Raw genomic sequence first — 57,284 nt, 5'->3', positions numbered from 1 at the left:
GCCGGGCTCACTTCGGTGCTCGGACTCGCCTTCTGGGGCCTGGCTTCCCGCTTTTACTCCCCCGAACAAGTCGGGCTTGGGGCAGCACTCATCTCTACCATGCTGGCGCTTGGAAACATCTCGCAGCTCAACATGGGCAACTTTCTGAACCGCTATCTACCTGCGACCGCGAAGGAGGGCGTCCGGCGTCTGGTGCTTTGGGCCTATGCATTAGCCGCCATTGCGGCGGCTTTTCTTTCCACGCTCGCCATCATTTTCATCTCCCGTATCACACCCGAATTGGGTTTCCTGCGAGAGCAGCCCATCTCAGCCGCAGCCTTCGTGGTCGCAACGGTCGCCTGGACCCTCTTTGCCCTACAGGATAGCGTGTTAGCGGGTTTGCGGCGCGCGACGGTCGTGCCTATTGAAAACGCCATATTCGCCGTTGCCAAGCTTTTGTTGCTTACACTATTTGCAGGCTCCTCCATTCTCGGTGCTGGCCTCTATGCGGCGTGGATCTTGCCGCTGCCACTCTTGTTGGCCGGCATTAATTGGCTGATTTTTATCCGTTTTCTTCCGAAACACCGCATCAACGGCGAGTCCCAGAGAGCTGACCGCAGAGCGCTCACTCGATATTTTGGGTGGGACTATCTGGGTACGCTCGCCTCAATGACGGCAATGGGCATCGCGCCTCTCGTCGTCCTGCATTATGGCGGCTCGGCCAATCTGGCTGTCTATTATATCAGCTGGGAAATCGTCTACGGGGTCTATTTGATCAGCCGTTCGATGGGCGTCTCCCTCTTGGCAGAAATCGCGTTCGATAAGTCGAAATTGCATCGGCTCGCCGTAGATGCCTTGCTCTACACGATCGCGCCATTGGCAGCTGTTGTGTTGGTGTTGATCATAGGCGCGCCACTTCTGTTGACGGTGCTCGGTATCGATGTCTCGTTTACAAATTCGACGCTGCTGCGCCTACTCGCTATATCCTGCCTGCCTTGGAGCCTCGTCACGCTCGTTCTCGCCGTCCACCGTGCGACGGGTCGGACACAAGTCGTTGCACTGGCACAAGTCGTAACGTTAGTCGTAGTGCTTGGTCTTGGCACTCCGCTTGTCGCAGCCTATGGCGCTCTAGGGATGGCGGCCGCGTGGCTGATCGCCCACAGCTTAACGGCGGTCGGCCTGTTAGGCGACCTGTCGCGCCGTCTCGGACCGTCCGGTCGGATCGATCTTACATTGCGTTTGTTATCGTCGCTGGCGCGGATCTGGAGCAATGTCGCACCGCGGCGGCATTCAGCGCCGCCACTCGAGGCGTCAATTGCGAGCTTCTGTGCCGCCACCGGGCTTGCCATGCCAGCTGTGCAGTCCGTGCGGGAATTTTACCGTGAAAGCGACGTACGAACAGGCATGTTCCGGACGGATGACGCTGCGAACGAACTCCTCGTCTTCAAGGCATCGACCTCGCCAGAAGGGCACCGAGCAGTTACCCGCCACATCGAACGCAGCCGTGAGCTCGCCACCAATCCCGCGTTCCGACACCTTGATTTTGCGGTTTCAACGATTATCGCGAGTTCTGTTGACCCATCAGGAGCGAAGCTCGCGGAGCGCGCGTTGCCGGGTGCCGACGGTCGTTCGGTTTTTGCCAAGTCTGAACAGTACCTTTCCGCACTCACCCAAGCGATAGACGCCATCCACATAATGCACTCGCGCACAGGAACAAAAGGGGTAATCAACCAGGATTGGCTGGAAAGCTGGCTCTATTATGGATCCGATATTGTATGCGCATCGCAATCGCATTTGCTCGGCCCGGCGTCGCGCGCAGAGGCACTTGCTGTCTTTCAGGCGCAGCAACGCGAGTTCTGGAGCGGTCGTTCGTTGTCTCTCAGTCTCGGCCATGGGGATTTCGCCCCCGGAAACTTACTTTTCACGTCCGGCCCAGATGAAGCTGATGTCCGCCTGAGTGCAATTATTGACTGGGAGACGGCCACCCAGGATACCCCGCCCGGCCTTGATGTCATCTTCCTGTTGCTGACCGCGCGCGCATTGCGCAGCGGCGAAGACCTGGGTTTCGTTGTACGCCGCTTTTTGGAAGTGCCGCAATTGTCACCCGAGGAGGTGAAGGCCATGGCACCAATGCGTGCCACACTTGAGGAGAGCTACGGTGCACTTACGGACCCCGCCGTGTTGCGCGCGCTTTGCGGGTTGGCGTGGTGGCACCACATTGCGACCAATTTGACCAAATCGTCTTGTTTTGCTGATAAGGCGCTATGGCTGGCGGTCAACATCGACCTCGTCCTGGCCTGGTACGGCGGTAAGGTGAACGCGGCACCTCACATACTTGCGATCGGCTGCCTCCGCAGACAAAAGCGCAAGACAAGCGCGACGTCGTCCTACCCCATTCCTGCCGGCTCCACGAAGAGGGGGTAACAGGTAATGACCGTTCTTGCCCGCGTCGAAGACATGCCATTGAACACAGGCGCTGACACAGTCTCCAAGCGATATGGCGTAGCCCTGGCCGCTATACTCTTTGCGACGCTCCTCCTTTGGGCGATATCGTTGCCTGCGATCGAGCCCGATCGGATGACCGACGTCGGCTTGGTTTCGGTTTTGCCCAGGAGCTTCTTTCTGTCACTGGCGTTGCTAGCAGCAGGTTTTGCCTGGCTGGTATGTGCTGGGCGTACCGCTGGCCCCTTACCCGTCTTCTATCTGATCGCGCTCGTCATCGTCCTTCACGCGACCCCGCCGATCGTTTACGGAACATTGCGCTATTCCTGGGCCTGGAAGCACCTCGGCGTCGTCGACTACATCCAACGTTATGGAGCCGTTGACCGAAATGCATCTTTCCTCGCGGCCTATCACAATTGGCCCGGGCTGTTCGCGGCGACGGCTTGGTTGGCCGACCGCTTCGGCTTGAGATCGGTCGATCTCGCACCAATCGTAAGCTTCACCCCGCCGGTCCTCACGCTCGGGCTTGTCGGGGCGTTTCTGGGAATTGCCAAACGCCTGTCCGCAGATCGCCGCCTACAACTGACGGCCTGTTGGCTATTCGTAGTCGCCAACTGGGTCGGCCAGGACTATTTTTCGCCGCAAGGCGTTACATATCTTTGTTACCTCATTCTCATAGGCCTATTTCTTGGCCCCTTGCGCAAACGCGAAACGACTTGGGCGGCGCGACGACCTGGTTTTCTGTATGTGCTCGGCCCTGTCTCACGCCCCATCGGGCTACCTTCCTGGACGGGCAGCCGCTTTGTGCGTACCTTCTCCGCGTTGCTGGCGATGGTGCTCATTTGCGTGGTCGTGGTCACGCATCAGCTGACGCCTCTCATGATCATCCTCGCGGCGGTATCGCTGACCCTCCTCGGATGGCTTTCGCCCGCCTATCTGGTGTTTGCTATCGTCGCTGAAATTGGATGGCTTCTCTGGCCAGCGGCCCCCTTTGTCTACGAGCAAATTTTGAGCGAACTGGCCAGCATGGGTACGCTGTCAGAAGCCACCAGCAAGCTCGCGAATGTGGCCGACGTGAGTGCCGAACGTGCATGGGTGGTTTTGTTCGGGCGCGCGCTTTCGGCAGGCGTCATAGTCCTTGCGCTCCTCGGCGGTTTGCGTCGGCTCTTAAATGGCCACTGGGACCTCACCGCCGCCGCACTCTTGCTCTCACCAATGCCGCTGATAGCGGTTGCGTATGGCGGAGAGTCGATATTTCGCGTTTACCTCTTTGCGTCGCCCTTCCTTGCCTTCTTCGCTGCCGCCGCGTTCTTTCCATCGACGCGGGCGGGAAAGCCGGCCTATGTCTTCCTGCCGCTTGCTATCGTGCTTCTTTTTTCGACCATCGGTTTCCTATTCGCAAACAATGGCAAGGACCGCGAATACCGCTTTGCGCAAGATGAGGTCGCCGTGGCCGAATGGCTCTATCGCACAGCTCCGGAGGGCACACTCCTCATCGAAGGTTCGCGTAGTTACCCGTCGCAGTTCATGAACTACGAGAATTTCTACTATTTGGCGATTTCGTTGGAAGCGAAGTCAACGCGAGAAGAGATTGCCGCCGACCCATCAGGTGTCTTTTTGCGGTGGATGGATAGTCCCCAATGGCGTGACGCCTACGTGATTCTCACGCGCAGCCAGAAAGCTTCTCTCGAAGCCAACGGGCAGTTGCGGCCGGGCGACTTCGACCACATCGAACGGGACCTGCTGACCTCGCCTCGCTTTAAGCTGGTGCGGGCATCGACCAATGCGAAAGTATTTCGCTTACTGCCCGCGACTGCGGACGGCAGCGCCCGCGACAATCGGTACCATTGAGCGGAGCTCAACCAACATCAGAAAGGTGTGTCGCATCGGAGCGCACATTGGTGTGGTCATGCGTGGGGGCCGCAACAAGGCCTTTCAGGCTATTGCCGCCCTTGCGTAAGCAACTGTGCCAGTCCAGTGCGAAGATCCGTGCGGCATCGATGGTCGAGCTCTGCCTGGAGCGCTTGGGTGCACCCTTGAGAACGCCTGACTTCGCCGAGCAGTCCGTCCACGTAACTGATTGCACATTGAGACTTGGTTTCTTCGATCATGATCCGCGCGAGCTCATTGATCGATGTCTCGACACCGCTGCAAACATTTAAGATCCGAGCACGGTCCGGAATCCGCTCCGCTGATCGGATAAGCGCCTCGACGACATCGGCGACGTAAACGAAATCACGGGTCTGCTTGCCATCGCCGTAGATCACGATGTCCTCGTTGTTTCCCAGCCGCTGCGCAAATTTGGTGATCACGCCGGAATAGGGTGACTGCGGATCCTGGCCCGGTCCAAAGACGTTGAAGAAGCGAAGGCCCGTCGTCGAGAGACCATAGACTTCGTAGGCCGCTCGGGCGTGCAATTCGCACGAAAGCTTGTCGGCGCCGTAGGGCGAAAGCGGAACGCACTTGCCTTCCTCCGAGAGCGGCAGGTTCTGGCTCGCGCCGTAAACGGCGGCTGAGGAGGCGTAGACTACTGTTCGCTTGGTGCCAGACTTCGCAATTTCCTCAACCAGATTTAGGAACCCGGTGATGTTGATTGCGTGAGAATGCGTCAGCTCTCGATTGCATTTTTCGACGGAAGCGACGGCGGCCAGGTGAATGCAGGCATCGACACCGGAAAGCGCACCGCGAACGACCTCTTTATCCAGAATAGAACCGTTAATAAACGTGGCTGCCTTCGGCACATTGTCACGCTTTCCTGAACTGAGGTCATCCAGCACCACAACCTCTCGGCCAGTTTCCAGCAATCGCCGCGCCAGATGCGCACCGATGAACCCTGCCCCCCCGGTAACCAAGATCGTTTTCAACCCGTTTCCCCCATGACATTTGGTCTCGGCGAAAGTTGTCGCGGCAATTAGCCAACCAGAACGCGCAAATGAGTTGAGAACGAAACCAATATTTGCTGGCTCTGGGCCACCACCGACGCTCTCAGCGTCTCTATTCAATCCTCCATTTTCGCTGCCCAGCAGTCAAGTCACCGATGCCCCCACACCTTGCTACTCGCGTCCTGGTCGCGGGCGTCGAGAGCGGGTTCTCCGTCAATATGTACGCATCGCGACGCCATGCGAAGCGCTAAATCCTGGCTGCCAAAACTTGGGGCCGTTCCTGGTCGTAAACTAGTTGTGGGTCTACTCCGTGCCGGGGGGGCGCGCGAATGTAGTCTGCGCCCTCTTTCCTTAAATTAAAACATACGTAATATATATCACGCGGAAGTTTGTACGGCCGATGTGAATTATGGGTTTTAGCTTCTTTGCGGACCGACGCTTAAGTGTCGGATTCCACGCGATTTATTTGCATAAAATGATTTTCTTGTTCTTGCGTGTCCACTCTTCTTGCGTATTGGGCCAATGCAACACACTTACGACAACCGGATCGCACCCACGATTTGCTATCGCGTCACAAGCCCCGCACCGCGTGACGCGTGGAGGCAATTGATGAACCATGACCCCGAGGCGATGCCTTATCAATCGCCAGAGTGGAACAATGCAATCTGCGCTGAGGGCAGGCTCAGGGACATCAGCCGCTACTACCAGTTCGAAGACGGGTGCCAGATCCTAGTTCCGCTCGTGACCGTGACGGCCATTGGTCCCGTGGACCTTGTTGCGGGGTCGTATCCCGATGGTTGCGGTATGGGCGGGGCTGTCTGCTGCGAGAACACGACCAACCGCCACCTCAGGGAAGTCCTGAAGGATCTCATGGCTTTGCGTTTCCTCAGCATTCGGATCAGGCCCAACCCATTACAGGGAAAACGATGGGCCGAAGCGGCGGCCGGCCTAGGTCTGATTACGAAACCGCGACGCGCGCACGTTATCGATCTCAAGGATGGTTTCGATCACGTCTACAGCAAGCTCTTCACCAAGGCGACAAGGGTCAGTATCCGCAAGGCCGAGAGGGAGGCCGTTGTCGTTAAGAGCAGCAGCAGCGGCGAGTTGATCCCGTTGCTCCACAGCTTGCTTGAGACGTCCGTCAAGAGATGGGCCGAACAGCACAACGAACCGCACTGGCTGGCGAAGTTTCGCTTTGGGAGACGGGATCCCATCAAAAAGCTCTATCGGATTCAGGAGGCGCTCGGAACATCCTGCAAGGTGTGGGCAGCATGGGTGAACGGACAACCCGTTGCAGCGTCCCTGGTCTTGATGGGGAAGAATGTGAACGACGCACGCGGCGCAATCGACCGGGTTGCATTGGGTACGTCGCGCGCCAACGATCTCCTTCAAAAGCTCTCCATCGAAGATGCGTGCCGGGCGGGCTGCCGTTTCTATCACCTTGGCGAGAGCGGCAATTCGGCCTCACTTTCACATTTCAAGGAGCGCTTTGGCGCGACACACTACGACTACTCCGAGATATTCATCGAGCGATTCCCGATTTCCCGAGCCGAATACCTGCTTAAATCAGGCGTCAAGCGAGCGATCGGCTTCAAGGACTGAATCCGCGTTCGTCCCGTTCACCGCGCCCCGCCCATTTAACGAGAATGTGCCGGGGGCCGTTAAACGGGGCACAAGTTTGCGTCACTTATACGCATTGAATCGCCGCGAGCGCACCAACAAATCGGCATTTGATCTCGGCAAGCCGGAAATGGATGCCAAATGGAAGGCCCGGATGGCTCCCGAGGAGCTGCCCACCCGCGCAACTGTCGGCGTTGCCGATCTTGGCGGCGACACGCTGATCGCAGTCGTCGTCGGCGTTCAAGTGACGCCTCGGTCGTAACGGCACTCTGCGGGGCCGCCGCGTCCCGCAGAGTGCTCTACTTTCATTTGCACACACGCCACTTCGCAGGCCCCGATTTGTCAGCTTGCTCCCGGGCCTCGCGCGAGTGTCGAGGCCATCGTCCTTGGTGTATCAGCAACCAATTGCGCGTGCCCATCCGGCCGCGCGCCGCGCCGCTTCCGTCAACACGGGCTTTGGTGCCTTGTACCATTCCTCTTCAGGAAGGTTGCGCCTATCACGAACGAAGTCGATCGCGGCCTCCAGGGTTGGGAACTGCTCAGGTAGTGTAAGATGCAGAAACAGCGACACGACGGCTACGGACCGCGAACGGCCGCCGCGGCAATTGACGAGAACCCCACCGCGCTCGCGCCTTGGGTAGGACGGCTTTTCCGGCAGGATCTGCTCCAGCGCAGCGCGTAGGATATAGTACGCTGCCAACATCTGGGTATCCGGATTCCCGTCCCCGTCGATCAGCCCGACCTTGTAGTAACGGATCTCACCTGGACCATGGACACTGTTGCGATGATCCGAGACGAGTTGCGGTTGGCGGACGAAATTGAAATCCAGGTTGACCGCGCAGTTGACGACGGCGGTAATGCCATTGCTGCGCAGGAGATCGAGATCGCTCGCCCCCTCCTTGCCCGCGATGAAGATGTCGACCCCATAGGCCGGATGCTTGGCGTATATGAGGCTGAGCTTTGGCAACACGCTGCTGGTCTTTTCGGTTGTTGGGGTGTCGGTCGCGCTAATTTGCATGATTTCCTCATAGGCAGTCATGGTGCGAGGACTTTAGCAACACGGCCATCCGAAATGGCCATGGCGACACGGTTCAAGGTCGGATAATCCGCGCCGGCGCCGTATGCCACGTAACCCGGGCACAGATAATCGGGGGAACCGGCCGGCACCTTGCCGAGGGTCAGAGGCACATAGCGGCCGCCGGCGTTCTTCAGGATCAGCGTGGCGGCTGCCACGTCCCATGCATTGACACCGAAGCCGGCGGCGGCATCGGCGAAGCCCGCGGCCACATGCGCGATGCTGAGCGCGGCGCTACCGGGCCTTCGCGACGTCGAGAAGGTCTCGACCAGATCGCCGAAGCGGCGAAGCGCGACATCCTGCCCATCGAGGCGAAAGTCCCTGGAAACGGGATATCCTGTGATCAAGGTCGCACGGTTTTCATCGCTGACCGACTTTGAGACGATGACGTGCCCATTCAAATAGGAGCGCTCGAGATCACTCGCGAAGAGCATGTCGGCGACCGGGTCGTAGACGACCCCTGCCACGACGGCCCCGGCTTCGACCGCGGCGATCGACACGCACCAGAAAGCAAGCCCTCTGGCGAAATTGGCCGTTCCGTCGATCGGGTCGACATACCACTGGATGTCACCCTTGCCGATCTGGCCTCCTTCCTCGCCAAGCATGGTGGAGTTCGGTTCGTTCGCGAAGATGACGTCGCGGATCAACGCCTCGGCATTCCTGTCATGTATCGTCACGATATCGTGCAGGTCGCGCTTGTAATCGACCGCCATTTCGGCCCGAAAGGCGGCAATCAGCGACGGTCCGACGGCGCGGGCAGCGCCCTCGGCAATCTTCATCAGATGACGCGAGCGGCCAAATCGGCCCGCATCGTCCGATCGGCTCTGGCTTGCCTGCGGATAGGCGTTGTCCATGCTCTTTTTCCGTTCATTCAGAAACGGCCGGCGCGACCCGCATTCGTGAGGCCGCGCCGAGCCCAAGTTTCTATTTGCCGTAGTTCACTCGCCAGAAGTCCTGCCATTCCTCGCGCCGGTCGAAATCCTCAAGACCCGTTGCGGCATCGTAGGGGAATAGGCGGTCCGCCACTTCCATGATCCCCGACGGCTCGTCCGCCGGCATCTTGATATCGGAGTTGGTCGGCAGCTTGCCGTCCTTCATCTGCGGCGCAATCCCCTCTTCCGTCAGCACGTAATGGATGAAGAGCCTTGCGGCGTTCGGGCTTGCGGTCTTTGCCGCGACCAGGCCGAGCTTGGTGTAGGTCCAACCGACCCATGGCTGGAGTTCCGTACACAGCCCGAGCTTATAGCCCTTGCCTTCATTGTCGCGGAACTTGGCCGAACTCAGGAGCCCGAAGAAGGGCTCCTTCTGGCCGGCGGCGCCAACCGCTTCAGCCACCGGGTCGTCGCCATCCGTGACGAGCGGTCCGTTCTGCGCGAGCGCCTTGATCCATGCCGCCGCGGCGCTCTTTTCACCCGTCTCCAAGTCCCTGCCAGAATGGACCTTGTAGGCCTCCGCGACCTTGGCGTCGGCGTGTCTCTCCAACTGGTTGAACCAGTCGGTATAGGTACTCTTGGTCAGGGGATCGACGAGCGCGATCTTGCCTTTCCATTTCGCCTCCGTCAGTTCCCAGATGTTGCTGATGGGGCATTTGTCATAGACCTCGGTGTTATAGGCCCAGACATTGGCATTGGTCGAAATCGCCAGAGGGCTCTGGAAGGCCGCCGGTATTTTTTCCTTCATATCACCGGGCAGATAGCTTTCGACAAAGCCCTGCGGCAGAAGCTGCGCCAGCGCGGCGGGTGCATCGGTGATCAGCGCGACGTCGCCCTGGACATTGCCGGCCTGCGCCTCCCGGATGATCATCTCCAGTTGGCTGTTTGCCGACACTTTCACGCCCGTTGCCTTGACCCCGTATTTTGCGGTGAAGGCCTCGGCCATTTCGACGATCTTGCCTGTACTGTCATAGACGTTGATCGGTTTTTCCTTCTTCGCAGCCTCGACCAACGCTTCGAGATCGAAGGCTTCTTCGGCGCGCGCCTCAACTGCGACGGCGGTCGCAAGGGCGGCAAACGCCACCCCCATTGCAAGAAACTTGCTGTTGCCTTTTTTCATGGCTTCCCCTCCCAAGGAGACCGTTTCAAATTCACGAAGCTATTTCTGGTAGTTGATCCGCCAGAGGTCTTGCCAGGTTTCGCGCTTTTGGAGATCGTCATCGGCCGTCGCAGCATCAAAGACCATCAGTTCACCGAGGTGTTTGGAGACGCCGGAAGGCTCGTCCGCAGGCAGGGCAATCGTCCTGTTGCCGGAGACCTTTCCGTCAATGGTCTGCGGCGCGATCCCCTCGGCGGTCATGAGATACCGAACAAAAAGCTTCGCCGCGTTCGGGCTCTTCGTCTGGGCGGCGATCAAGCCAAAGCCGGGATAAAGGAAGCCCGTGAACGGCTCGACTCCGGCACAAATACCGAGCTTCAGTCCCTTGGTGACATTCTCCCGGTACTTTGCAGTCGAGGTAATCGCAAAGAACGGCTCGGCCTGGCCGGGCGCACCTGCGGCCTCGGCCACGGTTGATGAATCGGCGAGCAGCGGCCCATTTGCGGCGAATGCCTTGACCCAAGCGACCGTTGCGCTCTCGCCTTGCTTATCGAGCGTCTTGCCGTAGTGCGCCTCATAGGCGCGCGCAACGTCGTTGTCGCGATGAGCAGCGATCTGATTGAACCAATCCGCATAGAGCGGCTTGTCGAACAGATCGAGCATCGCGACCTTCCCCTTCCATTCCGGCTCGGTCAGTTGCCAGATGTTGGTAATGGGGCATTTCTCGTACTTCTCCGTGTTGTAGGTCCATACGTGCGGATCGGAGACGACCACCAACGGGTTGCGCGACGTCTCGGCAATGTCACCCGCAAGATCGGGCGGCGTCCAGCTCGTGGCGATGCCCTCGGGAAGAATCTGCCCAACTGCGGAAGCAACATCCATGGCGAGGCTGACATCGCCGACGGCGTTGCCCGCCTGATGCTCGCGGATCATGAGTTCGACCTGCGTCGCCTCATTCACCTTCTTGCCATTTGCTTCAATTCCGTATTTTTCGGTGAAGTCTTTGACAGTATCGACGATTTTGCCGGTCACGGCATAGACTGTGATCGGCGGTTCTTTCTTTGCCGCCGCGATCGTCGCTTCAAGATCGAAGATTTCCTCGCCCTTGGCTGCGGAAGCGAAGGATATAACGGCCGCCATACCCAAGGCGGTAACGGACACAACCGCTCCGAGCCGACGGGGCTCCATGATTTGAGTGCTCATAAAATTATCCTCGGATCTCGCTTCACTTCTGGTAGTTGATGCGCCAGAGGTCCTGCCAGGTTTCGCGCGCGTCCCAGTCGTCGAGGCTGGTCGACATCTCATAAGGCATGACCTGGTCGAGGACGGCGCCGATGCCGGACGGTTCGTCAGCAGGCAGCGAGACATCCTTGTTCGTCGACATCTTCCCGTCTTCGGCCTGCGGGGCGATGCCTTCGGCGGTCATCACATAGTGGATGAAGAGCTTCGAGGCGTTCGGGCTGTTGGTGCCCTTTGTGATCAGCCCGACACCCGGATACATCCAGCCGAGCCACGGCTTCAGGTCCTTGCAAAGCCCGAGCTTCATGCCCTTCTCGGCATTGTCACGGAACTTCGCGGAACTCATCAGTCCCATGAACGGCTGCGATTGACCGGGCGCCCCGACGGCATCGGCAGCCGCCGCATCGGCATCGGTCAGGAGCGGAGCATTGGCGGCAAGCGCCTTCACCCAGGCGGCGGTTGCACTGCCGTCGTCGGTTTGAAGGTCCGTGCCATGGAGCTCCTTATAGGCGGCGGCAACCTTGTCGTCGCCGTGCTTGGCCATCTGGTTGAACCAATCGACATAGGACGCCTTGCCGAGCGGGTCCTGCATCGCGACCTTGCCCTTCCATTCCGGTCCCGTCAGCTGCCAGATGTTCGTGACCGGGCACTTGTCGAAGAGTTCGGTGTTGTAGGCCCAGACATTGGCGCTGGTGACCACGGTGAGCGGGTCGTGGTATTGCGCGGAAATCTTCGATGCGAGGTCCGGCGGCAGCCAGCTCTCGGCAAAGCCCTGCGGAATGAGCTGCGCCATCGCGGCCGGCGCGTCGCTGATGATCGAGACATCGCCCTGGATATTGTTGGCTCGGGCTTCGCGAATGATCATCTCGAGCTGTGCTGTCGCCTTGACCTTGGAACCCTCGGCGCCGACCCCATACTTCTCGGCAAAGGCCTTGGCCATTTCGACGATTTTGCCGGTGCTGTCGTAGACCGTGATCGGCGGCTCCTTGCGCGCAGCCTCGATCAGCGCGTTGAGATCGAACGGCTCCTCCGCCAGCGCCGGGCCACCCAGTGTGGCGATGGCCGATGCCAGCAACGCGCGTCTGATTGCCCGTCTTGTCCTGTCAGTCTTCCGAAATTGCATCGTCTGTTCCTCCCTCAGAGCGTGTTTCGGTTTATCGCTGTGGCGCCTTAGTTCAGCGTGCTCGCGCGCAGAAGCGCGTCCGCTTCGGCGATGCGCTGGCCGTCTTTGTCAAAGAGGTGCAGCGCATCGGGTGGCGCAAAAAAATCGACCCTGGATCCGGTCTCGACGCGCGGGAGCGCATTGGTTGTCAGGAACAGCGTGTCGTTTTCGTTCCTGAGTTCAAGGATCCAGCTGCCGCCGGTCGGCAGGACGCCCGTCACCGTCATCTCACCTGTGAAGCTTCCGGCCGGAACATCCCCGCCCTTTGTCGCGTAGCCGATCGCTTCCGGCCGGATGCCGGCCGAACCGACGCCGCGCAACGACGGATAGCGCTCGCCGAGATAGGCTGCGGCGGCCCGCGACATCGCCGATGCGGACGATCCGAAGGTCAGGATATTGATCGGCGGGCTGCCGACGAATTCTGCAACGAAGCGATTGGCGGGGCGGTCGTAGATATCGTTCGGCGTGCCCATCTGCTGCAACGTGCCTTCGTTCATGACGGCAATCGTCGTCGCCAGCGTCATCGCTTCCCATTGGTCGTGGGTCACGAAGACGATCGTCGTCTTGAATTCCTTGTGGATGCGCTTGAGCTCCGCCCGCATTTCGAGACGCAGCCGCGCATCGAGGTTGGAGAGCGGCTCGTCGAGCAGAAGCACGCCCGGATTGACCGCGAGCATCCGGGCAAGCGCCACACGCTGCTGCTGGCCGCCGGAAAGCTGCGAGGGGTAGCGGTCGCGATATTTGGCGATGTCGAGCGCTTGCATGACCTTCTCTACCCGCTGCTCCCGCTCTTCCTTCGGCAGCTTGCGCAGGCGCAGACCGAAGTCGGTATTGCGTTCGATGGTTAGATGCGGCCACAGCGCGTAGCTCTGGAAAACAAGCCCCATCTCGCGCTTTTCCGGCGGTATGAACACGCCTGCCCTGACCGAGTCCACCACACGCTCGCCAATGCGGATTTCTCCATCGGAGAGGTTTTCGAGGCCGGCGATCATACGCAGCGTCGTGGTCTTGCCGCAGCCGGACGGCCCGAGCAGGCACATGAACTCACCGTCGCGGATTTCGAGGTCAAGGTTCGAAACGGCATTGGCGGAATTCACGCCATAGTTCTTCTGAGCACCGCTGAGATTGATGGTGGGCATCAGCTTCCGAGTCCTTCTGCGAGGTTGGTCTTGGTCAGCTTCTGGGCTGCCAGGGTTCCGAGATAGGCGATGGCGGCGATGATCAGCACGACCGCGTTTGCCGCCTGGGTGTAGTGGTAGTCGACGAGCCTGAGCGAGTAGGTCGTCAGCACATCGGTGCTCGGCACGGCGAGGATGACGAAGAGGCTCAGCCCCTTGATGCCGGAGATGAACGGCAGCAGCACGCCGGTGACGAGCGACCCCTTCTGGATCGGGATGACGATCGAGATCATCCGTCGGAACCAGCCGGCGCCGGCGATCTGGGCGGCCTCTTCGGGATCTTTGCCGAGTTGGGTCATGGCGGAAATACCGGCGCGCGAGGCATAGGGCATCTGGTCGGCAATCAGCGCCAGGATCAGGATCGTGACCGTGCCGTAGAGAGCGGGCATTGGCCCACGCGGCACGGCGAAGAGCGAGAGGTAGGCGGCGGCGAAGGCGATGCCGGGCACCAGATAGGGCAGGAAGGTCACCTGGCGCAGATAGACCGACAGCGCTTTGACCGGTGTGCGGATGACGACATAGCCGACGAGCAGGCCGAGGATGCCGGAGGTCAGCGAGGCAAGACCGACGATCATGAGCGTGTTCTTGGCGGCAGCCCAGAGGTCCGGGCTCAAGAGTATGCCTGTCTGCAGCGCCACGGTGTTGAGATCACGGCCGATCCAGTAGTCGAGCGTGAAGTTGTCGAGTGTAAACTGTGCCGGCAGCTTCATGATGGTGGACAGGAACAGGGTGAGCAGCGGCAACCCGACGCTCAGCAGGAAGATAAGCGCGGCGAAACCCGTCGCCGGCAGACGATACTTACCAAGCCGGCTCTGGCGGTTCATCGAGCCCTTCGAGCCGACGGTGACAAACCGTCTGGCTTCGCGGACAAGCCGGGCGTCGATCATCAGGGTAATGATGCCGATCAGCATGATCGAGGCCGCGACGACACCGGCAACGCCCGTCTGACGGGAGGCGATGCTGCGGAAGAGAGACGTCGAGAGCACTTCGAACTTGACCGGCAGGCCGAGGACATAGGGTACGCCGAACTCGCCGAGGCATTTGGCGAAGATCAGCACCATGGAGGACAGCAGCGCCGGGCGCATCAGCGGCAGGATGATCTGGATCGCCACCTGGTAACGCTTGGCTCCCAGGATGCGCGCGGAGTCTTCGAGCTGCGAGTCGAAACGGCGAAGAGCCGAACCAAACAGCAGGATGACGAACGGCGTATAGTGCAGCGCCAGGATAACGATGATCGGGAAGCGACCATAGGCGACCCAATCGGGCGGCGTCAGCCCCATCGCCTCGAACCACCCTGGTTGGCCGCCAACCGTCCTGTTCTTGAAGAGCGTCGTCCAGGCGAGCGCGAAGGTCCAGGCTGGCAGCATGTACGGCACTATGAGCGCGGTCGCGAACCAGCGGCGCCCAAACATATCTGTTCGGCTGATCAACCATGCGAGCACAGTCCCGATCAGCAGCGACAGGCTGATGGCCCCGAGGGCGACCGACAGGGTGTTCAGGAGGGGCCGCCAGAAGAGATCAACCGAAACAGGTGAAAGGAACGCACGATCAAGATAGTAGAGCGTCAGATCACCAAAATCCTTGCCGAGCCGCCGCTCGTGACCGAACTGAACCCGAACTGAATCCAAGACGATCGAAATGATCGGCACGACGATCAGATAGGTGAACAGAAGAGCCGTCAGGATTCCGATCAATGTGGTCGGCTCTCGGGAAGCGACCTTCGCGCGATAGCGCCAGCGCTGCCATGGCGTCGGCGCGATCGCGCCATCTGGCACTGTCGACGCCTTGGCTGTTTCACTCAATAAGGCCATGCTCTTCCCCTCGGAACTCGACATGCGCAATCTGTCGCGGCGATCGACGCCGGGCAGCGCTCCAGTAATATTGATGGGGAAAGCAGAGTTCGCGCTTCGCTCTACGCAGCGCGCGCAGCGCCGCACACGGACACAAGATACCGCACCCGCCCGGCTCCAATCCTCCCCACTCGCGGACAGGTACGAACGCCCTGCCAAAACGACAGCTCCAACTCCTCAAAGGCGCCGCCATTGTCGCGAACACAGACGGAACAAATATTCCAAAAACTCTCCGGCTGTGGAATGCATGATCCAACGGCGACTTAATCTTGTCAATAAAAAAATGCACACGTGCGCAATGATTTATCCATCTGTTTTAATTGATATTTTTTTGATGGTTGGCTATTCATTTTAGAACACGTGATCAATCGCCTATCGATGGGTCTTTCCGGGGCTACGATCAATGGTGAGCGCGGAGGTAAAAGTACCGTGGATAAGGGCTGTCGAGCGGGAGCCGTGGACTGTCGGTCCTAAGCGATTGCTTGCACTTTTTCGTTGGAATGGGGCAGCTTTTATGGCCCTGATGGAAATGTCTGATTCAATGGGGGAAGGCATGGCAAGAGGGTTCGTGACGGCCGAGGAAGTCGCAAAGCGCGCGGGCGTCTCGCGCTCGGCGGTCTCTCGGACCTTTACACCCGGAGCCAGCGTTTCCCAGTCCGTGAGGCGCAAGGTTTTGAAGGCTGCCCGGGAGCTCGGCTACCGTGTCAACCGGCTGGCGCAAGGCTTGAACAACGACCGATCGAACCTGATAGGTGTCGTCGGCGCCAACCTCAGCTCCCCCTTCATTTCGAAACAGCTCGATCTGCTGAGCATCGGCCTCTTGCGAAAGGGTTTGCAGTGCCTGCTGCTCAATGCCGCGGATGCCCGCAAGGATATCGCGCCGCTGATAGAACTGCTCTTCGAGTTCCGCGCGCAGGCCATCGTGGTTCTTTCCGGAGAACCGCCGGAATCGATCGTCGACCAGTGCATCGCGAACGGCGTTAGACTGATCCTCATCAACCAGAAACTCGAACGCACCGATACGAGCATGGTCTTGAGCGACGATTCCCGTGGCGCCGATCTCGCGGCCGTTCGGTTGATTGAGGCGCAGTGCAAGAAGGTCGCGGTCATTTCAAGCGGCAGTCAGACACCGGCGCAGGTTCGTCGGGCAACGGCTTTCAAGCAGAAGATGGCTACGGCAGGCGTTGAAGTCGTTGCCTGGTCGGGCGGCCCGACAAGCTACGAGAGTGGCTATCAGGCCGGTTGTGAGGTGCTGAAAGATGAGGCCATTGACGGCGCATTCTGCGTCACCGATCTGCTCGCCCTCGGCTTTCTAGATGCGGCGCGTACCGAGATGCATCGCCGCATCCCTGCCGACCTTTCCGTCGTCGGCTTCGACGATATTCCGCAGGCGAGTTGGAAGAGCTACGAGCTCACCACCGTCGCGCAATCCTTTACCGCGCTGACCGATCACGTGCTGGCCGCGCTTGATTCCGACGATGCCGAAACCCGTCTCCAGGTCGTGCCCGTCGCGATGGTCGAGCGCAAGACGGCAAGACGCTAAGCCATTTCCTCAAGAAGCCGCCGGCCTGATGCGGCTGTCGATCAACAGTCCGCTTTGATCCAGGATCGGATGCGCAACCGACGCGATATGCGCATTGATGCGCTTCAAGTCGCGCAACATGTCGAGATGAAGCGAGCTGGTTTCGATGCTTTCGGCGCGTCCGTCGCGTAGCCGTTGGAGATGCCGTTCGGCCGATTGCCGTTCCAATCGGCGAACATCTTCTTTCGCTTCGACAAGGCGCCGCGCCATGGCGTTGTCGCGCGTGGCAAATACCGCCTGCGCCATGCGCAGGTTGTCGATCGTGACCGCGAACAGCCGCGATAGTTCTTCGTGGCCGTCGCGGGAAAAGGTCAGGCCTCGAGTGATCTTCTTCGCGAGTTCGGCCAACAAACCCTTTTCGATGATGTCGCCGATGTGCTCGAGGTTGATGGCATAGTCGACGATGTCCGTGGCCCGGCGTCGGTGCTGGTCGCCGATTTCGGTCTGGTCCACGCGGGAGACATACACCTTGATTTCGTGCTGAGCGCGATCGACCCGCCCCTCGAGCGCACTGATCGTCGACAGCTTGGAAATGTCCGTCTGCTGTAGCGCGTCGTTTGCCTGCACGAGCATGCGCTCGATCATGTCACCGACGCCGAGGACCTCGCGGCTGGCGCCAGCGAGGGCTGCAACAGGTGTCTGTAGATCGCTGTGTTCCAGAAACGACCGGCCATTCTCGGCTTTGGCCGGCTCCGGCAAAAGCCGCGTGGTTAGGCGAGAAAGCAAGCCAGTAAAAGGAGCAGCCAGGACCGCCAGCGCAAGATTGAAGCCGAGATGCGCGTCGACCGGCAGCTTGTCGTGCGACAGGGGCAACAGTTCGAGCAATTGGGCGGAATAGCCAGCGAGCGGCAGCGCCAGAAAGCAACCGACCGCCCGCACGATCAGGTTACCAACCGCAACGCGCCTGGCGCTCGGCGCTGCATGCAGCGTGGCCAGCACCGGCGGCACGGCCCCGCCAAGATTTGCGCCGAGCACAAGGACGATGAGCAGGCCTGTCGAAAGGTGCCCGGACGCCGCAAGCGAGAGGATCAACACCACGATCGCCAGGCTGGACGAGGCAAGCACGGCGAGGACGGCGGAGATGATGAGGGCGACCGGCCAGGCGTTGTCGAGCAGCGCGAGGAAGGCCGAAAGCGCGGCTGATGTGCGAAGCGGCTCCGTCGCGGCGCCGATCAGATGCAGCGACAGCAACATCAGCCCGATGCCCACAAGGGCAGCACCTGCCCCCTTGCGTGCGTTCGAGCTTCCACGCCCCACGACAACGCCAGAAAGCAACAGAAGCGGCGAAAGCCAACCCACGCCCATTGCGACGATCCAGGCAGTCATTGCCGTTCCGACATTGGCGCCAAGCAACACCACTTGCGCCATGCGGGGCAGGATGAGGTCACGCTCGACGAAGGACGCGACCATGAGGGCGGTGGCGGTCGAACTCTGAAGCGCGACGGTCGCGACAAGGCCGGCAAAGAAGGCGCGCGGACCATCGCGCGTTCCGGTCGCCAGACCCGCCTTCAGGCGAGCACCGAAGGCGCGCTGCATGCCGTCACGCACCAGACCGAGACCGAATAGAAGCAGGGCCACGGCGCCGAAGAGATTGATGCTGACGATCGCCGAATCCATGGCCTCTCCCCTGAACGCTACTGTCTGCCGCGCATCAACTCGGCCCGGAAGAGCCGCTGAAAGGCCGCGTAGCTTTCGAAGCCAAGATCACTGACCAGGCGCATCACGGTCGTCGTCGAGACACCACTGCGTTCGGCCACTTCGCGCGCACTCGCAAAGGCGACATCATAGGGGTGAGCAAGCACGAACTTCGCCACCTCGAGGCGCCCGCCCTTCAATCGCCGAACGCCGAGGCGGCAGGACTCTCGCAGTTCGATGAAGGTCGCAGGCGGGGCGGTGGAGGTCGCGCAGAAGGACAACTGATGCGTCATGTTCAGGCCGCCTCCTCTTTCGCGGACGCGTTCTCAATGCGGATGCGAAGACCGCCAGCCTCGGCGCGATCGAGGAAGGCGTCAAACGCGCCGAAGAAGATCGAAAGGAACCCGTCCGTCGAGCCATCCCAGCCGCTTTCCGGAGGGCGCCCAAACCGTTCAGCGAGTGCGCGATAAAGCCAAAGGCGTGGCGCGGGAATTTTGTCGAGTGCAAGCACCGCGGCCTGCCGCAGGCAATACCAATCGGCGATCAGTTCGAGCATATCGAGGCGAGCCAACTGACCGGCATCTTCGAGCGGGCATGCCGCGACCACATCTGTTATCGTGCCGGGACCACCGAGGCGTTCGCAGACACCTTCGACAGTGAGCCCGGAAATTTCGTCGACGACTTCCTTCGGCCATTCCTTCGGGAAATAGCGGTGCTGGACCAGAGCACGCTTGTGCGCCTTCAGGAGCGCTCCGTAGTCAGACGGATCAAAGGCGGGATCAAGGTTTTCTTCCAGTTGCGCCATTTCGCGGCGATAGCCGTGCAGGATGCGCGGATCGACAGCAGTGGAATACAGTTCAATAGTTTCAACCAAGAAATCCGATGCGGATGACTCGACGACCTTGAAGGCTGGTGGAAAGGCCACCAGCGACGGCACGGCAATATTGGTGAGCTGCCGACCGCCCCGTTCTCGGCGTGTGACGCCCTCGACATGAAGATGTCCGCTGAAATGCACCGTCATCCCGCCGTCGATGAGCACTTCCGCGACGGCCTCGCGTGGCGTCCTGCGGGCAATGTTGGTCTCGCCGAAGAGCACGCCTTCGGCTCCCGTTGCGCCGTCGAAGGGGTCGAGCACCGGGTAATGCGAGAAGGCAAGAAGCGTTTTGCCGAGCCTCCTGGCCCGCGCCGATACCTCGGCGATCCACTCGATGATGAACGCCTTCAGCCTCAACAGTGCGTTCCAGCCGGCGCCGGTACTGTCGACGAAGGCGGCCTCGCCGCCCTCCTCGAACGTTCCGTCGCGCGGCTCGAACACGTTGGCATCGATCATCATCAGCCAGAGGCCGGGCGCCGGCTCGACCAGATAGGAAGCGTCCATCAGCGTGTAGCTGTTTCGGCCATCGGGGGATGAAACCTGATATAGCCGGTCCTCGGCCTTGTCCGATGTGCCGAACGGCGTCTCCCAATGGATGTCGCCGGGCCTCCGGAAGTATCCGAACGCGGCCATGGGGGCGAGACCCTTCGGATATCCCTCACAGTACATCAGCGGCGTTGCGTACGTGCCAGGGCCAGCCTTCTCGCCGTCGCTCGTGACAATGACCCTCGCGGCGTTCGCACCAAGGAACTGCTTCGTGTGATGGCGCCCCTTCGGGCCGAAGATGTCGTGGTTGCCGGGAAGCGCATAGAAGCGCGTATCGTGCTCGCGTTCGTGTCGCTCCAGGATGGCGCGCAGCCGTTCGGTGGTTTGCCTTTGGCCGTCATCCGTGTAGTCGCCGAGAAGGACGACATGCCGGATGTCGCGCCGAACCACCTCCGCAAGCGCCTCGTCCAATGCCTTCGCACTCTCGTTGAAAACGCGGGTGGATTCGCGGGTATCGGCCCAGCTTCTGATGGCAACCCTCTCGCCATCGACCTCGATGGCGGGAAATTCGAAGTTGCCCTCAAGATCATGAAAGTGAGCATCGGCAATGACGGCGATCCGCGGCAAATCAGCCATTGGAATTGACCTGCGCACGGGATGTTTCGACGAGATCGATCCAGGCGGAGGCACGCCTCGCCGCTTCGTACAGCATGGGCTTCGGCGTCTCGAACCATTCGTCCGGCCTCAGTTCGCGGTGCTCCCGGATGTGGGCGACTGCGGCGTCCAGCGTTGGAAACAGATGCGGCTGTTGCTTGTGCAGAAAAAGCGCCACCAACGATACGGAGCGACTTCGCCCGCCGCGGCAATTGACCAGAATGTTGCCGCCGTCGACGAAGGGGTAGGTTGAGCGTTTCGGCATCGTCTGGCGCAAAGCGCCATCGAGAATGTAGTAAGCGCCGAGCATCATCGTGTCCGGGCTGCCGTCGCCGTCAATCATGCCGAGCTTGTAGTAGCGTATGTCGGCGTAACCACTCGCACAGAGGTCATCGTTGACTGCAATTTCCTCTTCGCGCACCAGATTGATATCCAAGTTGACCGCGCAATTGACGACGATGGTGATCCCGTGGCGCTTGAGCAGATCCATGTCGCGCGCGCCGTCGCTACCGCCGATATAGAGATCGGCGCTGTGCGGTCCGAGCCCCTTTGCGATCAGACTGATTGCGGGGCGCGCGTATACCGGTGCATTCATTGGTGTTTCCTTCTAGGGCGGCGAACGCGTCGTTCGGCCGGTGATCCCGCCATTCGTTGTTTCAGGCCGATTGAAGCGCAGCCGTCATTTCGCGGGCGCTGACCGGAATGCCCGAAGCCTCGCTCACACCAGCGGCGATGGCCGGTGTCGACGCAAGCACCGGCCCTCCCTCCTGAAGGCTGCCGATCTCCATGAAGGGGCACACGACGCCGCCCGCTTCGGCCACGAGCAGGAGCCCGGCGAGACAATCCCATGAGTTCATATGCAATTCCACATAGGCGTCCGAGCGCCCGTCGGCAACATAGGCAAGCGCAAGTGCGCCCGACGCGCCGCGTCTGACATTGGCTCCTTTGGCGAGCATCCGCCGCATGGTTTCGAGGTAGGCCTCGTCCGGCACGCGGCGTGACCATCCCATTTCGATGGAGGCCGCATCGAATGCGACCGTCGACGAGATGCCGATGGGCTTTTCGTTCAATGTCGCTCCAGCCCCCCTTCGACAGAAATAGAGTTCGTCCTGAGCGGGATTATAGATGGCGCCGATCTCTGCCCTGCCCCGCTCCACATAGGTGATCGAGATGCAGAAATGCGGAATCCCGCGCGCAAAATTGGCAGTGCCATCCACCGGGTCGACGACCCACATGCGCTCGGCGATCAAGCCGCCGCCTTCCTCCCCCAGAAATGCATCGCCCGGGAAGTGTGTCGCAATCGCCTGACGGATGTGAGCCTCGGACGCAGCATCGGTCTCGGTCAGAAAGTCCTGAGGGCCCTTCAACGAGAAGCCGCGCCTGAAACTCTCCTTGAAACCGGCGAGCACCAGCTCGCCGGCGGAGCGAATGACGTCCCGACATAACGACGCTCGCCCTGCGAGATCATTCGAATAGCGCGGATTTTGAACGTTCATCAGTGGAACTCCATTGCACACGCGTGCACATTTGCACGCGTGTGCACGGCGCGCAAGCAGAATCTGCGCCGCCGCCTCGTCGTCTCTACGGCCGCATGGGGCGCTTAGTACCGGTTCGCGTCGCGAGCACGTTACGGATCGCAAAACTCGAATGTATTCGCGAAACACCGGGAAGAGCCGAGAGGATTTCCTTGTGAATGCGCTCGAACTCACCGGCATTGGCGACTTCGACGCGCAATAGATAATCCGATCCGCCCGTCATCAGGAAACACTCCTTTATTTCGGGGTGCCTGCGTATCGCAGCCTCGAAGCGGTCGAGGTAATCTTCCGTCTGACGATCGAGCGTGATGTTGATGATCACGGCGATGGTGGCCTCGACGTTCGATGTGTCTACCAGCGCGGTGTAGCCGCGGATAACGCCGGCCTGCTCCATCAGCTTTATGCGCCTGAGGCAGGCCGATGGCGAAAGGCCGACTTCGGCGGCAAGGCTCGCGTTGCTGCGCCGGGCATCGAGACGAAGCAGGCGAAGAATGTTGCGGTCTATCGCATCAAGTGCGGCCATTGCAGATTATTCCAATTTATCATCGTTTCTTTCAATGAACATGATTTGACGCAACGATCAATCATTCTTTCCTTGGCAATTTCACGATCGTTTCACTAATCTCCCGGCAACATGGGGGAGGCTGGAATGGACGCGGCAATACAGGCAAGAAGGCAAGGTACGGCGACCGCCATGGGCGGCGCATCGGGCTATCTGACCATCGATCTAGGGGCCATTGCTCGCAACTATGAAAAGCTGGCGGCTGAGGTAGCGCCTGCGCGCGCAGCCGCAGTCGTCAAGGCGGATGCCTATGGGCTCGGCGCCAATCGGGTCGCCGCCAGGCTTTACGAACATGGTTGCCGTCACTTCTTCGTCGCCCAATTTGTTGAAGCCCTGCGCCTGCAGCCAAGTCTCGCCGCGGACGCGACCGTCTACGTGTTGAACGGCCTCCAGCCCGGCAATGAAACTGCCTGCGCCGAGCATCGCATCGTGCCGGTCATCAATTCGCTGGAGCAGTTGCAGCGCTGGAGCGAGACTGCGAAGGCGCTCGGCGGCAAGCTGCCGGCGGCTCTGCAATTCGATACCGGCATGTCTCGCCTCGGCGTTCCACCGGCAGAACGCGCCGCCGTTGCTAGCCTGCTGGCGGCAAGCGGCGGCATTGATGTCCAGTTCATTATGAGCCACCTCGCCTCCGCCGACGAGGCCGAGAACGAGCAGAACGGAAGCCAGCTCGCCGAGATGAACCGCATCACGGCCGAATTCCCCGAGTTCCACCTTTGCTTCGCCAATTCGGGCGGCATCTTCCTCGGCAGGCCCTATCACGGCGTACTTGCCCGTCCCGGCATCGCACTCTACGGCGGTGCGCCGACCGCCAACCAACCCAATCCGATGGAACCCGTCCTGCGCCTCGATGTGGCTATCGTGCAGACCCGCACCGTGCCTGCCGGCGCGCGCGTCGGCTACAGCGGCACCCATATTGCCGCGGGAGAAACCCGCCTCGCCACCATTGCCGCCGGCTATGCCGATGGCCTGCCGCGCAGCCTGAGCGGCCGGGGCGCGGTCTATTGCGACGGCATTCGCATGCCGATCGTCGGCCGGGTCTCGATGGACAGCATCACCATCGACATCTCCGCTTTGCCGGACGGTCGCCTGCATCTTGGCAGCCTTGTGGAAGTGCTCGGCTCCAATCAGGCGCTTGAAGACATTGCGCGCGACGCCGGTACCATATCCTACGAAATCCTGACCGGCCTCGGCCAGCGCTACGAGCGGCAATACCGCTGACCCCTTCTCTTCTCCCGTGAGGACACCATGAAAGTTATCGTTCTCGGCGCCGGCATCATCGGCGTGACCTCGGCCTACCAGCTTGCCAAGGCAGGACATGAGGTGACGGTCATCGACCGTCAGCCCGGTCCCGCCCTGGAGACGAGCTTCGCCAATGCCGGCGAAGTCTCTTTCGGCTACTGCTCGCCCTGGGCCGCGCCCGGCATTCCGATGAAGGCGATGAAGTGGCTGTTCATGGAGCATGCACCTCTGATCCTGCGCCCGAAGGTCGACACCGCCATGCTGTCGTGGATGGTGAGGATGCTCTCCAACTGCACGTCCAAGCGCTACGCCATCAACAAAAGCCGGATGTTGCGCCTCGCCGACTACAGCCGCATCTCGCTCGCCACACTGCGCGCAGAGACCGGCATCACCTATGACGAGCGGATGCAGGGCACGCTGCAATTGTTCCGCACGCAGCAACAACTCGATGCGTCCGGAAAGGACGTCAAGGCACTCGCCGCCGACGGCATTCCCTACGAGGTATTGGACCGCGACGGCTGCATCCGGGTCGAGCCGGCGCTGAAGCATGTTCGCGAAAAGATCGTCGGCGGCCTGCTGACGCCGAAGGACGAGACCGGCGATTGCTTCAAGTTCAGCAACGCGCTTGCGAAAAAGGCTGAAGAACTCGGCGTGCGCTTCAATTATGGCAGCATCATCCGTGGCCTCGACGTCGAGGGTGGCCGCATACGTGGTGTCGTCACCGCGCACGGAACGCTGCAGGGCGACGCCGTTGTCGTGGCACTCGGCAGCTTTTCGCCGCTGCTCGTCAGGCCGCACGGCATCCGTCTGCCGGTCTATCCGGTCAAAGGCTATTCGCTGACGATCCCGATCATCGACGCGTCGCGCGCGCCGGAATCGACTGTGATGGACGAGACCTTCAAGATCGCCATCACAAGGCTCGGTGATCGCATCCGCGTCGGCGGCATGGCCGAAATCTCCGGCTACACCAACGATCTCGGCGAGCCCCGCCGCCTCACACTGCAGCATTCTGTCACCGACCTCTTCCCCGGCGGCGACGTGTCGAAGGCGAGCTTCTGGTCGGGCCTTCGCCCGATGACGCCGGATGGCACGCCGGTCATCGGTGCGACGAGGGTCGCGGGCCTCTATCTCAACACCGGTCACGGTACGCTCGGCTGGACGATGAGCTCCGGTTCGGCCCGGGTGATCGCCGATCTGGTCAGCGGGCGCAAGTCTGAGATCGACGCAACCGATCTCGCAATAGCTCGCTACGCTTAAGCAGCTCTCTTAATCACTTTCGAGGAAACAAATCATGATCCAGGAAATCCACACAAACGACGCGCCGGGCGCCGTCGGCCCTTTCTCCCAGGCGATCAAGGTCGGCAATCTGCTGTTCGTCTCCGGCCAGCTGCCGATCGATCCGGCAACCGGCGAATTCAACTCGGATGACGCGATCGCGCAGGCCGATCAGTGCCTCAAGAACCTTGCCGCCATTGCGGCCGCCGCCGGCACAAGCCTCGCCAACACCGTCAAGACGACGGTCCTTTTGACCGACCTCGGCAACTTCGCCGAAATCAACACGGTCTATGCCGGCTTCTTCTCCAAGCCGTTCCCCGCACGCGCCTGCTACGAAGTCAGCGCGCTTCCAAAGGGTGCAAAGGTCGAGATCGAGGCAGTCATTGCGCTCTAAGCGCCTCGGGTAGCAGACGTCAATCAAATGGGCGGCCAACACCACCGCCCAACCTCTCCAGGCATGGCGCGGCTTGATACCACGCCAACAGCGCTCATCAGTATCCGGCGCGTTGTTGTTCGAGCCATTCCCCTATCACGGCGGCGAGGCGCTGCGGCGCCTCCATAGGAACCATGTGTCCGGTGTGTTCGATAATTTCGAAGTCTGAGCCGGCGATACCCTGCTGAAGCTCAAGCGCTTCGGTTCGAGACCTCAATCGGTCCTGCTCTCCCGCGATGACGAGAGTTGGACACCGGATCGTTTTCAGATCATCCCGTTCGTCTCGTCGGTCGATCAGCGACTGCCTGCGAAAGACGTCGCCGCCCAATCGCTGCCCTGCCGCCTGGATGCGTGCAACGATGTCCACCCGCTCGGCATTGTCAGGGTGCAGCGACGAGACCACAGCCGTCCTGCTCAGCCCCTTGAAGACGGCACTGCCCGCCTGCCCGGCGATGGCGGCCTTCCGGTTAAGCTCAACATCGCTGTCGCCGCGTGCGGATGTTGCGATGAGGATAAGGGCGGTTACCCGGTCGGCAGCGTGCCGGACGATTTCCCGAGCCACGTAGCCGCCCATGGAGAAGCCGAGCAACACGAACTTGGACGGCGCTTCCGACAGAGCACGGCGAGCCATGGCCGGTATGGAAGCATCCTGCGAAAGATCGGCGTATGTGGCAGGGCCAAATTCGCTCAGTGCGGGAACCACGTCACGCCAAAGATCGGCGTCAAGCATGAAACCCGGAACCAGAAGCATCGCCATATTTCGCCACCTCGCCGTGCACGTTGAGTGACGGTATTGGAAGAAAGGGGCGAGTCGTCAAGGAAGGACCTCGCTTCGAGCCAAAAGCCGACACGAGGAAATTTAGTTCGGGATCCCCCCACAGTCGGCTATTCCGGCCACATGACCTGACGCAGCTCCGGGCGTGAAAACCGTATGCTTGCCGGTTGCTTAGACCGACCAACCTGTAGACTGAGCCCAAGCCGGAGATTTTGCGTCGGCGTCTTCAGCTTGATCGGGGGTGTCCTCAGCGCGCCAGACCACGCCTCCCTTGGAAAGGGTGCGAGGTTTCCGTCGCCGAGATCGAACGGAGCGAGCGCTTGCGACATCAGGCCCTCCGCCGCACCATCCTCCAGGATCAGCGAAATGTCCCGCCAGCCATCGTGTGCGTCGACTTCCACCTCGACGCTCGCCTGCACCCAGGCGCCCGCCGGCAGCGGATTGACGAAACCGTCCGGCAGGATATGCACGAAGCACTCTCCGCCCGCCACGTCGATTTCCTGCCAGTTTGCCACGCGGTCGGGCTGGCAGATGATCCGGCTTGCAGTCGTGCGACCGCGAGAAACGGCCAGTCCATCGGCCAACGGTCCGTGCCCGGCAAGAAGCGGATTGGGCAGAATGTTGCCGAGCGGGTTGTTGACGGCATCGAAACGATCGTCCTGTGCCCAGATGCGAGGAGCGGACGGCGCAAGAAAGCCACGAAGATAAGCTGCCAATGCCTTGCCGACCGCATAACCGCCCGGAACCGAGAAGTGGGTGCCGTCGTCGGAAAAACCATCGTGTGGCGCGCCATCGGCGGAATGCGGATCCACCCAGACACTATTCCAGTCAAAGACGTGGCATTGAGGTCTTCTCGCCGCAAAGGCGAGGCTCTTCTGGTTGATCCAGTGTGCCTTTGCCCGTTCCGATCCGCCGGCGACCCATTTCTGCGTGCCGCGCGCCAGGATCGGCAGCAGAATCACATTCTTTCCCGTCTCGAGCAGCCGATCAACGATTGCCTCGCGGATCGACTGGATGACCTCCTTTGTCTCCACCATCATGTCGTTCGTACCGGCGTCGACGATGATCAGGTCAAAATCGAGTCTCAACACCTCTTCCAGACGCTGTTCGATGTCCCGGGCCTTCTGACCCGAGACACCGGCGTTCAGCCCACCGAAACCGCGGGTGACGCCGACCCTGCCGCTCGGCTCCCATCCGGGATGCACGCGCGAATCGTGAAACACCGTGACATCGAGCTGGCCGCCGGACAGAACCTCCGCCCATGTTGCCCAGCCTCGGGCGCAGGAGTGGATATGCCCATCGCCCGCGTGGTGGTTCTGCTGGACGAGCGACGTGCCGAGAAGAGCGACACGCTTGCCATGGATCGGAAATCGCGCTGTCACAACCATGTCAGGAAAACAACGTGCCGCCGTTTACATCGTAACAGGCGCCGGTGATGAACGACGCCTCGTCGGAAACGAGGAAGGCGACCAGATTGGCGACCTCCTCCGACTTGCCTTCACGCTTGACCGGCGTTGCGGCAGCAACACGTTCCCGTACCTCCGCTTTGGTGAACGTGTCGTGGAATGTCGTGGAGATCATGCCGGGGCAGACGGAATTGACGCGGATCCTGGGTCCGAGCTCCTTTGCGAGTCCGCGCGTGAAGGTCATGACCGCCCCTTTCGAGGTCGCATAGGCCAGCGCACCCGGGCCACCACCATCGCGGCCGGCCTGCGAGGCAAAGGTGACGATCGAGCCACCGTCGGCCATAACCAGAACGGCCGCCTTGGATGCATTGAAGAGCGACGTGAGATTGACGTCGATCACTTGCCGGAAGAATGCCTCGTCCATGTCCTGCAAAGTCTTGCGGGCCAAGAGTCCGCCGGCGACATGCACAAGCCCATCGAGCCGGCCGAATTCGCCGACCGCCTTGTCGACGGCAGCTTGCGCGTCGGTTGCCACCGTCATGTCGGCCTTGATGGCGATCGCCTTGCCACCGGAAGCGGCTATCGCCTTCACACAATCTTCGGCGCCGGCCGCGGAGCCAAAATACGTGATCGCGACCCTCGCGCCCTCGCTGGCAAGCCGCTCGGCGCAGGCTTTCCCGATGTCGCGGCCGCCCCCGGTTACCAAGATGACCTTGTCCTTCAATCCGTTCATGACGTTTCCTTTCCAATCAGAAATTCTTGGGAATGATGATGCGCAACTGGTTGTCGTCGACATCCGTGAAATAGAGGTCGGCGCTGAAGCCCTGGTCGTCGACGAAGTGGAAAACCCGCCGCGGTTCGCCGAGAGCATAGGGAACGAGAAGTGTCACCAGCGTCTGCTTGGTGGACGCCGGAAGCGTCGCCTCGATGTGATATTGCCTCGGCAGACCTTCGATCTCAGTCGGATCAACGTCCTCGAAGCCTTCGACCATGCTTAGCTGCGGCGGCCCGGCGGTCGAAAAGACGAACTGACCGTAGAGCCCTGCCCTTTCGCCCGTCAGGCGAAAGCTATTGCTCCCTACCTCCAGCGGATGGGCGGAATGGAACAACCATTTGAGGGGCTGTGGCTCGGCGCATTCGACGCGATCGACAATCACGAGAAAGTCGCTGCTGGCAAAATGGATGTCACGCTCGACCCTCAGGACGAGCGGATTGCTTGCCCGATAGGCGGCCGTGGCATCGCCGCTGATGAAGACATGCGTCGGCTCCTCGCGCACTGCCGTGATCCGACCTCCCGCCTTCTTGCCGATCGCCTTGTCGCCTTCGGCGTATTGCCCCCTGTCGCCTATGAGGATGGCATTCTTGGACATGGTCTGCCGACGCCAGCGGCGATGCATGGTCGAGTTGAAGGCGACATAGTAGCCGCTCTGGATCGCCAGATCCTCGCCAAAGGCATAGAGCAGGAAGGCGTTCTGGTCGCCGTGACTGTGGCTCAAGGACCCAAACGGGCTGCTCTTGAACAGGAACTGGATGTGGCGATCGGGATCGTCCATGTGCTTCTGGATCGCGACCCAGCCGATCTCCCTGAACCATTTGACCGGTGGCAGGTCGACAGGCGCCTTTGCCTCGACTTGCGGGTAATCGTGCCGATAGACCAGTTCGTCGAAATTGAGGTCCCACCAGCCGTAGTTATAGAATTCCATGGCGGTACCGGCGGCATCCGCCTTCAGCCGCTCGAAATACCATTGGTAATGGGAATTGCCGGTGACGCCCGCAAACTGGCGGACGTTGTAGCCGACCTTCAGGCCGGGCGGATCACCAAGGGTGGAATCGTCTCCGAAGCAGGCCCGCTTCGTACCCGGTGCCTTGGTGTAGAGCGGGAAGTCGCCCGTCTTCTGAAAGAACGGACGCCGGTAGAGATCGACCTTCAGGAAGTTTCGGATGAGATTGGCCGCCTCCGTCAGATAGGCGATCCCGGTCATCCAATAGTGTGGGCCTTCCGCCCAGCCGCCGTCCTTGTCGCCCCAGGGCGAGTAGAGGGTGAACAGAAACTCGACCGTATAGTCCAGCCAGCCCTCGGCTTCCATTTCCTCACCGACCAACGAGATGCAGGCGGCCGTCAGCGCGGCCGAAAGCGAGCGCACCGCGTGGCTGTCGTATGGAAAAACGTGAATGCGCGCACGCCAGAGCACGTGGTCGGCGACCTCGCGTGTGCGCGCCAGGAGCACGCCACGCACCTGCTCTCGCTCACCCTCGTCCAGATGGTCATGCAGCCAATCGTAGCCCCAGGCGAGCGCAGTCACCACCCGGAACGCCGCCTCGTCGTTATAGGAGCGCGCCGTTGCGCCTTGCGGGTCCCAGCCTGCGACGGACAGTAGCCACTCCTTGGCCCACGCAATTATGTCTGCGTCATTAAGGATGACGCCGGCAATCGCGAGGTGTCGAACGGCATAGATCGCTTCCTGGCAGTCAATATACATCTGCCGCCAGAGCTTGGCGGTGCGCACATTGTCCGGGTAGCGCGCAGGCTCAGCGATCGGGTTGTGCGAAAGCCACGGCTGAACGGAGTTGCTGAAGAATGTCTCCCAACTGCTGTGGTCAGGATCCTGGCGCAATCTGTCGCGAAAGTCGGCGACGCCATCCGGATTGAGCCACAGGCGGGGGTGGCGAAGGTCCAAGTTCTCGCGCCGTGCCGTCGCGCGCGGCAAAGCCGTTTCGGGCAGACCCGGCTCGAGCGTGAATTCACGGACGCGGCTCCATTCGGAGGCGACGCGCTTTGCAGCACCGTCCCAGAGCGCAAACGACCAGCAATAGGAACCGGGCTCGAATGCTGTATCCGGCGTGAAGAAGTTCCAGGCGAGATTGTCGAAGACCAGCGTCCGCTCGGGCGGAAAACCCGGATCGCTGGAAACCCGCAACACGTAGCGCGCATCGTCATTCAGGGCCGGGAGCCAGCTGAAACGGGGTGGGTTCTCGATACAGGCGTTGCCGGTCGGCTGATAGCCGATGGTCAAGGTACCGGGTTTCGGCTCATCGAGATATTGCAGGCGGAGTGCTTCAGCGGGTTTGGGCATCGAAATGACGTCCTTTGGATTCGTGATGGAGGCGGGCGCGGACCAGCCGCGCCCGATAATCGAATCAGTTCTTTCCGTATTGGCGGTCATAGGCCGCCTGCATCACCTCGTTGACCTTGGCGTAGCCAAGCTGGTCGAGGCGGGCCACGTAGCCGTCCCATGAAGTATCAACATCCTGGGCTCCGAGGACCCAGGTCTGCTGCATTTCCATCATGTAGGTAAGCAGGCTCGGCCAGTGCTTGTCGTAAACGGCGCGCTCTTCGCTGTTCATCGAGACGCCGGTGAACTCCGGCTGCAGAAGCCCTGGCTCCTTCTCGTACATGGCGATCCCGTCCAGGGCCATCTTGTTCGTCCATTGCTCCTCGGAGGCGTAGGCGGCCCAATAGCCACGCGGCACGCCGGCACCGATTTCCCACATTTGAGCGTTCACCGGCTTGGGATTGTGAAGGACAGTCTCCTTGTAGACGGGCTTGCCATCGACCATGTCATAGGTCTCGCCCTCGATGCCCCAGTTGGACAAGATCCGGCCCTTTTCGGAGAACCAGAAGTCGAAGTATTTGATCGTTTCGACCGGGTGCTGGTTCGAATAGGAGATCGCCCAGCCTGCCGGCTGAACGGTCGCACGGCGGCTGTCCTCGAAGCGCCTCCCGGACACGTTCTTTGGCGGCAGCATCGGCGCGAAATCGATGCCCGGAACACTGTCTTTCAGAGCGTCGGTGTAGTTGGACGTGCTGGCGAACCAGTCGTGCGTCATGCCCCCGATATTGTTGCCGAGCATGTATTCACGCACGCGAGCGCCACGGGTGAACACCTCCGTGTCGATCAGGCCTTCCTTGAACCACTGCGCGACCTTGGAAATACCGGTCCTGTAGTTCGGTGTCGTCCAGGGATGCACAACCTTGCCGCCTTCGATCATGAAGTCGCCATAGCGTTCCGAGCCGGACACACGGGCATCCCACATGTTGATCAGCCGGACCGCTTCGATCGGCTCGCGCGCGAAGTACGGAACTTCATCTTTCTTGCCGTTGCCGTTCGGGTCCTTCTCGCGGAAAGCCTTGAGAACGGCATAGAGTTCATCGACATTTTCCGGGACCTTCAGGCCAAGCTTGTCGAGCCAGTCCCTGCGGATGAACCAGGCCCGGGAAAACTCGCCCTCAGGCACGTAGGGGATGAAGTAGATGTGCCCGTCGGGCGCGCTGATTGCCTGGCGAACGATCGGATGCTCGTCGAAGAATTTCTTGAGGTTGGGGGCGTTTTCCTCGATCAGATCATCCAGCGGCATGAAGGCACCCTCCATGCCGTAACGAATGAAATCGTCCTTCAGCCCGCCGGTGACGTCGCCGCCAACGATGTCCGGCAGGTTGCCGGACGCCATTAGCAGGTTGAAGGCATCCCGGCTGTTGCTTGTGGCGAGCGACGCTACGTTCTTCACGTGGATACCGGTCCACTCGGACGCCTTCTTCTCGACAGGCCAGTCCTCCGTGTAGACGTATTTGTCGCGGAAATGGAAATGGATCGTCAGCTCGAGCGGGTCGTCTGTAATCTTCGTCGCGGCGTCTTCGGCATAGGCTGCGCCGGTTTGCAGCAACACGAAGGTGGCGAGCAGTGCCAACGCATCTCGAATATATCTCATTCCATTCTCCTCCTTAAACAGAACTGACTGAGACGGCCGTTATTCTTTCACTCCGCCAAGGGTGATGCCCTTGTTGAAGTATTTCTGGATGCTTGGATAAATGAGCAGCACCGGAATGATCGAAGCGATCATGATCGCCGCGGTGACGGTCTCGAACGAGTAGCGAGACGTCAGCAGGCTGCTTGCGAACTCGTCGTTAGCGGTAAGATCGACGATGATGCGCTTGAGGTAGAGCTGAAGCGGGATCTTCTCCTCGCCCCGCAACAGCACCATGGCCCAGAAGTAGCTGTTCCACCGGGAAACGATGCAGAACAGCGCGACCGTGATGATCGCCGGTTTGGACAAGGGGATGAAAACCTTCCAAAGCAGTTGGAACTCGCTGGCGCCATCCATCTTGGCGGCTTCCTCAAAGGACTTCGGCACGGCCTCGAAGAAGTTGCGCAGCAGGATGACGTTGAAGGCATTGCAGGCAAACCCGATGATGATGCCGAAGCGCGAGTCGAGCAGCCCGAGATCCCGCATGTTCAGGAAGAACGGGATCATGCCGGCGTTGAACCACAGGGTGAACGCCACCATCAGGTTGAGGATCTTGCGGCCCCGAAGCCGCGGGCGCGACAGCGCATAGGCGCCGGGGATCATGATCGCGAGGCTGACGGCCGTGCCGCCGAAGGTGTAGATGAAGGTATTTGCCGTAGGCGATCCAGAAGAGCCGATCCGAAAGAACGAATTCGTAGGCGGCAAGTGTCAGGTCCTTCGGCAACAGCACGACCTGTCCCGAGGTGACCGCCGCACCCGATGAGATCGACACCGACAAAAGGTAGATGAACGGGTAGAGCGTCGAGAGTACGAAGAGCGCGATCAGGGTCGCGTTCGCATATCCGAAGATCCGGTCGCCGCGAGAATAGAGATTGAAGCTAGCCATGACGTTCACCAGAGCGAAGTTGTCGAAACCTTCCGGCTGATCCGGTTGGCAGCAAAGACGAGAGCGAAGGCGATGACCGCGTTGAAGAGCCCGGCGGCGGTTGCAAGGTCATATTGCGTGCCCTGCAGACCCGTCCGGTACACGTAGGTCGAGACGACGTCGGCGGTGCGGTAGGTTGCCGGCTGGTAGAGCAGGATGATGTATTCGAACCCGACCTCAACGAGATTGCCGATGCGGATGATCAGCATGATGATGATCGTGGGAAGAATGCATGGAAGGGTGATGCGCCACATCATCTGCCAGCGCGATGCACCATCGACCCGGGCGGATTCGTAGAGCGTCGGACTGATGCCGGCGATCGCCGCGAGATAGACGATCGATTCGAAGCCTGCCTCCTTCCAGATGTTCGATCCGATGAAGACCGTGCGGAACCATTCCGGCTGGGTGAGGAAATAGACCCGGTCGAAACCGAGGCTCGACAGAATGAGATTGGCCACGCCTGTCGTGGGAGAAAGCAGGTTGATCACGATGCCCGCGACGATCACCACCGAGATGAAGTGGGGCAGATAGACGATGGTCTGGGAGAACCTGCGCCCCAACTCGCTCTGAAGCTCGTTGAACATGATTGCGAGCACGATCGGCACGGGGAACGCGAAGATCAGCCCGAGGCCGCTGATGGTGATCGTATTGAAGAATGCGCGGATGAAAATCTGGTCGCCGAGGAGGGTGCGAAAATTCTCAAGACCCACCCAGGGGCTTCCGGCGATACCGCGGAACGGGCTGAAATCCTTGAATGCAATCTGCAGCCCTTCCATGGGCTTGTAGAGGAAGAGCATAAACCAAAGGAGCATCGGAAGGACGAGCAGGTAAAGCTGCCAGTCTTTCCGGAGGTCCTCGCCAAGGCGCTTGAAATATCCAGCGATCATCGATGCCATGCTCGCCTCACGCATGTCCGTTGACAGCTTTGCCGCTCTCGGCGTCGAAGACATGAAGACGACCCACCGGTATCTGCAGCCTGCCGATTTGCAAGAGCGTCTCGACATCGGCGGGAGTTTCGATCTTGGCGACGATCGGTTGGCCAGAAATCCTTGTGTGCAGCAGAGCCTCGGAGCCGAGTGGCTCGAACAGGTCAACCGTCGCTGCAATCTCCTGAACGTCCGCACTCGCGTCCATGCCGACCGCCACGTGCTCTGGTCGGAGGCCGACCAGGATGCGCTGATCGGCGCGCAGGGATGTGCCACTTGTCTTCGGTAATCTGAGTATGGCCGTCTCTGCGCCGGCGGCGTCTATGCGCGCCTTTGGTTCACCGTCCATGGAGACGACCGTTGCGCGCAAGAGGTTCATGGGCGGCGAACCAAGAAAGCTCGCAACGAAGGCATTGGCCGGTTTGAGGAAAAGCTCCATCGGTGTGCCGACCTGTTCGACGCGGCCGCCGTTCATAACGACGATGCGGTCTGCCAGCGTCATCGCCTCGATCTGGTCGTGGGTGACATAGATGCTGGTGACGCCCATGCGTTTGTGAAGCCGCTTGATCTCCGCGCGCATCTGGGTGCGGAGCTTGGCGTCGAGGTTCGACAAAGGCTCGTCGAATAGAAAAACTTGCGGCTTGCGGACGATGGCCCGCCCCATGGCGACACGCTGCCGCTGCCCGCCTGACAAATCGGCGGGCTTGCGCGCGAGGTAGGGGGTGAGATCGAGAATGGCGGCCGCTTCCTTGACGGCGGCGTCGATGACATCCTTCTTCTCGCGCCGTACACGCAGGCCGAAGGCGATGTTCTCGGCGACGTTCAGATGGGGATAGAGGGCGTAGTTCTGGAACACCATCGCCACGTCGCGATCCTTTGGCGCAACCCGGTTGACGAGCCGCCCGCCGATCGAGACCGTGCCACCGGAAATCTCCTCCAGGCCCGCCACCATCCGCAAGGTCGTCGATTTGCCGCAACCTGACGGCCCGACGAGAACGACGAATTCCCCCTGCTCGACATTCAGGTTCACAGAGTGCACGACTTCGAGTGCGCCGTAGCGTTTCACTACGTCGTTCAATTCCACTGCAGACATTTCAGTTTCCTCCCGACGGCGCCTTCCTCAGGTCAGGCTGCGCCGTGGTTTCCGTTTTTCTGTTGTGGTTGCATTGATCGACTCAATGTAGCTCCACAGCTTCGGATTGCGCGAAAGCTCGGTGATCTTGGCTTCGAGCGAGCCCAGGTGTCGGGTCATCGCCGCCACCGCCTCATCAGGAGATGCATCCCGTATCGCATCTACGATATCGCGGTGTTCGTGGATGACCTCGCCGGTCCTGCGCACGCCGAATACCATCTTCAGATGGCGCATCCGGTCAATCTCGCCCTTGGCCTGATTGACGAAGGCCCAGACGCCGCTGAGCCGCGCCGTCGAAAAGATCGTCCGGTGAAATTCTTCGTCCAACTCGAAGAAGCGCGTGTAGTCCTCGTTTGCGACAGCGTCGACCTGCTGGTTGAGACAAAGCTCCAATCGCCCAAGGTCTTCCAGAGTATGCCGCTTGGCAGCTTCCGCGGCCGCGCCGGACTCAAGGCGAAAACGAATGAAGCAAGCCTCGATGTAGCGCTGCACCTCGATCGTCGCGACAAAGGTGCCGCCCTGCGGCACGACCTTGACCAACCCTTCCTCGGAGAGCCGGATGATCGCCTCGCGCACCGGGGTCTTGGAGACATTGAGGAGCGCTGCCACTTCTTTTTCCGGCAACGCCCGCCCAGGCAGAAGCCTGACCTCGACGATCAATTGCCGAAGCAATCGATAGACCTTGGTCGTCGTGTTGCCGGGCCCCTCCATCGGAGTTGACCGAAGCAATTCTTCCAAGGGCAGGGCCGGAATCTCGATAATACGCGACATATCTCTTCGCCAACTGATATCTTAGTTATCAGATTGATGTCTCAGAAACCGGTTGTCAAGGCGAAATCTGTGGCCAAGATTTTAGATCGAGCCTCCAAACCGTCCAGCCGTCGGCCGGCGAGAGCAGGAAGACTGCGAAACCACTCCTCCCTGACGAGCCAACATGGATGCTTATAGATTTTTATTCCTACTCTATGGACATAGAAGCAAGTGCATGCCGCACACCGTCCATATTGCGACGTGCTATCGTATTTGCGAAGCACTTCTGGCGACCGCGTCGTCCCACTTCGCTGATTGCTTCATCAGCCCCCAGCAAACAAAGGAGAGTGCCCCGCCTCCGGAGCCGGGCCCAGGACATATGGCATTTGCAACTGAGAGCGACCCCACGGCGAACGACCGACCGGTCAAGATCAGTATCAAGAAATCTTCAAGGTGTTTGGCGAGCGGCCGGAACAGGCCCTCCGCCTTCTGAGCGCCGGCAAGACCAAGGCTGAGATCCACGCAGCGACGGGCTGCACCATCGGCGTCAACAATGCGAGTTTCGACGTCCGCGCCGCGTGATACCAGCGATGACACGATTGGTGGCCGCATCTCCCTTGCCCGCGATGCCGTCGGCTTTACCGTCGAGCAGATTTCCGCCGTCGCCGACGTGACCGAAGAGACCTGGACCAGATGGGAAAACGATCGCGCCGAGCCGAGAGCCAACCGCCTCGACGTGCTAGCGCGAATTCTGCAGGTGAACATTGCCTGGCTTCTAAATGGGCAAGGCAGAGGTCCTGCGGAGGCGCGATAAAGCTCAACGGGCAAACCGTGGGAACGTCTTCGTCACTCGGTCCGGACGCCCTGAACCAGGTAGACGGAGACCGGTGGCTGCGTTCGCAGCTCACCGTCGTCTCGCGAAGCTCAATCGCGCCTGGCGGTTGACTGATCCATCCGCATCTGGCGCAGCATGTTCCGGCCGGCAATCAGCATCTCAAACAGGAACGCCACGAGCGAGACGATGAGCGAGACGATCGCACCGCCGAAGAACCAGAACAGGTTTTCCTCACGAAAGCCGAACGCGAGCGCGCCGGCAAGCAGGTTAAGGATCGCGCAGCCTGTACAGATCGCAGCCAAGGTTCCCAAGACAACCGCTATCTCCAGGGCAAACGTCCGCCGGCGCAGATAGTCCAGTTGCATGCGCCGCGCCTCATCGTCCCCGTCCTTTTCCCCCACCTCGTTAACCCGATCCGAGACCCTGCCGAGACGTGTCGCATAGACATTGACAAAACCGGCTGTACCGGCGAGCAGGAAGACAGGCGCCAGGGACGTCTGGATGATCGAGGCCAAGTCGTTGACGATTGCTGGTGGCTCCATGCGTGCTCTTAATAACTTCCGCGCGAGAGTGTTCGCCTTGATGTGAGTAGCATCCGATCAAGCTACAGCCGCAAAAATAGACAATTTTCCGGCGGCAGCTCAGACGACTTTCCGCAACTTCTTCCCGAGAGCCGCCTGCTTGATCGCATGGCATCAGATCAATGCGTGAAGCGATATCCTCGATCCCGGATAGGAAGCCCGTGAACTCTCGTTCAAAAAAGACATCCTCGGCAGGCTCGTCATTTCATTAGGTGCAATGACGAGCGAAACGGATGCTCTTGATGACCGCCGCATGAGCGCTAACGCAGGCTAAGAGGATCAGAACGAACAGGGCGAACGCCGCAGACGAGCCGTCGACGAGTGACCAGTCAACTGGCGGAAGTTGCGAAAACGAAATACTGGCGAGCCCAGCGCTGTTTTGCGATATCTGGAGCACAGCGAGCCCGGAGGCGACGAGCGCCGCGTGCGCATGAATGAAGCGCAGCCGCAGATGTCGCTCCGGCCGAACCGCGAGATAACCGCCAACGGCGGCGGCGACAAGAAGCGTCAAGGTCACGCCCCAAAAGACCATGTCGGAAGCGGTTACGAGCGTCAGTATAAGCGTGCGCGTCGTCGGCAACATGGTCGTGTACAAGGCCCAAGCGAGCGGGCTGGACGGAGTGTTGCCAAGCAGCGCAACGCTCAGAAGCGAGATGGTTGCGAGCAAGTAGGCTCCGCAGGGCCCAAGTCGAATGATGGTCAGCGCTAACGCTCGCATGGCTCCATTCCTTCATGCCTGCCCACCCGATGTGGGATGTGTCGGACAGAAAATATAAGACGATGCTTAATTGAGGCTTACGAGATTGCCGCCTGGATCGGAATATCTCGCGGTTTCACGGGGCCGCCCTCATCGGCGTCTGTCGACTCCAACCCCTTGATTTTCAGGGCTGAAGGGCGGAATCACGGAGGGAGATGCGGGCAGACTGCCAGCATGTGTCTCTTTATTGCGACTCCCAGTTTCAATTCTATCTTTATTAGTTATTTTTCTGGAAGATTTCCGGTGAGCTCATTTCTAGGCGAGGCTAGGATGCCCGCAATCGGGGGAATGTAATGGAAATGTCTCGGAGAAAAATAGGCCGCGTTACGCTGCTCGCGGGGGTGCTGTTGCTAGGCGGGTGCCAATCGGATGCACTCGACGATGTCGCCGCCTTCGGCGATAGCGCGAAAACGCTCAACGATGATTCGGCGGTTGCCTTCTACAAGGACGATGAGCTGGTGACCACGGGCAAGCTCCAGTTCCAGGAAAAGAACTACGGAAAGTCCTACGCGATCTACAAGCGGGCGGTTGAGGTCTTTCCGCGAGATCCTGCGGCATGGCTGGGCTTTGCGGCCTCGTCCGACATGGTCGGTCGCTTTGATACTTCGGATCGTGCCTATGCGCAGCTTTCCAAGATGATCGGGGGTACAGCCGTCTACTACAACAATATCGGCTATTCCCACCTGCTGCGCGGCGATCTGCCGGGCGCCCGCACCTACTTCCTGAAAGCATACGAGATCGACCCGTCAAACGAGACCACGGCGAAGAACCTAGAATTGATGAAAAACAGCGTCAAATACGCTCAACGGTAAGTCGCCCTCGCCCTACGCTCAACTCCCTCAGCGCCAAACCGCCTGGAGTGAGCTCGCCTTGCAACTTTTTCTGAGAGCGCAAAGCGCGGCGGCACTTCCCCGTCCGCGAAGCAAGAACCTGCGTGGAGGCGCGCTCGACCTAGCGCACCTTTCTTAGAACAAGCTTGCCGTCCGCCGAGACAGTTCGCTCATAGCGCGGCAGGTTGGCGATGGAACCGCCCTGAGGGTCAGCTGCGGCGAGGACATCGTCAACAGCGGATTCCGGAGCGGACACCGAATAGGATGATGGCGCCAGGCGCTGGGTCACTTCTTTCCCCGGCGCACTGATGATCATGCTGCCACTGGATGCGAACATGCTCGTGCCCATGCGGCCATCGAGGTCAGCGACATCCTTCTGCAACTCCTCAACGAATTTACGAACAGCCGCCATATCATCGGCCTTAGCCCCGCCGGCAATGTTCACGGCCTGTTTGCTGATCTGCTGCTTCATGCCGTCGATCGAGCGTTTGAGTGCAGAAAGGGTTTCACGGCTTTCGCGCACGTCTGCGGCATTCTTTGCCGTGTAAAGCAGGATGCCGGCATTGAGCGGCAGCAGCATGAGTCCCAGCGCAATGATCGGCATGCTTCTCGAGCGGCTTGGCTCCTTCGCGCCGTGCTCTCTGCGCCGCAATTCGACGTCGGGCTCGATTTCGACATCGACATTCGAAATATGTGTCATCGAATTCCTCCGTCACCAAACTTGGCCGTGGCCCTGACTCTACCTATCCCCGAAACCCCACGTCACGCAACTGGACCGTGCGCGCTTTATCTGTTTTGCGCTTTTGCCCGATGGCCAGCCTGCACAAGCATTTCAGACATACCTTAACAAGACTGCGACGCCCAGGCCGAGACCGGCTCAGCTTTCCGCCTCAATCCAATGTGAACACCCCTCCCCAAGCACGCTCCAGCATCTCCAGCGACGCGACCTTCGGCAGGTCGTTGAATTCGCAATAGGAGGAGATGAAATCCAGGAGGTATTTGGGGTGGTAACAGGACGCACGCGTATCCCCTCGGTACTTCCTGTCGTAGAACAAGTGCAAATCATCGCCGATCAAGTCTATCGCGCCCACGCGGGCGTAGGACTCGAAGATGCGAACATATTCATCCCGCGACGGGTTATTCACATATATCTTATATTTCAGGCGTCGCAGGCCGGCTTCGTCGGAGATCTCCCGCGGGGGAATGTTGGTCGAGAAGACGACGAGTTCATCGAACGGCACCTTGAACTTCTTCCCGGTATGCAACGTCAGAAAGTCGTAGCCACGCTCGAGTGGGACGATCCAGCGGTTGATGAGCGCTTGCGGCCGGTCCTGCTGGCGCCCGAAGTCATCGATGATGAACACCCCACCCGACGCCTTCAGATGCATTGGCGCTTCGTAAGCTCTGGATCCGGGGTTGTAGATGAGGTCGAGAAGGTCGAGCGTGAGCTCCCCGCCGGTCTTGATGACGGGCCGTCGGCATTCCACCCATCGTTGATCGGTTTTCGGGTGCGGTTTGATCGTCGGCTCTCTCACAGCCTGATGCGTCGCCTCGTCGTAGAAACTGATGACGTAGCCGCCGACCTCGATGGCATAGGGGACCCAAATCGTCTGGATGAAAAGCTCGGAGGTCCGCTCGGCAATGCTGGTCTTGCCGTTGCCGGGCGGACCATAAAGAAGGATGGAACGGCCCGAATTGACCGCCGGCCCCAGCTTCTCGACCAACGCCGGCGACAGCACCAGCCCGTCCAGGCTGCGGACGAGCCGCTCGAAAGTGACGCGTTCGTGATTTATCGACTGCAAGCCGATCTGGTGACAGAAAGCATCGAGCGACACCGGGGCCGGGCCGACGTATTCCGACTGCCGCAGGGCCACCTGCGCATAATCCAAGCCCTTGACCGAGAGCGCATAGCGAATGTCGGACCTGACGTCTTCGCCGGCAAGGCCTCTCGCCTCGAGATAGGACAGCTTTACCAGTTCCTTGATGAGCAGATTGGTCAGCACTTTCGACAGCTTCATCCGGTCGGCGAGATGCGAAGCCGTAACCGTGTCCTGCTCGGTCGCGCACTTGGCCGCCAGACGCAGCAGGAACGATAATTCCAGTCCGGTTTCTTCAAGACTTAGCGGTACCACCGGCATGCGCCGATCAAGCGCTAGGGCAAAGTCTTCACGGTCTTGACTTGGCGAATACTGCATGGAGCCTCACTCCTCCCTAGCCACCGGGCTTCAAGCCGGTGAGAATGCCTATGACGCGAAGGACGATGGGAACAAGCACGATGATAAGACTGACTGGAAACAGGAAGGCGCCGAGTGGCAACAGCATCTTGATCGGCAGGGCATTGGCCTTCTCTTCGGCGCGAATGACGCGGAGATCGCGCATTTCCTTGCTGTAGACACGAAGCGTCTGGGTAACGCTGGTTCCGAGTTCCTCCGATTGGCGGAAAAGCACCGCAAGCGAGCGCGCCTCGTCGATCCGCAAACGTGTTGCGAGATTGGTTAGGGCCTCGCGCAATCGACGACCACCGCGCACCTCCAGCATCATAATCGACAAATGCAGGCCAAAATCCTGACGTTTCTGAACGAACTCCCGGGCGACACGATCCGCTGCCGCCTCAATGCTCATGCCCGCGTCAAGGCAGACGATCAGCATGTCCATGAAATCGGGGAAGAGCCGTCTATATTCCCGTTCCTTGGCGTCGCCCCTGCGGTCGATGTAGATATTGACCAGCACGAACATGGCACCGGTCCCGATCATCGCGACGAGCAGGATCGCCAGCCTGGACATCTCGGGAACGAAGCGGTCCAGCGCCCAGGCCGCCGCGACCATGACCGCACCGCAGACGAGCGCGCGCACGATTTGAAACACGGGAACCGCACCGGCTGCGAAATATCCGGCCCGGATCAGCCGATTCTGTGTGGAATTGGCATTTTGGTCGCGCCTGGTAATTTCAAAGTAGCGGCGGATCAAGCGGTTCTCCGCCTCTCCCAGGTCGACGAGGGCGCTATCGCCGAACTGGAGATCATCGGCACCCGCCTTTGCAGTCGTCTCCGACAACCGGACGCCGACCTCGCGTCGGCGAAACACCAGCTCCGAGGAAACGCCGGCGAATATCAGTACCGCGAAGAAGACGACGATGTAGATTCCGTACTCACCCATGGTGGCCTCAATATTCGAAGTGGACCATCTTATAGAGAATGATGTTGCCGATGAGCATGACCACGCTCAATACGGCGACGACTGTCGTGCCGTGGCCGCTTGCCCAAACCGGATCGAAGTAGGTCGGCGCAAGGGCCTTGATCAGCGCGTAGAGAAGGAACGGATAAATCGACATGAAAATCGCGGTGATCCGCCCTTCCGACGAGATCGCTTTAACCTTGGCCTTCAGCATCGTGCGATCACGCAGGGTCTTTGAGAGATTTTGAAGGATTTCGACCAGATTTCCGCCCGTGCCAGCCTGGACACTCAAGGCGATTGCCAGCAGGTTCAGGTCTTCCGCGCCGACACGCTGACTGAGATTGACGAGGGCGTCATCCAAGGTGGTGCCGTAGGTCAACTCATCCGAGAGCAGGCCAAATTCCGTCCCGACCGGATCGGGCAATTCGCGCGCCACGAGGGAAATCGCGGCCGGCAGTGGATGGCCTGCGGACAGGCTGCGATTGGCAACGTCGAGTGCCTCAGGAAGCTTAAGGGTAAATTTGCGAATCCGGCTGGCCCGAGTGCGCCAGACGGCGATGACTGGGATGAGAAGGCAGATTAGCAGGAAGACTGGGATCCGGATCAGAGTGCTCGGAATCAGGAATTGGACGACAAACCAGACCAGGACCGCGCCAGCGATCCCATAGAGTGCAAAACGCTGCGCGTCGAACTTGATGCCTGATTGAGTATAGAATTGCCGGACGCGCTGAACAAAAGGCAATGATCGCCAGTCTTCATCAGCACCGCGCGCCTTCAGCATCGCACGGTAAGTCTTGAGGTGGTCCTCGCTTGCATCAAGCAGGCTCAGCCGATCATTGACGGCACGCTGGCGCTCGGATTTCCGGAAGTAGCTGCGTAACAGCGCCTCGACAGAAATCAGCGCGCCAATGAACACAGCCGCGTAGAGGATCAGCAAGGTCATGATTCAACCACCCCCGTTTGCAGCGGTTTCCCCGGATCGAAGATCGCTGCAGGTACGACGATCCCGAGTTCGGCAAACTCTTCGACGAAACGGGGACGAAGGCCAGTCGCCCGGAATTCGCCCTGGATGCGACCGCTCTCGTCGGTGGCAACGCGCCTGAACCGCATGATCTCCTGCATCTGCACCACCTCGCCCTCCATGCCGGTGATCTCGGAGATCGAAACGACCTTGCGGCTGCCGTCGCTGAGACGCTGGACCTGGACGATGATGGTGATCGCCGAAGCGATCTGAGAGCGGATGCTGAGCTGCGACATGGGCATACCGGCCATGCCGACCATCTGCTCAAGTCGCCCGACCGCGTCGCGCGGCGTGTTGGCGTGAATGGTTGTCATGGAGCCTTCGTGGCCGGTGTTCATCGCCTGCAGCATGTCGAAGGCCTCTTCACCGCGGACTTCGCCGACGATGATGCGGTCCGGGCGCATGCGCAGCGCATTTTTCAGGAGTTCGCGCTGGCGCACTTCGTTGCGGCCGTCGAGGGTCGGCGGTCTCGTTTCCAGCCGTCCGACATGCGGTTGCTGCAGTTGCAGTTCGGCCGCGTCTTCAATGGTGATCAAGCGCTCCTTGACGGAAATCTGCGACGAAAGGGCGTTGAGCAGGGTTGTCTTGCCCGAGCCCGTACCGCCGGAGATAATCATGGACACCCGGCCCTTGACGGCAGCGCTCAAGAGTATCCGCATCGCATTTGCCATCGCGCCGTGCTCGACGAGACGCTCAAGCGTCAAAGGTTTGCGCGTGAACTTGCGGATCGATACCAGCGGTCCGTCGACTGAAATCGGCCGGATGGCGACGTTGACGCGCGACCCATCCTTCAACCGAGCATCGACGAGCGGTGTCGACTCATCCACACGTCTTCCGACGGCAGAGACGATCTTGTTGATCACGCGCAGCAGATGATCTTCGTCCTTGAAGCGTACGGCCGTGCTTTCAAGCTTGCCACGGCGTTCGACATAGACGCTGTTGTAACCGTTGATCAGGATATCGGCGACGGAGTCGTCGGCCAGCAGCGGTTCGATTGGTCCGAGGCCGAGCATCTCGTCGGTGATGTCGCGGATCAGGTCGTTGATTTCCTTCGCATTGAGCGGGAAATTGTTGCGTCGGATGTAGTCTTTGACGAGTGGCCTGATCTCGGTGGCGATTTCCTCATCGTCCATCGTGTCGAGAATGCCGAGGTTGATGCGATCGAGCAGGTGGCGATGCAGGTTGACCCGCTCCGCCACCATGTCGAGCCCGAGCGACTCTTCCAGCCTGGCACTTGCCGCAGCGCCGGCTGCCTCCGGACTGGGTATGGGCGCGGCTTCAGCCACGGGCATCGAGCCAGGCTCAGGAGCTTCCCGAACGTTCTCCTCATCCGGCTGCTGCTGCTGTTTGTAGAAACGTCCAATGAACCCGGTTGCCATCGTTTCCCACCTTGTTCGACTATTCGACGATCACCGTTGCTCCGACCCTCACCCGCTCGTAGAGATCGATGATGTCGGCATTGCTCATGCGGAAACAGCCGGACGAGGCGAATTGCCCGACCGTCGACTGCTCATTCGTTCCGTGGATGCGGTAAAGTGTGTCGGCTTTTCCTCGGTAGAGATAGATGCCTCGGGCGCCGAGGGGATTGAATGGACCGGGAGGCACCAGCTCCGGCAGCTCCGGTGCGCGCGCTTTCATCTCGGCCGGCGGCCGCCAGTCGGGCCACTCGGCCTTCCGTCCAACCTTCACCACGCCGCTCCAGCGGAAACCGTCGCGGCCGACACCGATCCGATAGCGGATCGCGCGCTTGCCGGAGATGACGAGATCAAGCGTTCTTGCCTGGCTGGCGACGACGATCGTACCGGCCGGGTAGGCCTTCCCGATCGACACTACCGTGCTCGTTTTCGGCCCGAGAGTGCGCGGCACTGTCCCGCCGGCCATCACAGCCGGCGGCGCAATCACCAACGCCCCTAGGAGCAATACAGCCGGCATCCATCGGCAGCAATTGGCGACCTCGTCGCCTCGTCCCAGTAACCTGCTGCTGCCGCGTAGGAGTGCCCTCATCTGACGAGAGCCCCGAGCTTGCCGACGGCGCCACAGAATGGCGAGCGCGAATTGACCTCGTGGGGCAGGACACCACGGTTCACTGCCTCACTCAGCGTATCCCAGTCATAAGGAATGATGTGGGCATGCGTGTCCTTGAACAGCTTGTCGACCTGCTCCCGGCGCACCCCGAGGCTGAAGAGCTTGGTGCGGTACTTGTTGATCACGACCTGGATCCCGTCGGCGCCGCCGCGTAGGCGCACGAGATTGGCAAACAGGTCCTTTGCCTGATGCAGCGAAGGGATGGTCGTTTCAGTGACGATGGAAATGCTGTTGACTGAAGACAGTACGTCGCTCTTCCAGGGCGTTTCGTAGTAGGGCACGTCGATCACCATGTGGTCGCTCTCGAATGCCGCAACATCGAGCATGCGCAGCGCTAGCTCTGCTCCCTTGGGTTCCAGCAATATGGAGGGCTGCTTGAAAGACAGCAGCGTGAAGCCACCCGAATGGCGCTTGCGGACGAGATCGATGAATTCGAGATCGACACGTGCCGGATTCGCGACAACGGTCTTCAAATCGTAGTCGTTGACAAGATTGAGGTAGTAGCCGAGGGAACCGGACGAAAAATCGAGATCGAAGAGACCAACCCGCGGCGCGACGCCCTTCGTCGGTTGCGCCAGTATGTGTGCTAGCGAAGAGGAAATCACGCTCGCTCCGGCACCGCCCACGGCCGCAACGATGGCGTGAACCCGGCTCTCATTGCCGCTGACACCTGGCGCATGCGTCGAGATCATATCGATCAGTGCGCGGCGCTCGAGCGGCTTTTTCAGCCAGTCGTCGCCGTTCAGCCGAAACAGCAGGCGCATCAGCTCGTCGGAAAGAACCTCGGATACGACGACCATTGGAATGTTGCGGTGCTTGGCGCGCAACTGGGCGATCTCTTGACGACAGAGGGCCTCGCCATTGTCGACATCCAATATGATCAGGTTGAACTGCGTCGGGTCGACCTTTCCCGCCTCGCCCAACACGCTCAACGACATGTGCCGCGCCTCGTAACGCGAAAGCGACCCAAACGTATCCAGCATGAGGCTCGCCGCTGCCGCATCGTCGGAGAGAATGAGTATCTTGGTTGTCGTTGCAAAGTTCATGTGTGCGGTCATCTCGCTTCCCCAAGCAGAATTGAAGGGCTCAGCAGCTTGAACATGTCTCGAGGTCTTCCGTCGTCAGTGTCACCGGGTGAGCGGGAACTTCGACCTGATCCAATCCCAGCAGCGCGCCAAGCAGCGGCAGGTCGAATGTGACGTTGCGCACTTCCAGCCGCATAGTCAGCACCGGCCCGTTCGGCCGCCCCCAGTAGCCGAGGCCGGAGCGCTGGTAGGTCACCACCAGGTTTTTCGGCTGGATCCGCCAATTGAGGTCGCAGATGCCCGGGTTCGGATCACCCGCTACGCCGCAGACACCGTCGCTTCCCATGACAATCCGGGTCAATTGGTCGCTGCAATTGGCGAGATCGGGCCCGCAAGTGGACGATATCGTCGCGTTGTTTGGGGTCGCGTCACCGTTGTCCAACGGATCGTCGGCGTCGGTCGGAAACACATCGGCGAAGTCGCTGGTCAGGGGCTCGGAGACGGCTGCGAGGCGGGCACCAAGTTGCAACGCCTTGACCGTCTGGTTCCATTGCGACATGGCGAAGCCGAACTCGACGAAGGCCGCAAACACCAAAAGGACGAGCGGCAGCGATATCAGCCCTTCGGTAAGTGCCACGCCGTGCTGGTCCTGCCAGAAGGAGACGGGCGATCGACGCTTTACCATCCGATATACCTCTCTTCGTGGGAGGAGCTGATGGTGATCTGATCGATGCCGAGCCAGGAGAAGATCGGCGAGCTTTCATAAAGATGTGACGTCTGCACGGTGATCGTGCCATCGGCATCGACAGGAATGATCGTGATATCCGCAAGAGCAGGCCCCCAGCCGGTAACACGCAAATTCGCCCCCGAGGCGGGGCTCTGCGTTCCATAGAAGGCAATCAGCTTGGCTGTCGCCTGGCTGCAGGTCGGCGTGTAGGTCCCCGACGCCTGCCGGCACCGCGCGAGATAGCGGCCAGCATCCCGGAGACCAGCGTCGATCTGCATCCGCTGCCAGAAGATATTGCCGAATTCGAGGATGCCGGCGGCAAAGAGGGTAACGAAAGGTATGGCGATCAACGCTTCGGTTAGCACTGCTCCATCCTCCCCTGACCGGAAGCGACGGAACGGACGGCGGACAAAATTTCGCAGCGCGATCATCATCGGACCAACTCTGATTCTTCACGGAGGTACTCCTCCATAGACCCAAGGCCGCCCGGACCGGTAATATCCACGATTTCTATGTCGATGGCATTGTACTGGAAGGGTATCTCGGTCGGACTACCTTTTGACTTGGCGACATTGTTGTGCGTTTTCACGGGACGGGTTAGAAACACCTTGCCGAATGCGGCAACATCGAGATCCCCCTTGCCATTAATTGCGCCTTGCGTCCCACAGTCCACCAACGCTGCGACGGTTATCCGTCTGTCCGGAAAGGCAGGTGGATCCTCGCTCCCATTCTTGTAACACATCGCCCTTCCGGTCTCTCCGCCTTGAGACTGCCGCTGATAGTAGCCGTGGGCAATCTCGTATTGATATACTTCATAGCGGGAAGGCCGCGGCGTGCCCTGCAACGCGGCCGGCAGGGATGATTCGCCGTAGTTGACCAGCCAGTAATTCGCCAGGTTCCAGTCACCCTTGCCAACGCGAGCGCCGCTTGTCGGTACATTAACAAGGTATGTTTGATCGTCTGGGAAGGCCATAACGTTATCGACCACTGGGTCGATGGACAATGTGGGCTTTGCGTCACAGGTAGCGGCGCCTTTGCCCTTCTTCTGAGCGCCCTTTCGCACATTGACTGCTGGAGGGCCGGCAGTGAAATTACCCGGCACAGCGCCGCCTTCCATCATGTCGAATCTCGTATTGATTGCCTCCTCAACGGAACCAGTATTGCCGGGTTTGGTCGTGACCGTTTTATTTCTCGTAAGGCACATCGGCGCGCCGGATCCGGCAAAATATGCCCTGAGGTCTGAGGCGCCATTACCGTCTGGAACCTCGAGAAATCCGAAGTTGCCGGGGCCGGCAGGAGCACCCTGGCTGGCGGGAAGATGCATGGATATCAGGGCACCGTGAAAGTCCCCATCCTCGAATGCTTGGTTGACGGTCTTGCCCTGACCTTCAAACGGGTTGCAGATGAACACCGGCGCAATATCGCACGCAGCCATCCGATAGACCGCCACCGCATCGGCGGAAACATTGATTGTATCGCGATCAAGCCCGACGGGCACAGGGAAGATCGTCTGCATCGCCTGGTCCTTGGCCGTGACCCAGGCATAGCCGGCCTCGTTCGGGTCCGTCGTGACCATCGCCTCGGTAATCGGATCGTCGTCATCGCCCGCGAAGGTCCCGTCACCGGGAATGCCCTTCAGGAACTTGACCGTCACGGTGCTCGCCGCATCGTTCCCCGCATCGTAAGCGACCGTGATGTATGATCCCATCGACATGCCAGTCCCGCCGGCGCCGAAGGCCGCGGTGTTGGCAAGCTTTTCGATCGCAGCCTCGGCGCGGGTGATCGCGTCGTCCCGGCCGTCGAGCTCGCGGGCTCCCGCCAGAGCCATGGCGTCGACCGCGTTCTGAAGATCAGTATGGAGATTGGCACTGCGGCCGACGTCGATGACGATAAGAGAAAAGCCCAGCAGCAGCGGCATCGCAATGAGCGTCAACGCGATGACGTAACCTCGATGGTCGTCCCAGAACCGTTTGATTGCCCTGTTCAACATAGGCATGTCTCTCCGATCGCGGCGGCTCACCGTCGCGTCGTGTTGTTTCTATTGCAGTTCTTTCCGGCATTGCTGCCGCATCAAACGCCGCGTGCCCCGTCAGTTGCCGGACGCCGCTCCGTTGCCGCCCATTTGGGCCGGCGGCGGGATGACCACCGCGGGAGATCCTCCGCCACCCTGATAGCCACGTATGACTCTGCTCACCACCTTGCCATCGGCCGCGATGCGCGTGTTCTGCGCCGCGCGGGGGAACGGATCTTGGATGTGGATGCCCTTATTGGCCTCCACCGCGTTTCCAAGCCCGAAGGTGATCGAGTCCCTGTGGTTCATGTAATCGGCGCAGCCGGAAACCAGGCTTGTCGCCGCCAGAACCAGGATTGCGCGCTTACTTCTTCGCAACAGCAAGGACGCCTCCCGTGTCGAGATCGAGCCTGTGGCCATAAGGGCCGGTGACGCCTTCGCCGTTGCGGAAGCGGCGCAGCATGTCCTTGTCCACCTCCAGCACGCCAAGGGCAAAGAGCTCGACGTCGTTCGACGAGCGCGTCTGGTCGAGCGGGCTGTAAAGTGCCTCGCCGGGCGTCGCCGGCCGCACGATATGCGGCGTGACGACGATGACGAGATCGGATTCCTTTTTCAGAAAGCTGGTCGAGCGGAACAGTGCGCCGAGCACGGGAAGTTGCCCCAATACCGGCAATTGCTGGATGTCCTTGGCGTTGGTCGACTGCAAGAGACCGGCCATTGCGAAGCTCTGGCCGTCGCGTAACGCCACCGTAGTCTTGGCCGCACGCGAAATGAAGCCGGGATTGCCGTTGACGTTGATCGATGTGTCGATCTCGGAAACTTCCGGCTCGACCTTCAAGCTGATCAGTCCGCCATCGAGCACCACCGGCGTGAACGTCAGCCGCACGCCGAACGGCCGGTAGTCGGTCTGGGTCGCAAGCGTCGCCCCGTTGGCCACAGTCGTCTGGATCGGGACCTCGCCGCCGGCATGGAAGCTGGCGGTCTCGCCGCTCATGGCGATCAGATTCGGTTGGGCGAGGCGCCGCACCAGTCCCTTCTGCTCCAACGCATTGATCACGATGTCGATCTGGCCGCCGGAAATCTCGAGAACCTTGGCGATCAACTGGCCGAAGGGCTGCATGCCCGTTGCTGCACCGGCCGCATCCCCTAGGGTGCGCACCAGCCCGCCGTCCTTGACGCCGATTCCCTGGCTGGTCGTCGCCTTACCGATGCCATTCCTGCCCGCCCCTGCCCAACCGATGCCGAGGTCACGACCGGTTTGCCGCGACGCCTCGATCACCCGAACTTCCAGCATAACCTGCTGAGAGTCGTTGACGCGCAACTGATTGAGAACCGGCTGGTCGGAATAGGACTGAGCGATTTCCAGCACCCGCTGCAACTCGGTGGCGTCGCGCACCATGCCCGTCAGGCGGATGCGGTCGTTCGAGTTGATCACCCGGACCTGCGATCCGGGTGACGCTGCGCGGATGGCGGACGCCACTTCGCTGAAATCGCTGGCGACACGAATGTCGATGACACCAAGAAGCTTCTTGTCGTCGCCATAAACCGAGATGTTCGTCGCCCCGTTTTTCTTGGCGCGGATGAAAAGTGATTTGTCGGAGAGTGGCACCACATCGATGAGTTCCGCGCTGCCAATCACGAGATCGCCGAAAGGCTTGCCTGTCGCGATTGTTATCGTGTCGTTGGGCGGAAGCACCACCTGCTGAACCGACCCGCCGAGATTGATGAACTTCTCCTGCGCGTCCGCCGAACCGACAAGGCCAGGCCCCCAAAAGCCGCAGACCGAAACGATCGCAACCGTCGCCGCGAGGGCCCTGCGTCTTGCCGCGTGTCTTACGCTTCCCCTCATTCCTGCCAAAGCCCCTCTCCTCGAAGCTGGCCCTGCCCCTCGACGGGGCAGGTTAAATTCCACGTTACTGGATCTGCCCCACCCGGTACTCTTCCCGTTTGTTCGTGCTCCAGACACCGACCGTCGCCCACTTCGGTTCAACCGGCAAGACCGGCTCGACATTCCGCTCGACGATTTGCACCTGTTTTTCGCCTACAGGTGCATTCATTTTGCTTTCGACGGAATTGATCCGGCCTCCGAGGTCCTCGCCGACCTTGCGGACCATGCGTTCGATCAGATCGAATCGGCCGTCGTCGGCATTTTGCGCGAGTTCCGCGGCAATGGGGCCCCCGCCCAGGTCCGCCACTGTGACTGGCCGGGTCTGCTCGACGGAGGCCGAGGCGATATTGCGAAGAGCCAGCGACAGCGTGCCGATATTGGCGCCAAGCGTCAGCCGCTGCGCTTCGTCGGTCGTCACTTCGAAAGTGACGGTTTTCACGACCGAGGGTTCATCCTTGCGCTCGTCGGCCGTCTGGTCGACGGCAAGCACCTTCACGCCCTGCAACAACACATCCACCGAGGTCTGCTCATTGCCGCTCTTGGTGTTGCGGCTAACGCGGGTCAGGAGTACGTCGACCCGATCCGAGGGGCGAACGAAACCGGCAACGCCGAGCACGTCGTTGACGCGGATGGATACGGCCTTCATCCCTTGATCGAGGGCAGCCGAGAGGGTGGCGCGTTCGCCGGCGCCGGTGATCTTTGAGGTGAGCACCGGTTCGCCGGGGTCGATCGCCTCCATCGCATAGCGCGGTTCGTCCTTGTCACCGAGAACGGCCTCGATCGCCTGGAACGAGCCTTCAGGTCTTTCGTCGGAAGGCCAAGGAATGGTTTTCAGATTTTCGGGGCGAACCCGGTCGCCGAAGCGCATCGCCTTGGCGGCGACGACCAGTGTTTTTTCATGCGCCTGCAGACCATTTGCGGTTGCAAGTCGCGCCTTTTGGTCAGCCAAGTAGGCCCGTGTCGCGAAAACCGCAGTGAGTGCAAGCACAAAGGCGACAGCAAGACTAATAATCGTAGAGGAGCGCATCACCAGTACTCGCTAGTACGAACCAAATACTTTATTAAATCATAATATATGGCGATGGAGGTTAATAATTCGCTCCATCGCCATCGTTAAATAAAAGTTAACTGCAGGTCACACCAGTTGCGGCGTCAGTTGTGCAGGTCAGGCTATTCTCAAAGAAGCCACCCCAGGAGGTCCAAGCCGTCGAGAGGCTATCACCTGCTCCGGTCACCGCAACAATAACGCCCCCGACAAGCAGACCAAGCAGAATAAGATATTCCGTCAGCGCTACGCCGTCTTCTTCCCGCGCGAAAGCGCGGACTTTTGTCAAAAGTGCTTTCATCGAGAATTACCTCCAACACAGTATAATTTTTGCGTGACCGCTTACTTCCCCGGCCCTCGCCTGTCATCGAGACCACCTCTCCGACTGACATTATTAATAATCCCTTAATTATTATATCGTCAACTTCTAATACGAAGTGATATGAGCCATCTTTGGGTTATGGTTAAAATCAGAACCCCTATATTTTAAGGGTCAATAGAGAGATCGCCTGCGGAAACATGACATCCTGTAATATTTCTTGAACTTTTCTGATCCGCGGTTTCTTGCGAAGCCTTTGGAAGAGCTACACAATTGCATCTGAGATCACCTATCGCGCAGAACTGGTGAACCATGACAGAACTTATCAACATAATCCCTTTGGTAGCGGCGGCGTTCTTTCTCTACTCCGCTTGGAGCGACTTCCAGTGCTGGCGCATTCCGAACGGCGTCGTGCTCGTGCTCGTCTCCGTCTACGCACTGGGCGCCGTGATCCGGCTCACGACAACACAGGACATCGGCGCCGCGCTCTTCTCGCTCGACGGCGTCGGAGGCGATATCGGGGCTGGCTTACTGCTATTCACGCTCGGGGTGGCGCTCTGGGCCTTTCGGTTGTTCGGGGCCGGCGACGCCAAACTATTCCTGCCGATTGGCCTCTTCGTCGGCTGGCACGGCATGCTCCCCTTTGCCGTTTTCCTGCTGATCGGCGGGATATTGACCATGCTGGCCTTGAGGTTGCCGATGCCCTTGGCGTTCGCGCACTACGCTGTGATCATGCGGATCGAAGAGATCCGCATCAGCCGCAAGATCCCGTACGGCGTCATCATGGTCTTCGCAACCCTCGTCACGATGGCCCTCGGTCACCACAAAGCTTAAACAAGCGTGCCAAACCGCGCGCCTTGAACAACGCTAGGGAAGTTCGCGGCGACGGCAACCGGCGACGGAACTCGCCCCGTCATCACCTTTCGAGATGATCCGATCCAGTATCGTCGCAAACGCAAGCTCACGGCCGCGGCGGCAACTCGCGCAAGAACAGAAGGCACTGCACCAGTTGGGAGGCAGCCTCCTGGGCGAAGACAAGCACATCTTCATTCTTCTCGCGCGCCATGAGATCGAGGTAACAGTCAAGCACGATGCCGCAAAGCACGGCTGGACGTTCGAACGCTGCCGGAGAAAACCCGTCGATATTGGGCTTGCAGGCCACGTGAAGGTCGCGACATCTCGCGAGACGTTCTTTCGCGTCCTGCACAAAGCGGGTTAGTTCCCGCAAATCTGAAAGATCTCCGAGGCCCAGCAGCTGCTGGTGGAGCCGCCGCTCGAGATCTCCAAGCGTGGGGTCGGCACCGGAGGCGGCATCCTGGCGTGTGCGATGAAAGGCCAGCCGCCGCTCGCGCCGCAACGTCGCGACGTGCCCCAATTCCTCGCGGGCCATCCTTTCGGCTGCCTGCCGGATCTCTTGCGAAGGAGCTCGCCCGGCAACGTAGCTCCAGAATTCGAAGGCTCGCTCTTCGTTTCTGACCGCGATGGAGAATGCCCGGTAGGCGCTTAGAGCTTCGGCGGGGATCAAATCGGCGCCTTCCGGGTCGAAGAGATCAGGCGGCGACGAAAGCCCGGCCGCGTTCCCTGTGACTTCAACGCCGCTTGCTTTCGACCAGCCCGTGACCTCAGACAAGTGCGATCGTTCCTCAGCGATCAGGCGCTCGAAGACTGCGACCAGCTCGGGTCGCCCCTCGGCGCACATCCTGTCCCTGAGCGTTTCATATCCTTCGATTGCCTCCTGCTCCATACGCGCGGCCCTTTGCATCAGGCCCTCCATGGTATCCAGCACGGGCGGTTCTTCGGTCAGTTTTGGCATGAAGTCCTCCGAAAGTGGTGCCCCATCCTACGGAAACAAAAAAACCGTTGGTTGATCTGGCGCAACGATTACGCCGTCTGTGCCGCTAACTTCCGCCCGAATTCCTGTGCCGAAGATCGCGGCGCGGCACAGGATCGATGTGAGAACAGCCGCTGCGCCAGATGGAATGCGAATGCCGAAGAACGTCCCCATCCGAAAACACGGTCTGGCCGTTTTTCTTGCGTTTTTCATCGCGGCCCTTACCGCTGCGAGCCAAGCGTTCGCCGCCGACGGCCTCTCCGCCTACCTCGCCAAGGTACAGCCGACGGAGCTTTTCGCCGGCGCCGATCGCTTCGGTGACCCCGTAGGCGAACCGGCAATCGTGCCCGTCCACAAGGGTGCCGACATCGCCGGCTACGCCTATCTCAACTCTGATTTCACCAACTCGACCGGCTATTCCGGCAAGCCGATCCATATCGTCGTCGGGATCGACAAGACCGGCGTTGTGCGTGGGCTGAAGCTTGTGGATCACAAGGAGCCGATCGTGCTGATCGGCATACCGGAAGCCCGCGTCGTCGAAGCGCTGAACTCGGTCATTGGCCGAGATCTATCTCGCGTTGCCTCGGGCGCCGAGCGCCCGCCTCAGGTCGACATCGTCAGCGGCGCGACCGTTACCGTCCTGGTAATGGGCGACAGCGTGGTGCGCTCGGCCGTCAAGCTGGTGCGGAGCGGCAGGCTCGGCGACAAGGCCGCAAGGGCGGTTGCCAGCACTGCACCGGTCCGAACGCTCGATGCTGCGCAACAGGATATCCGCGACTGGCAAACTCTTCTCGGAGACGGTTCGATCCGCAGCCTTCGACTCGACGTTGGTGAGGTGTCGGAGGCTTTCCTTAGGGCCGGTCACAAGGACGCGGCCGACAAGCCCGAAACGACCGAACCCAAGGACCGCTTCATCGATCTCTATCTCGCACCCGTCAGCGTGCCTTCCATCGGCAAGAGCTTGCTTGGCGAAGAGGGCTATGCGCGCCTTGCCAAGCGGCTGAATCCGGGACAGTCGGCCATCCTGGTCGCGGGTGACGGTACCTATTCGTTCAAGGGGTCAGGCTATGTGCGCGGCGGCATCTTCGATCGCATCGAACTGCTGCAGGACGGGCAAGGCTTGCGCTTCCGCGACCGCGACCACACGCGGCTGACACAGATCGCCGCCGAAGGCGCCCCTCGCTTGCGCGAAATCGCCCTCTACATCATTCCCGACAGCTTCACCTTCGACGTCACCGAGCCATGGGAACTGCAGCTCCTGGTCCAGCGCAGCACCGGCGTGCGCGACAAGGCCACCCTGCCCTACGATCTCGGATACACGCTGCCCGAGCATTACATGATCGTCGAAGCAGCTCCTGCTTCGGCGGCAGCCCAGCCTGCCACTGCCCCCGCGCAAACCGCTGCGGAGCCAGGTCCGCTGGATGACGAACAGGCGCCGCTCTGGGTCGGCATCTGGGAAATGAGCCGCATCTCCATCGTCATCACCTTTGCCGGACTGCTGGTTCTGACCGCGATCTTCTTCTTTCAGAACTGGCTCGTCAGCAGGCCGAAACTGTTCGGCTGGGTACGACGCGGCTACCTGCTTTTCGCCCTGGTCTGGCTTGGCTGGTTTGCCAATGCGCAGCTTTCCGTCGTCAATGTCCTCACGTTCGTGAATTCGCTGATCACCGGTTTTCATTGGGAGTTCTTCCTCTCGGCGCCGTTGATCTTCATTCTCTGGGCGGCAGTGGCGGCGGCTCTGCTGTTTTGGGGGCGCGGTCCGTTCTGCGGCTGGCTCTGCCCATTTGGCGCATTGCAGGAACTTACGAACGGCATCGCCAGATGGCTGAAGGTGCCCCAGATCAAACTGCCCTGGGGTCTGCATGAGCGCCTCTGGCCGGTGAAATACATCATCTTCCTCGGACTGTTCGGCCTGTCGCTCTATTCGCTGGCACTGGCTGAGACATTTGCCGAGATCGAACCCTTCAAGACGGCGATCATTCTGAAGTTCGCGCGCGAGTGGCCCTTCGTCCTCTTCGCTTTGACGCTGCTGGCTGCGGGGCTCTTCATCGAGCGTTTCTACTGCCGCTATCTCTGCCCGCTCGGTGCAGCGCTCGCCATTCCCGGACGCATCCGCATGTTCGAATGGCTGAAACGCTGGCCCGAATGCGGCTCGCCATGCCAGCGCTGCGCCAAGGAATGTCCGGTGCAGTCGATCCACCCTGAAGGGCAGATCAACGTTAACGAGTGCATCTACTGCATGCACTGCCAGGAACTCTACCAGGACGACCAACGCTGCCCGCACATGATCCAGGTGCGGCTGAAGCGAGAGAAATTCATGGCGCTTTCCACCCCCGCATCGAGGGGACAGGCGCCGGCAAAAACCGTGGTTACCCACAAGGGCAAGCCGATCGGCGGCAAGGAAGAGGCCACAGGCGAGCCCGCCTGACGCCATCATAAAAGGAGCAAAGACATGTCAGATCCCAATATCCCAACTGCGCTGAGCAGGCGCCAGCTGCTCGGCTCCACCGCCGCGGCGGCTGTCGCGGGTGCTGCGGCCGTCGGCGGCGCGGTTACCATTTCCACCGTCACTGCGGCGCCGGCACTTGCTGCCGGTGGCCAGTCCATTGAAGTGAAGCCCGGCGAACTCGACGAATATTATGTCTTTTTCTCCGGCGGCCACAGCGGTGAAGTCCGCATCCTCGGCCTGCCGTCGATGCGCGAATTGATGCGAATTCCCGTCTTTAACCGCGACAGCGCAACCGGCTGGGGCCAGACGAACG

General features: G+C 60.3%; 52 protein-coding genes and 2 pseudogenes (2 of these 54 cut by a window edge). 14 read left to right on the top strand and 40 right to left on the bottom strand.

All coding sequences use genetic code 11. The annotated features are described in order from the left end of the window. A protein-coding gene (locus tag IB265_RS27175) for a phosphotransferase (RefSeq protein WP_113132445.1) crosses the window boundary here: on the top strand, positions 1-2,403 show its 3' portion. 123 nt of this gene lie to the left of the window's left edge; the window shows 2,403 of its 2,526 coding nt (coding positions 124-2,526); its start codon lies off the left edge, out of view; it ends in the stop codon at positions 2,401-2,403. Positions 2,404-2,409: 6 nt separating this feature from the next. Continuing rightward, a complete protein-coding gene (locus tag IB265_RS27170; RefSeq protein ID WP_192495395.1) occupies positions 2,410-4,272 on the top strand; it encodes a hypothetical protein in 1,863 nt (620 codons plus the stop codon). 89 nt (positions 4,273-4,361) lie between these two features. On the opposite strand, the gene IB265_RS27165 is transcribed toward IB265_RS27170, so the two are convergent. Beyond that, complete coding sequence (locus tag IB265_RS27165; RefSeq protein WP_192495394.1) at positions 4,362-5,285, bottom strand: NAD-dependent epimerase/dehydratase family protein; 924 nt, start codon at positions 5,283-5,285, stop codon at positions 4,362-4,364. A gap of 627 nt (positions 5,286-5,912) precedes the next feature. On the opposite strand from IB265_RS27165, the gene IB265_RS27160 reads away from it, so the two are divergent. Then, positions 5,913-6,905, top strand: coding sequence for a GNAT family N-acetyltransferase (locus IB265_RS27160; protein ID WP_192495393.1), 993 nt, complete (start codon positions 5,913-5,915; stop codon positions 6,903-6,905). 139 nt (positions 6,906-7,044) lie between these two features. Beyond that, a pseudogene (locus tag IB265_RS37835) lies at positions 7,045-7,185 on the top strand (RidA family protein); the annotation flags it as partial. A 132-nt stretch (positions 7,186-7,317) separates the two neighbouring features. Here IB265_RS37835 and IB265_RS27155 read toward each other — a convergent pair. The 7 genes from IB265_RS27155 to IB265_RS27125 all read right to left on the bottom strand — a co-directional run bounded on the left by IB265_RS27155 (position 7,318) and on the right by IB265_RS27125 (position 15,419). Beyond that, positions 7,318-7,941: a dual specificity protein phosphatase gene (locus IB265_RS27155; RefSeq protein WP_057249401.1), complete on the bottom strand. Its 624-nt coding sequence runs from the start codon at positions 7,939-7,941 to the stop codon at positions 7,318-7,320. A 17-nt stretch (positions 7,942-7,958) separates the two neighbouring features. Continuing rightward, positions 7,959-8,852, bottom strand: a complete 894-nt coding sequence (locus IB265_RS27150) for an inositol monophosphatase family protein (protein WP_192495392.1) — start codon at positions 8,850-8,852, stop codon at positions 7,959-7,961. Positions 8,853-8,922: 70 nt separating this feature from the next. Continuing rightward, positions 8,923-10,050: an ABC transporter substrate-binding protein gene (locus IB265_RS27145; RefSeq protein WP_192495391.1), complete on the bottom strand. Its 1,128-nt coding sequence runs from the start codon at positions 10,048-10,050 to the stop codon at positions 8,923-8,925. Between the two features lie 39 nt (positions 10,051-10,089). Further along, positions 10,090-11,169: an ABC transporter substrate-binding protein gene (locus IB265_RS27140; protein WP_246806065.1), complete on the bottom strand. Its 1,080-nt coding sequence runs from the start codon at positions 11,167-11,169 to the stop codon at positions 10,090-10,092. Between the two features lie 85 nt (positions 11,170-11,254). Then, entirely contained in the window at positions 11,255-12,391 is a 1,137-nt protein-coding gene (locus IB265_RS27135) for an ABC transporter substrate-binding protein (protein ID WP_192495390.1), read from the bottom strand. A 47-nt stretch (positions 12,392-12,438) separates the two neighbouring features. Continuing rightward, the gene (locus IB265_RS27130) at positions 12,439-13,569 is read right to left on the bottom strand and encodes an ABC transporter ATP-binding protein (protein WP_113399569.1); all 1,131 of its coding nucleotides are present in this window, start codon (positions 13,567-13,569) and stop codon (positions 12,439-12,441) included. Then, on the bottom strand, positions 13,569-15,419 hold the full coding sequence (locus IB265_RS27125) for an iron ABC transporter permease (RefSeq protein ID WP_192495389.1): 1,851 nt from the start codon (positions 15,417-15,419) through the stop codon (positions 13,569-13,571). Before IB265_RS27125 ends, IB265_RS27130 begins: the two co-directional genes overlap by 1 nt. 592 nt (positions 15,420-16,011) lie before the next feature. Between IB265_RS27125 and IB265_RS27120 the strand changes: the two genes are divergently transcribed. Further along, the gene (locus IB265_RS27120; protein ID WP_058327540.1) at positions 16,012-17,001 is read left to right on the top strand and encodes a LacI family DNA-binding transcriptional regulator; all 990 of its coding nucleotides are present in this window, start codon (positions 16,012-16,014) and stop codon (positions 16,999-17,001) included. 9 nt (positions 17,002-17,010) lie between these two features. On the opposite strand, the gene IB265_RS27115 is transcribed toward IB265_RS27120, so the two are convergent. The 6 genes from IB265_RS27115 to IB265_RS27090 all read right to left on the bottom strand — a co-directional run bounded on the left by IB265_RS27115 (position 17,011) and on the right by IB265_RS27090 (position 22,747). Continuing rightward, positions 17,011-18,657, bottom strand: coding sequence for a Na/Pi cotransporter family protein (locus tag IB265_RS27115; protein WP_192495388.1), 1,647 nt, complete (start codon positions 18,655-18,657; stop codon positions 17,011-17,013). Between the two features lie 17 nt (positions 18,658-18,674). Beyond that, entirely contained in the window at positions 18,675-18,968 is a 294-nt protein-coding gene (locus IB265_RS27110) for a MurR/RpiR family transcriptional regulator (RefSeq protein WP_058321400.1), read from the bottom strand. Positions 18,969-18,970: 2 nt separating this feature from the next. After that, positions 18,971-20,671, bottom strand: a complete 1,701-nt coding sequence (locus IB265_RS27105; protein ID WP_192495387.1) for a metallophosphoesterase — start codon at positions 20,669-20,671, stop codon at positions 18,971-18,973. Continuing rightward, positions 20,664-21,284: a dual specificity protein phosphatase gene (locus IB265_RS27100; protein ID WP_058321398.1), complete on the bottom strand. Its 621-nt coding sequence runs from the start codon at positions 21,282-21,284 to the stop codon at positions 20,664-20,666. Before IB265_RS27100 ends, IB265_RS27105 begins: the two co-directional genes overlap by 8 nt. A gap of 61 nt (positions 21,285-21,345) precedes the next feature. Beyond that, positions 21,346-22,185 (bottom strand): inositol monophosphatase, encoded by an 840-nt coding sequence (locus IB265_RS27095; RefSeq protein ID WP_058321397.1) that lies wholly within the window; start codon positions 22,183-22,185, stop codon positions 21,346-21,348. Between the two features lie 85 nt (positions 22,186-22,270). Continuing rightward, positions 22,271-22,747, bottom strand: a complete 477-nt coding sequence (locus tag IB265_RS27090) for an Lrp/AsnC family transcriptional regulator (RefSeq protein ID WP_058321396.1) — start codon at positions 22,745-22,747, stop codon at positions 22,271-22,273. A 126-nt stretch (positions 22,748-22,873) separates the two neighbouring features. Here IB265_RS27090 and alr point away from each other — a divergent pair, with 126 nt between their 5' ends. From alr to IB265_RS27075, 3 genes are read left to right on the top strand one after another with little or no spacing between them, the layout of a single operon-like run. Then, on the top strand, positions 22,874-24,007 hold the full coding sequence (gene alr / locus IB265_RS27085) for an alanine racemase (RefSeq protein ID WP_192495386.1): 1,134 nt from the start codon (positions 22,874-22,876) through the stop codon (positions 24,005-24,007). A 27-nt stretch (positions 24,008-24,034) separates the two neighbouring features. Continuing rightward, positions 24,035-25,285: a D-amino acid dehydrogenase gene (locus tag IB265_RS27080; protein ID WP_192495385.1), complete on the top strand. Its 1,251-nt coding sequence runs from the start codon at positions 24,035-24,037 to the stop codon at positions 25,283-25,285. 34 nt (positions 25,286-25,319) lie between these two features. Further along, positions 25,320-25,697 carry a RidA family protein gene (locus IB265_RS27075; protein WP_057249326.1) on the top strand — a complete coding sequence of 126 codons (378 nt, stop codon included), beginning with the start codon at positions 25,320-25,322 and terminating at the stop codon, positions 25,695-25,697. Between the two features lie 97 nt (positions 25,698-25,794). Here the strand turns inward: IB265_RS27075 and IB265_RS27070 are convergent, their stop codons facing one another. From IB265_RS27070 to IB265_RS27030, 9 genes are all read right to left on the bottom strand, one after another. Next, complete coding sequence (locus IB265_RS27070) at positions 25,795-26,493, bottom strand: alpha/beta fold hydrolase (RefSeq protein WP_192495384.1); 699 nt, start codon at positions 26,491-26,493, stop codon at positions 25,795-25,797. 128 nt (positions 26,494-26,621) lie between these two features. After that, complete coding sequence (locus tag IB265_RS27065) at positions 26,622-27,893, bottom strand: SGNH/GDSL hydrolase family protein (RefSeq protein WP_309140480.1); 1,272 nt, start codon at positions 27,891-27,893, stop codon at positions 26,622-26,624. 7 nt (positions 27,894-27,900) lie between these two features. Then, positions 27,901-28,650, bottom strand: coding sequence for an SDR family NAD(P)-dependent oxidoreductase (locus IB265_RS27060; protein WP_192495382.1), 750 nt, complete (start codon positions 28,648-28,650; stop codon positions 27,901-27,903). A gap of 16 nt (positions 28,651-28,666) precedes the next feature. Continuing rightward, positions 28,667-30,991: a DUF4962 domain-containing protein gene (locus IB265_RS27055; RefSeq protein WP_192495381.1), complete on the bottom strand. Its 2,325-nt coding sequence runs from the start codon at positions 30,989-30,991 to the stop codon at positions 28,667-28,669. Positions 30,992-31,055: 64 nt separating this feature from the next. After that, entirely contained in the window at positions 31,056-32,624 is a 1,569-nt protein-coding gene (locus IB265_RS27050) for an extracellular solute-binding protein (protein ID WP_192495380.1), read from the bottom strand. Positions 32,625-32,663: 39 nt separating this feature from the next. After that, entirely contained in the window at positions 32,664-33,365 is a 702-nt protein-coding gene (locus tag IB265_RS27045; protein WP_246806054.1) for a carbohydrate ABC transporter permease, read from the bottom strand. Between the two features lie 186 nt (positions 33,366-33,551). Then, on the bottom strand, positions 33,552-34,481 hold the full coding sequence (locus IB265_RS27040; RefSeq protein WP_246806053.1) for an ABC transporter permease subunit: 930 nt from the start codon (positions 34,479-34,481) through the stop codon (positions 33,552-33,554). Positions 34,482-34,488: 7 nt separating this feature from the next. Beyond that, positions 34,489-35,604 (bottom strand): ABC transporter ATP-binding protein, encoded by a 1,116-nt coding sequence (locus tag IB265_RS27035; protein ID WP_192495379.1) that lies wholly within the window; start codon positions 35,602-35,604, stop codon positions 34,489-34,491. Positions 35,605-35,631: 27 nt separating this feature from the next. Beyond that, on the bottom strand, positions 35,632-36,414 hold the full coding sequence (locus IB265_RS27030) for a GntR family transcriptional regulator (protein ID WP_192495378.1): 783 nt from the start codon (positions 36,412-36,414) through the stop codon (positions 35,632-35,634). 358 nt (positions 36,415-36,772) lie between these two features. Here IB265_RS27030 and IB265_RS37625 point away from each other — a divergent pair. After that, positions 36,773-36,966: pseudogene (locus tag IB265_RS37625) on the top strand (glycine betaine/L-proline ABC transporter ATP-binding protein); the annotation flags it as partial. Beyond that, a complete protein-coding gene (locus IB265_RS27025) occupies positions 36,947-37,207 on the top strand; it encodes a helix-turn-helix domain-containing protein (protein WP_192495377.1) in 261 nt (86 codons plus the stop codon). The pseudogene IB265_RS37625 and the gene IB265_RS27025, both read left to right, overlap by 20 nt. 110 nt (positions 37,208-37,317) lie before the next feature. Here the strand turns inward: IB265_RS27025 and IB265_RS27020 are convergent, their stop codons facing one another. Together IB265_RS27020 and IB265_RS27015 are read right to left on the bottom strand one after the other, a co-directional pair. Beyond that, complete coding sequence (locus IB265_RS27020; protein WP_192495376.1) at positions 37,318-37,770, bottom strand: DUF2721 domain-containing protein; 453 nt, start codon at positions 37,768-37,770, stop codon at positions 37,318-37,320. Between the two features lie 247 nt (positions 37,771-38,017). Further along, complete coding sequence (locus IB265_RS27015; protein ID WP_192495375.1) at positions 38,018-38,527, bottom strand: hypothetical protein; 510 nt, start codon at positions 38,525-38,527, stop codon at positions 38,018-38,020. 338 nt (positions 38,528-38,865) lie between these two features. Between IB265_RS27015 and IB265_RS27010 the strand changes: the two genes are divergently transcribed. Then, positions 38,866-39,378, top strand: coding sequence for a tetratricopeptide repeat protein (locus IB265_RS27010; protein ID WP_246806051.1), 513 nt, complete (start codon positions 38,866-38,868; stop codon positions 39,376-39,378). A gap of 139 nt (positions 39,379-39,517) precedes the next feature. Here IB265_RS27010 and IB265_RS27005 read toward each other — a convergent pair whose 3' ends face one another. From IB265_RS27005 to IB265_RS26940, 14 genes are all read right to left on the bottom strand, one after another. Continuing rightward, positions 39,518-40,096, bottom strand: coding sequence for a hypothetical protein (locus IB265_RS27005; RefSeq protein ID WP_192495373.1), 579 nt, complete (start codon positions 40,094-40,096; stop codon positions 39,518-39,520). A 190-nt stretch (positions 40,097-40,286) separates the two neighbouring features. After that, the gene (locus IB265_RS27000; protein WP_192495372.1) at positions 40,287-41,591 is read right to left on the bottom strand and encodes an AAA family ATPase; all 1,305 of its coding nucleotides are present in this window, start codon (positions 41,589-41,591) and stop codon (positions 40,287-40,289) included. Between the two features lie 16 nt (positions 41,592-41,607). Continuing rightward, positions 41,608-42,552 carry a type II secretion system F family protein gene (locus IB265_RS26995; RefSeq protein ID WP_192495371.1) on the bottom strand — a complete coding sequence of 315 codons (945 nt, stop codon included), beginning with the start codon at positions 42,550-42,552 and terminating at the stop codon, positions 41,608-41,610. Positions 42,553-42,559: 7 nt separating this feature from the next. Next, entirely contained in the window at positions 42,560-43,513 is a 954-nt protein-coding gene (locus tag IB265_RS26990; RefSeq protein ID WP_192495370.1) for a type II secretion system F family protein, read from the bottom strand. Beyond that, positions 43,510-44,970: a CpaF family protein gene (locus tag IB265_RS26985; RefSeq protein ID WP_192495369.1), complete on the bottom strand. Its 1,461-nt coding sequence runs from the start codon at positions 44,968-44,970 to the stop codon at positions 43,510-43,512. The genes IB265_RS26990 and IB265_RS26985 overlap by 4 nt, the downstream gene beginning before the upstream one ends. Before the next feature lie 19 nt (positions 44,971-44,989). Further along, positions 44,990-45,523: a L,D-transpeptidase gene (locus IB265_RS26980; RefSeq protein WP_192495368.1), complete on the bottom strand. Its 534-nt coding sequence runs from the start codon at positions 45,521-45,523 to the stop codon at positions 44,990-44,992. Between the two features lie 68 nt (positions 45,524-45,591). Continuing rightward, positions 45,592-46,734: a pilus assembly protein gene (locus IB265_RS26975; RefSeq protein ID WP_192495367.1), complete on the bottom strand. Its 1,143-nt coding sequence runs from the start codon at positions 46,732-46,734 to the stop codon at positions 45,592-45,594. A 28-nt stretch (positions 46,735-46,762) separates the two neighbouring features. Further along, positions 46,763-47,386 (bottom strand): TadE/TadG family type IV pilus assembly protein, encoded by a 624-nt coding sequence (locus tag IB265_RS26970; RefSeq protein ID WP_192495366.1) that lies wholly within the window; start codon positions 47,384-47,386, stop codon positions 46,763-46,765. Beyond that, positions 47,380-47,859 (bottom strand): TadE/TadG family type IV pilus assembly protein, encoded by a 480-nt coding sequence (locus IB265_RS26965; protein ID WP_192495477.1) that lies wholly within the window; start codon positions 47,857-47,859, stop codon positions 47,380-47,382. The genes IB265_RS26970 and IB265_RS26965 overlap by 7 nt, the downstream gene beginning before the upstream one ends. Next, positions 47,859-49,424, bottom strand: a complete 1,566-nt coding sequence (locus tag IB265_RS26960) for a TadE/TadG family type IV pilus assembly protein (RefSeq protein WP_375293086.1) — start codon at positions 49,422-49,424, stop codon at positions 47,859-47,861. The genes IB265_RS26965 and IB265_RS26960 overlap by 1 nt, the downstream gene beginning before the upstream one ends. Before the next feature lie 93 nt (positions 49,425-49,517). Beyond that, entirely contained in the window at positions 49,518-49,820 is a 303-nt protein-coding gene (locus IB265_RS26955; protein WP_375293087.1) for a hypothetical protein, read from the bottom strand. Next, positions 49,804-51,288 carry a type II and III secretion system protein family protein gene (locus IB265_RS26950; RefSeq protein ID WP_192495475.1) on the bottom strand — a complete coding sequence of 495 codons (1,485 nt, stop codon included), beginning with the start codon at positions 51,286-51,288 and terminating at the stop codon, positions 49,804-49,806. Before IB265_RS26950 ends, IB265_RS26955 begins: the two co-directional genes overlap by 17 nt. Positions 51,289-51,352: 64 nt before the next feature. Beyond that, complete coding sequence (gene cpaB / locus IB265_RS26945; protein ID WP_192495364.1) at positions 51,353-52,354, bottom strand: Flp pilus assembly protein CpaB; 1,002 nt, start codon at positions 52,352-52,354, stop codon at positions 51,353-51,355. 97 nt (positions 52,355-52,451) lie between these two features. Continuing rightward, positions 52,452-52,673, bottom strand: a complete 222-nt coding sequence (locus tag IB265_RS26940; protein ID WP_192495363.1) for a hypothetical protein — start codon at positions 52,671-52,673, stop codon at positions 52,452-52,454. A 330-nt stretch (positions 52,674-53,003) separates the two neighbouring features. On the opposite strand from IB265_RS26940, the gene IB265_RS26935 reads away from it, so the two are divergent. Further along, positions 53,004-53,525, top strand: a complete 522-nt coding sequence (locus IB265_RS26935) for a prepilin peptidase (RefSeq protein WP_192495362.1) — start codon at positions 53,004-53,006, stop codon at positions 53,523-53,525. Positions 53,526-53,652: 127 nt separating this feature from the next. Here IB265_RS26935 and IB265_RS26930 read toward each other — a convergent pair whose 3' ends face one another. Next, complete coding sequence (locus tag IB265_RS26930) at positions 53,653-54,504, bottom strand: ferritin family protein (protein WP_246806050.1); 852 nt, start codon at positions 54,502-54,504, stop codon at positions 53,653-53,655. Between the two features lie 172 nt (positions 54,505-54,676). On the opposite strand from IB265_RS26930, the gene IB265_RS26925 reads away from it, so the two are divergent. Together IB265_RS26925 and nosZ are read left to right on the top strand one after the other, a co-directional pair. Next, positions 54,677-56,950, top strand: coding sequence for a NosR/NirI family protein (locus tag IB265_RS26925; protein WP_192495361.1), 2,274 nt, complete (start codon positions 54,677-54,679; stop codon positions 56,948-56,950). Positions 56,951-56,974: 24 nt separating this feature from the next. Beyond that, on the top strand, positions 56,975-57,284 hold the 5' portion of the coding sequence (gene nosZ / locus IB265_RS26920; protein WP_192495360.1) for a TAT-dependent nitrous-oxide reductase. The gene runs 1,604 nt beyond the window's last position; only the first 310 of its 1,914 coding nucleotides appear in the window; the start codon lies at positions 56,975-56,977; its stop codon lies beyond the right edge, outside the window.

The organism is Ensifer sp. ENS10 (genome assembly GCF_014852025.1).
Classification (GTDB): Bacteria; Pseudomonadota; Alphaproteobacteria; order Rhizobiales; family Rhizobiaceae; genus Ensifer.
This window is presented reverse-complemented; position numbering and strand designations above follow the sequence as displayed.

Coding starts and splice junctions, on each gene's coding strand:
- IB265_RS26995 (WP_192495371.1), bottom strand. CDS start 42,552: ATGGGTGAGTACGGAATCTACATCGTCGTCTTCTTCGCGGTACTGATA.
- IB265_RS27010 (WP_246806051.1), top strand. CDS start 38,866: ATGTCTCGGAGAAAAATAGGCCGCGTTACGCTGCTCGCGGGGGTGCTG.
- IB265_RS27040 (WP_246806053.1), bottom strand. CDS start 34,481: ATGGCATCGATGATCGCTGGATATTTCAAGCGCCTTGGCGAGGACCTC.
- IB265_RS27140 (WP_246806065.1), bottom strand. CDS start 11,169: ATGGCGGCCGTTATATCCTTCGCTTCCGCAGCCAAGGGCGAGGAAATC.
- IB265_RS26940 (WP_192495363.1), bottom strand. CDS start 52,673: ATGAAAGCACTTTTGACAAAAGTCCGCGCTTTCGCGCGGGAAGAAGAC.
- IB265_RS27095 (WP_058321397.1), bottom strand. CDS start 22,185: ATGAACGTTCAAAATCCGCGCTATTCGAATGATCTCGCAGGGCGAGCG.
- IB265_RS27170 (WP_192495395.1), top strand. CDS start 2,410: ATGACCGTTCTTGCCCGCGTCGAAGACATGCCATTGAACACAGGCGCT.
- IB265_RS27160 (WP_192495393.1), top strand. CDS start 5,913: ATGAACCATGACCCCGAGGCGATGCCTTATCAATCGCCAGAGTGGAAC.
- alr (WP_192495386.1), top strand. CDS start 22,874: ATGGACGCGGCAATACAGGCAAGAAGGCAAGGTACGGCGACCGCCATG.
- IB265_RS26960 (WP_375293086.1), bottom strand. CDS start 49,424: ATGCCTATGTTGAACAGGGCAATCAAACGGTTCTGGGACGACCATCGA.
- IB265_RS27090 (WP_058321396.1), bottom strand. CDS start 22,747: ATGGCCGCACTTGATGCGATAGACCGCAACATTCTTCGCCTGCTTCGT.
- IB265_RS27150 (WP_192495392.1), bottom strand. CDS start 8,852: ATGGACAACGCCTATCCGCAGGCAAGCCAGAGCCGATCGGACGATGCG.
- IB265_RS27005 (WP_192495373.1), bottom strand. CDS start 40,096: ATGACACATATTTCGAATGTCGATGTCGAAATCGAGCCCGACGTCGAA.
- IB265_RS26980 (WP_192495368.1), bottom strand. CDS start 45,523: ATGCCGGCTGTATTGCTCCTAGGGGCGTTGGTGATTGCGCCGCCGGCT.
- IB265_RS27145 (WP_192495391.1), bottom strand. CDS start 10,050: ATGAAAAAAGGCAACAGCAAGTTTCTTGCAATGGGGGTGGCGTTTGCC.
- IB265_RS27025 (WP_192495377.1), top strand. CDS start 36,947: ATGCGAGTTTCGACGTCCGCGCCGCGTGATACCAGCGATGACACGATT.
- IB265_RS27105 (WP_192495387.1), bottom strand. CDS start 20,671: ATGGCTGATTTGCCGCGGATCGCCGTCATTGCCGATGCTCACTTTCAT.
- IB265_RS26965 (WP_192495477.1), bottom strand. CDS start 47,859: ATGATCGCGCTGCGAAATTTTGTCCGCCGTCCGTTCCGTCGCTTCCGG.
- IB265_RS27000 (WP_192495372.1), bottom strand. CDS start 41,591: ATGCAGTATTCGCCAAGTCAAGACCGTGAAGACTTTGCCCTAGCGCTT.
- IB265_RS26935 (WP_192495362.1), top strand. CDS start 53,004: ATGACAGAACTTATCAACATAATCCCTTTGGTAGCGGCGGCGTTCTTT.
- IB265_RS27070 (WP_192495384.1), bottom strand. CDS start 26,493: ATGGCGATGCTTCTGGTTCCGGGTTTCATGCTTGACGCCGATCTTTGG.
- IB265_RS27115 (WP_192495388.1), bottom strand. CDS start 18,657: ATGGATTCGGCGATCGTCAGCATCAATCTCTTCGGCGCCGTGGCCCTG.
- IB265_RS26925 (WP_192495361.1), top strand. CDS start 54,677: ATGCCGAAGAACGTCCCCATCCGAAAACACGGTCTGGCCGTTTTTCTT.
- IB265_RS27055 (WP_192495381.1), bottom strand. CDS start 30,991: ATGCCCAAACCCGCTGAAGCACTCCGCCTGCAATATCTCGATGAGCCG.
- cpaB (WP_192495364.1), bottom strand. CDS start 52,354: ATGCGCTCCTCTACGATTATTAGTCTTGCTGTCGCCTTTGTGCTTGCA.
- IB265_RS27060 (WP_192495382.1), bottom strand. CDS start 28,650: ATGAACGGATTGAAGGACAAGGTCATCTTGGTAACCGGGGGCGGCCGC.
- IB265_RS27125 (WP_192495389.1), bottom strand. CDS start 15,419: ATGGCCTTATTGAGTGAAACAGCCAAGGCGTCGACAGTGCCAGATGGC.
- IB265_RS26985 (WP_192495369.1), bottom strand. CDS start 44,970: ATGGCAACCGGGTTCATTGGACGTTTCTACAAACAGCAGCAGCAGCCG.
- IB265_RS27035 (WP_192495379.1), bottom strand. CDS start 35,604: ATGTCTGCAGTGGAATTGAACGACGTAGTGAAACGCTACGGCGCACTC.
- IB265_RS26990 (WP_192495370.1), bottom strand. CDS start 43,513: ATGACCTTGCTGATCCTCTACGCGGCTGTGTTCATTGGCGCGCTGATT.
- IB265_RS27020 (WP_192495376.1), bottom strand. CDS start 37,770: ATGGAGCCACCAGCAATCGTCAACGACTTGGCCTCGATCATCCAGACG.
- IB265_RS27110 (WP_058321400.1), bottom strand. CDS start 18,968: ATGACGCATCAGTTGTCCTTCTGCGCGACCTCCACCGCCCCGCCTGCG.
- IB265_RS27100 (WP_058321398.1), bottom strand. CDS start 21,284: ATGAATGCACCGGTATACGCGCGCCCCGCAATCAGTCTGATCGCAAAG.
- IB265_RS27015 (WP_192495375.1), bottom strand. CDS start 38,527: ATGCGAGCGTTAGCGCTGACCATCATTCGACTTGGGCCCTGCGGAGCC.
- IB265_RS27135 (WP_192495390.1), bottom strand. CDS start 12,391: ATGCAATTTCGGAAGACTGACAGGACAAGACGGGCAATCAGACGCGCG.
- IB265_RS26970 (WP_192495366.1), bottom strand. CDS start 47,386: ATGGTAAAGCGTCGATCGCCCGTCTCCTTCTGGCAGGACCAGCACGGC.
- IB265_RS26975 (WP_192495367.1), bottom strand. CDS start 46,734: ATGACCGCACACATGAACTTTGCAACGACAACCAAGATACTCATTCTC.
- IB265_RS26930 (WP_246806050.1), bottom strand. CDS start 54,504: ATGCCAAAACTGACCGAAGAACCGCCCGTGCTGGATACCATGGAGGGC.
- IB265_RS27075 (WP_057249326.1), top strand. CDS start 25,320: ATGATCCAGGAAATCCACACAAACGACGCGCCGGGCGCCGTCGGCCCT.
- IB265_RS26950 (WP_192495475.1), bottom strand. CDS start 51,288: ATGAGGGGAAGCGTAAGACACGCGGCAAGACGCAGGGCCCTCGCGGCG.
- IB265_RS27120 (WP_058327540.1), top strand. CDS start 16,012: ATGGCAAGAGGGTTCGTGACGGCCGAGGAAGTCGCAAAGCGCGCGGGC.
- IB265_RS27155 (WP_057249401.1), bottom strand. CDS start 7,941: ATGCAAATTAGCGCGACCGACACCCCAACAACCGAAAAGACCAGCAGC.
- IB265_RS27030 (WP_192495378.1), bottom strand. CDS start 36,414: ATGTCGCGTATTATCGAGATTCCGGCCCTGCCCTTGGAAGAATTGCTT.
- IB265_RS27080 (WP_192495385.1), top strand. CDS start 24,035: ATGAAAGTTATCGTTCTCGGCGCCGGCATCATCGGCGTGACCTCGGCC.
- IB265_RS27050 (WP_192495380.1), bottom strand. CDS start 32,624: ATGAGATATATTCGAGATGCGTTGGCACTGCTCGCCACCTTCGTGTTG.
- IB265_RS27130 (WP_113399569.1), bottom strand. CDS start 13,569: ATGCCCACCATCAATCTCAGCGGTGCTCAGAAGAACTATGGCGTGAAT.